The 40,968-nt window shown below is 39.0% G+C and carries 39 protein-coding genes (1 of these 39 only partly in view); 25 read left to right on the forward strand and 14 right to left on the reverse strand.

What is annotated here, in order from left to right:
* Nucleotides 1–1,506 carry the 3' portion of a replication restart helicase PriA gene (priA, locus tag QHT84_RS06130; protein ID WP_283238671.1) on the forward strand. 951 nt of this gene lie to the left of the window's left edge, so only the last 1,506 of its 2,457 coding nucleotides appear in the window; its start codon lies beyond the left edge, outside the window; the stop codon is at nucleotides 1,504–1,506.
* Nucleotides 1,507–1,512: 6 nt separating this feature from the next.
* Here priA and QHT84_RS06135 read toward each other — a convergent pair whose 3' ends face one another.
* Nucleotides 1,513–2,208, reverse strand: coding sequence for a LytR/AlgR family response regulator transcription factor (locus QHT84_RS06135; RefSeq protein WP_283238672.1), 696 nt, complete (start codon nucleotides 2,206–2,208; stop codon nucleotides 1,513–1,515).
* Nucleotides 2,209–2,396: 188 nt separating this feature from the next.
* Between QHT84_RS06135 and rpsF the strand changes: the two genes are divergently transcribed.
* From rpsF to QHT84_RS06165, 6 genes are all read left to right on the forward strand, one after another.
* Nucleotides 2,397–2,735 (forward strand): 30S ribosomal protein S6, encoded by a 339-nt coding sequence (gene rpsF / locus QHT84_RS06140; RefSeq protein WP_283238673.1) that lies wholly within the window; start codon nucleotides 2,397–2,399, stop codon nucleotides 2,733–2,735.
* A gap of 5 nt (nucleotides 2,736–2,740) precedes the next feature.
* The gene (rpsR, locus tag QHT84_RS06145; protein WP_020211613.1) at nucleotides 2,741–3,037 is read left to right on the forward strand and encodes a 30S ribosomal protein S18; all 297 of its coding nucleotides are present in this window, start codon (nucleotides 2,741–2,743) and stop codon (nucleotides 3,035–3,037) included.
* Between the two features lie 60 nt (nucleotides 3,038–3,097).
* Nucleotides 3,098–3,538, forward strand: a complete 441-nt coding sequence (gene rplI, locus QHT84_RS06150) for a 50S ribosomal protein L9 (protein ID WP_283238674.1) — start codon at nucleotides 3,098–3,100, stop codon at nucleotides 3,536–3,538.
* Between the two features lie 200 nt (nucleotides 3,539–3,738).
* A complete protein-coding gene (locus tag QHT84_RS06155) occupies nucleotides 3,739–4,212 on the forward strand; it encodes a DUF6495 family protein (RefSeq protein WP_283238675.1) in 474 nt (157 codons plus the stop codon).
* Between the two features lie 72 nt (nucleotides 4,213–4,284).
* Nucleotides 4,285–6,282, forward strand: coding sequence for an NAD-dependent DNA ligase LigA (ligA, locus tag QHT84_RS06160; protein WP_283238676.1), 1,998 nt, complete (start codon nucleotides 4,285–4,287; stop codon nucleotides 6,280–6,282).
* Between the two features lie 74 nt (nucleotides 6,283–6,356).
* Entirely contained in the window at nucleotides 6,357–7,040 is a 684-nt protein-coding gene (locus QHT84_RS06165) for a hypothetical protein (RefSeq protein ID WP_283238677.1), read from the forward strand.
* Here QHT84_RS06165 and QHT84_RS06170 read toward each other — a convergent pair.
* Nucleotides 7,026–7,937 carry a bifunctional metallophosphatase/5'-nucleotidase gene (locus tag QHT84_RS06170; RefSeq protein WP_283238678.1) on the reverse strand — a complete coding sequence of 304 codons (912 nt, stop codon included), beginning with the start codon at nucleotides 7,935–7,937 and terminating at the stop codon, nucleotides 7,026–7,028. The genes QHT84_RS06165 and QHT84_RS06170 overlap by 15 nt on opposite strands.
* Nucleotides 7,938–7,941: 4 nt before the next feature.
* Nucleotides 7,942–8,718, reverse strand: a complete 777-nt coding sequence (locus QHT84_RS06175) for a 5'-nucleotidase (RefSeq protein WP_283238679.1) — start codon at nucleotides 8,716–8,718, stop codon at nucleotides 7,942–7,944.
* Nucleotides 8,719–8,766: 48 nt separating this feature from the next.
* On the opposite strand from QHT84_RS06175, the gene QHT84_RS06180 reads away from it, so the two are divergent.
* From QHT84_RS06180 to QHT84_RS06240, 13 genes are all read left to right on the forward strand, one after another.
* Nucleotides 8,767–9,285: a DUF6913 domain-containing protein gene (locus tag QHT84_RS06180; protein ID WP_407649234.1), complete on the forward strand. Its 519-nt coding sequence runs from the start codon at nucleotides 8,767–8,769 to the stop codon at nucleotides 9,283–9,285.
* A gap of 1 nt (nucleotide 9,286) precedes the next feature.
* Nucleotides 9,287–10,171 carry a 4-hydroxy-tetrahydrodipicolinate synthase gene (gene dapA / locus QHT84_RS06185; RefSeq protein WP_283238681.1) on the forward strand — a complete coding sequence of 295 codons (885 nt, stop codon included), beginning with the start codon at nucleotides 9,287–9,289 and terminating at the stop codon, nucleotides 10,169–10,171.
* A gap of 120 nt (nucleotides 10,172–10,291) precedes the next feature.
* Complete coding sequence (locus tag QHT84_RS06190) at nucleotides 10,292–11,086, forward strand: outer membrane protein assembly factor BamD (protein ID WP_283238682.1); 795 nt, start codon at nucleotides 10,292–10,294, stop codon at nucleotides 11,084–11,086.
* 6 nt (nucleotides 11,087–11,092) lie between these two features.
* Complete coding sequence (locus tag QHT84_RS06195; protein ID WP_283238683.1) at nucleotides 11,093–11,413, forward strand: DNA-directed RNA polymerase subunit omega; 321 nt, start codon at nucleotides 11,093–11,095, stop codon at nucleotides 11,411–11,413.
* Between the two features lie 5 nt (nucleotides 11,414–11,418).
* Nucleotides 11,419–12,636, forward strand: coding sequence for a bifunctional phosphopantothenoylcysteine decarboxylase/phosphopantothenate--cysteine ligase CoaBC (gene coaBC / locus QHT84_RS06200; protein WP_283238684.1), 1,218 nt, complete (start codon nucleotides 11,419–11,421; stop codon nucleotides 12,634–12,636).
* Nucleotides 12,620–13,507, forward strand: coding sequence for a type IX secretion system protein PorD (gene porD, locus QHT84_RS06205; RefSeq protein ID WP_283238685.1), 888 nt, complete (start codon nucleotides 12,620–12,622; stop codon nucleotides 13,505–13,507). The genes coaBC and porD overlap by 17 nt, the downstream gene beginning before the upstream one ends.
* A 40-nt stretch (nucleotides 13,508–13,547) precedes the next feature.
* The gene (gene recN / locus QHT84_RS06210) at nucleotides 13,548–15,200 is read left to right on the forward strand and encodes a DNA repair protein RecN (RefSeq protein ID WP_283238686.1); all 1,653 of its coding nucleotides are present in this window, start codon (nucleotides 13,548–13,550) and stop codon (nucleotides 15,198–15,200) included.
* A 65-nt stretch (nucleotides 15,201–15,265) separates the two neighbouring features.
* Nucleotides 15,266–16,459: an enoyl-ACP reductase FabV gene (gene fabV, locus QHT84_RS06215; RefSeq protein WP_283238687.1), complete on the forward strand. Its 1,194-nt coding sequence runs from the start codon at nucleotides 15,266–15,268 to the stop codon at nucleotides 16,457–16,459.
* A 105-nt stretch (nucleotides 16,460–16,564) separates the two neighbouring features.
* The gene (locus tag QHT84_RS06220) at nucleotides 16,565–19,195 is read left to right on the forward strand and encodes a T9SS type A sorting domain-containing protein (RefSeq protein ID WP_283238688.1); all 2,631 of its coding nucleotides are present in this window, start codon (nucleotides 16,565–16,567) and stop codon (nucleotides 19,193–19,195) included.
* Between the two features lie 103 nt (nucleotides 19,196–19,298).
* On the forward strand, nucleotides 19,299–20,303 hold the full coding sequence (locus QHT84_RS06225) for a glycosyltransferase (RefSeq protein WP_283238689.1): 1,005 nt from the start codon (nucleotides 19,299–19,301) through the stop codon (nucleotides 20,301–20,303).
* Complete coding sequence (gene coaE / locus QHT84_RS06230; RefSeq protein ID WP_283238690.1) at nucleotides 20,300–20,890, forward strand: dephospho-CoA kinase; 591 nt, start codon at nucleotides 20,300–20,302, stop codon at nucleotides 20,888–20,890. The genes QHT84_RS06225 and coaE overlap by 4 nt, the downstream gene beginning before the upstream one ends.
* A gap of 64 nt (nucleotides 20,891–20,954) precedes the next feature.
* Nucleotides 20,955–22,538 carry a sensor histidine kinase gene (locus QHT84_RS06235; protein WP_283238691.1) on the forward strand — a complete coding sequence of 528 codons (1,584 nt, stop codon included), beginning with the start codon at nucleotides 20,955–20,957 and terminating at the stop codon, nucleotides 22,536–22,538.
* A 10-nt stretch (nucleotides 22,539–22,548) separates the two neighbouring features.
* Complete coding sequence (locus QHT84_RS06240; protein ID WP_283238692.1) at nucleotides 22,549–23,250, forward strand: response regulator transcription factor; 702 nt, start codon at nucleotides 22,549–22,551, stop codon at nucleotides 23,248–23,250.
* A 222-nt stretch (nucleotides 23,251–23,472) separates the two neighbouring features.
* On the opposite strand, the gene QHT84_RS06245 is transcribed toward QHT84_RS06240, so the two are convergent.
* The 7 genes from QHT84_RS06245 to QHT84_RS06275 all read right to left on the reverse strand — a co-directional run bounded on the left by QHT84_RS06245 (nucleotide 23,473) and on the right by QHT84_RS06275 (nucleotide 30,758).
* Complete coding sequence (locus QHT84_RS06245; RefSeq protein ID WP_283238693.1) at nucleotides 23,473–24,198, reverse strand: acyl-[acyl-carrier-protein] thioesterase; 726 nt, start codon at nucleotides 24,196–24,198, stop codon at nucleotides 23,473–23,475.
* A gap of 65 nt (nucleotides 24,199–24,263) precedes the next feature.
* Complete coding sequence (gene miaA / locus QHT84_RS06250) at nucleotides 24,264–25,181, reverse strand: tRNA (adenosine(37)-N6)-dimethylallyltransferase MiaA (protein WP_283238694.1); 918 nt, start codon at nucleotides 25,179–25,181, stop codon at nucleotides 24,264–24,266.
* Nucleotides 25,182–25,256: 75 nt separating this feature from the next.
* On the reverse strand, nucleotides 25,257–26,618 hold the full coding sequence (locus QHT84_RS06255) for an exonuclease domain-containing protein (protein WP_283238695.1): 1,362 nt from the start codon (nucleotides 26,616–26,618) through the stop codon (nucleotides 25,257–25,259).
* A 108-nt stretch (nucleotides 26,619–26,726) separates the two neighbouring features.
* The gene (locus QHT84_RS06260) at nucleotides 26,727–27,386 is read right to left on the reverse strand and encodes a YggS family pyridoxal phosphate-dependent enzyme (protein ID WP_283238696.1); all 660 of its coding nucleotides are present in this window, start codon (nucleotides 27,384–27,386) and stop codon (nucleotides 26,727–26,729) included.
* 90 nt (nucleotides 27,387–27,476) lie between these two features.
* Nucleotides 27,477–28,718, reverse strand: a complete 1,242-nt coding sequence (locus QHT84_RS06265) for a DUF1015 domain-containing protein (protein ID WP_283238697.1) — start codon at nucleotides 28,716–28,718, stop codon at nucleotides 27,477–27,479.
* A gap of 89 nt (nucleotides 28,719–28,807) precedes the next feature.
* Nucleotides 28,808–29,695 (reverse strand): 3-hydroxyacyl-CoA dehydrogenase family protein, encoded by an 888-nt coding sequence (locus QHT84_RS06270; RefSeq protein ID WP_283238698.1) that lies wholly within the window; start codon nucleotides 29,693–29,695, stop codon nucleotides 28,808–28,810.
* Between the two features lie 94 nt (nucleotides 29,696–29,789).
* Nucleotides 29,790–30,758: a Gfo/Idh/MocA family protein gene (locus QHT84_RS06275; RefSeq protein ID WP_283238699.1), complete on the reverse strand. Its 969-nt coding sequence runs from the start codon at nucleotides 30,756–30,758 to the stop codon at nucleotides 29,790–29,792.
* Nucleotides 30,759–30,915: 157 nt separating this feature from the next.
* Between QHT84_RS06275 and QHT84_RS06280 the strand changes: the two genes are divergently transcribed.
* Both QHT84_RS06280 and QHT84_RS06285 read left to right on the forward strand, forming a co-directional pair.
* Nucleotides 30,916–31,557 carry a protein-L-isoaspartate(D-aspartate) O-methyltransferase gene (locus QHT84_RS06280; protein WP_283238700.1) on the forward strand — a complete coding sequence of 214 codons (642 nt, stop codon included), beginning with the start codon at nucleotides 30,916–30,918 and terminating at the stop codon, nucleotides 31,555–31,557.
* Between the two features lie 23 nt (nucleotides 31,558–31,580).
* Nucleotides 31,581–35,327, forward strand: coding sequence for a transglutaminase domain-containing protein (locus QHT84_RS06285; protein WP_283238701.1), 3,747 nt, complete (start codon nucleotides 31,581–31,583; stop codon nucleotides 35,325–35,327).
* A gap of 34 nt (nucleotides 35,328–35,361) precedes the next feature.
* Here the strand turns inward: QHT84_RS06285 and smpB are convergent, their stop codons facing one another.
* Entirely contained in the window at nucleotides 35,362–35,817 is a 456-nt protein-coding gene (gene smpB / locus QHT84_RS06290; protein ID WP_283238702.1) for an SsrA-binding protein SmpB, read from the reverse strand.
* A gap of 150 nt (nucleotides 35,818–35,967) precedes the next feature.
* On the opposite strand from smpB, the gene QHT84_RS06295 reads away from it, so the two are divergent.
* Together QHT84_RS06295 and QHT84_RS06300 are read left to right on the forward strand one after the other, a co-directional pair.
* The gene (locus QHT84_RS06295; protein ID WP_283238703.1) at nucleotides 35,968–36,606 is read left to right on the forward strand and encodes an outer membrane beta-barrel protein; all 639 of its coding nucleotides are present in this window, start codon (nucleotides 35,968–35,970) and stop codon (nucleotides 36,604–36,606) included.
* An 87-nt stretch (nucleotides 36,607–36,693) separates the two neighbouring features.
* A complete protein-coding gene (locus tag QHT84_RS06300; RefSeq protein ID WP_283238704.1) occupies nucleotides 36,694–36,924 on the forward strand; it encodes a VF530 family protein in 231 nt (76 codons plus the stop codon).
* On the opposite strand, the gene QHT84_RS06305 is transcribed toward QHT84_RS06300, so the two are convergent.
* The 3 genes from QHT84_RS06305 to QHT84_RS06315 are packed head-to-tail and all read right to left on the reverse strand — an operon-like array spanning nucleotide 36,921 to nucleotide 40,218.
* Nucleotides 36,921–38,471, reverse strand: a complete 1,551-nt coding sequence (locus QHT84_RS06305; RefSeq protein WP_283238705.1) for a hypothetical protein — start codon at nucleotides 38,469–38,471, stop codon at nucleotides 36,921–36,923. The two genes, QHT84_RS06300 and QHT84_RS06305, sit on opposite strands and share 4 nt — an antisense overlap.
* Before the next feature lie 10 nt (nucleotides 38,472–38,481).
* Complete coding sequence (locus tag QHT84_RS06310) at nucleotides 38,482–39,648, reverse strand: ABC transporter ATP-binding protein (RefSeq protein ID WP_283238706.1); 1,167 nt, start codon at nucleotides 39,646–39,648, stop codon at nucleotides 38,482–38,484.
* Between the two features lie 9 nt (nucleotides 39,649–39,657).
* Entirely contained in the window at nucleotides 39,658–40,218 is a 561-nt protein-coding gene (locus QHT84_RS06315) for a GNAT family N-acetyltransferase (protein ID WP_283238707.1), read from the reverse strand.
* Between the two features lie 367 nt (nucleotides 40,219–40,585).
* Here QHT84_RS06315 and QHT84_RS06320 point away from each other — a divergent pair, with 367 nt between their 5' ends.
* Nucleotides 40,586–40,867, forward strand: coding sequence for a hypothetical protein (locus QHT84_RS06320; RefSeq protein ID WP_283238708.1), 282 nt, complete (start codon nucleotides 40,586–40,588; stop codon nucleotides 40,865–40,867).
* Nucleotides 40,868–40,968: the final 101 nt, after the last annotated feature.

Genomic DNA, 40,968 nt, shown 5'->3' on the forward strand with positions numbered 1-40,968 from the left:
AGGCTCATTGAAAAGTATATCGCTGATGGAAAGCAGGTTTTGTATTTACTACCCGAAATTGCCTTAACTACACAATTGGTTTCGCGATTAACGCAACATTTCGGGAACAAAGTCGCCGTTTTTCATTCCAAGTACAGCAACAACGAAAGGGTAGAAGTATGGCAAAACGTTTTGCAACAATCCGAAAAAGCCCAAATTGTCATTGGGGCACGTTCGGCTTTGTTTTTACCGTTTTCGAATTTGGGACTAATTATCATTGACGAAGAACACGAATCCACTTTCAAACAACAAGATCCGGCACCGCGTTACCACGCGCGCGATGCGGCTATCGTTTTGGCCCATGCGCATCAATCTAAAGTGTTGTTGGGTTCGGCCACGCCAAGCATTGAAACGTATTATAATGCAACTTCAGGAAAATTTGGCTTGGTCACTTTAAAAGAGCGCTTTGGCAACGTCCAACTTCCTGAAATTGAATTGGTGGATTTGAAAGACAGTTATTTCCGCAAGAAAATGAAAGGGCATTTCAGCCTGACTCTAATTGAACAAATCACCGAAGCCTTCGCCAATAAGGAGCAAGTAATACTATTTCAAAACCGACGCGGGTTTTCTCCGGTTTTGGAATGCTTAACCTGTGGTCATGTGCCGCAATGTCCGCAATGCGATGTGAGTTTGACGTATCACAAATACAAAAACCAATTGCGTTGTCATTACTGTGGTTACAGTATGGCAAAGCCTTCGAATTGTCATGTTTGCTCCAGTGTCGATTTGGAAACCAAAGGATTTGGTACCGAACAAATCGAGTTGGAATTAGCCGAGTTATTTCCGAATAAGAATATCAAGCGGATGGACCAAGACACCACGCGCGGCAAATACAGTTTTGAAAAAATCATCGATGGTTTTAAAAATCGTGAAATCGATGTTTTGGTCGGTACGCAAATGTTGGCCAAAGGTTTGGATTTTGACAATGTATCGCTAGTAGGCATCATGAATGCCGATAACATGTTATACCATCCCGATTTTAGAGCTTTTGAAAGAAGTTATCAGATGATGACGCAAGTGGCAGGACGCTCGGGGCGCAGTGAAAAACGCGGCAAAGTAGTGATTCAAACGTATAACCCACTTCATAATATTATACAACAAGTGACGCATAACGATTACGAAGGCATGTACAAAGAGCAATTGTACGAGCGTAAGATTTATTATTATCCGCCATTTTATCGTTTGATACGCTTAACGTTGAAACACCGCGATTTCGAAAAGCTCAAAGAAGGGTCGATGTGGTTGTATCAGGTATTGAAACAAAGTGTATCCATTCCGGTGTTGGGTCCCGAGGAACCGGCGGTGAGTCGCATTCGCAACGAATACATCCGCACCATTATGGTTAAAATACCGGCAGATACGTCACTGCAAGGCACAAAAAAAACTATTCAGAAAGTACTGAATAGTTTTGATTTGGTCGTACCCTACAGAACGATTAAAGTTACTGTAAATGTAGATTATTATTGAGTAATGTTACGCAATAGCTAAGGCTCTGATTAAATCTTCTTTCTTATTTCGACTCAACGGAATTTTAGTCATACCGATTTCGGCAAACTTGCTGTTAAAGCGCTCTACTTTATCGATATTAATAATGTAGGATTTGTGAACGCGAATGAATTTGTCTTTTGACAAATCTTGTTCGAAAGATTTCATCGTCGAAAGGACCAAGTTACTGTCGTCTTCGGTCACTACTTTTACATAGTCGCCGTAGGCTTCAATCCACTTAATTTTATTGGTATACACTTTAAGCTTTTTGAGATTACTCTTAATAAAGATGTGTTCTCCTTCTTCTTCCTGATTTTCTTTTTTAAGCATATGGAAATCCATCGCTCTTCGAACAGAAGCATTGAAACGATCTAGGGCTATCGGTTTTTGTAGGTAATCCGTAGCATCGTAGTCGAATGCTTTCATAGCATATTCGGCTTTAGACGTAATAAAAATAATTTGAGGTTTTACTTTTAAACCGTCCAGAAAATCAAATCCACTGATGACCGGCATCTCGATATCGAGGAAAATTAAGTCAACCGTGTGTACAGACATGCAATTTTTTGCTTCAATTGCATTTGAAAAATCTCCCACTAAATGTAAATTGGGATGATTATTTACTAACTTTGCAATGATCATCCTTTGGATGGAACTATCATCGACAACAACACAATTTAGTTTCATAATACTATTTATTATAGATTTGGTAAGTCAAAAATAGATAGTTTTTTTTTAACCACCAAGCATTTTATCGATTTTTTTTGCTTTTAAACGATATTTTTTACTTTTTGACGATTTATGCTTGTTTGTGATGGTTAATTGAAAAGTATTTTTTATCTTCGCGCCCAATTTAAAATTTAACAAAATTTATTATGAATCATTACGAAACTGTTTTCATCTTAAATCCCGTTTTATCTGAAGTTCAGGTAAAGGAAACAGTAAGCAAATTTGAAGATTTTCTTACGTCAAGAGGAGCCAAGATGGTATCAAAAGAGGATTGGGGCTTAAAAAAATTAGCCTACGAAATCCAAAACAAGAAAAGTGGTTTTTACCATTTGTTTGAATTCCAAGTAGCTCCGGAAGTCTTAATTGCTTTCGAAACTGAATTCAGACGCGACGAGCGAGTAATGCGTTTCTTAACGGTAAGTTTGGACAAACACGCAGTAGCTTGGGCTGAAAGAAGAAGAGAAAAATTAAAAATTAAAGCGTAAGTAGTATGTCAACAATCGAGCAATCTGCCAAAGGAAAAAAAGACGGAGATATCAGATATTTAACGCCTTTAAACATTGAAACCAACAAAACTAAAAAGTATTGTCGTTTCAAAAAATCAGGAATCAAATACGTAGACTATAAAGATCCTGACTTCTTATTGAAATTCGTTAACGAACAAGGTAAAATTTTACCACGTCGTTTAACCGGAACTTCATTAAAATACCAAAGAAAAGTGTCGGTAGCAGTTAAAAGAGCACGTCACTTAGCTTTAATGCCATACGTGGCCGACTTATTAAAATAATATAAACAATAGTTGTTGCCTCGCCACGGCGGGCTAACTTCTTTAATAAAGGACAACAACATGGAATTGATCTTAAAACAAGACGTTCAAAATTTAGGATTTAAAGACGATGTCGTAACGGTAAAACCGGGTTACGGTCGTAATTATTTAATCCCGCAAGGTTTTGCTACTTTAGCAACACCATCTGCCAAAAAAGTATTAGCGGAAAACTTAAAACAAAGAGCTTTCAAAGAAGCTAAATTAGTTGACGATGCTAAAAAACAAGCAGAAGCGTTAAAAGCATTAGAAATTAAAATCACGGCTAAAGCCGGTGGTGAAAAATTATTCGGTTCGATTACCAACATCGACTTAGCAGAAGCTTTAGAAGCTGCCGGTCAACCCATCGACAGAAAATTCATTACCAGCGGTGTGGTAAAACGTACCGGAAAATATTTCGCTACCGTTAGATTGCACAGAGAAGTGGTAATCGAATTGCCATACGAAATCGTAGCCGAGAAATAATATTTCAAGATACACCCAAAAAGTCCCGATTCGTCGGGATTTTTTTTTGGAAGCCCTGTCCCGCTGTTCGCTGTATCTTTTGACTTGTTTGTCAACAAGTTAAAAGGATGCCGCTGCCATCGGGGCTGGAACAATTGCTGTTCAATAGCGGTCATCCGGTAGCTCAGCACCTTAAAACCTCAGAACCTTAGCACTTTAAAATGAAGTACAAACGACTCACCAAAGAACAATTCGAAGCCTTACACCAAGAATTCAGCAACTTCCTGGCGACACAATCTATTGATAAAACCGAATGGGATTCGATTAAAACCCATAAGCCCGAAGTAGCCGAACAGGAATTAGACGTATTCTCCGATTTAATTTGGGAAGGCGTGCTCACCAATGCGCATTATTTAGAACATTTTTCTAAAAACCACATCTTTCTTTTTCATTGTCAGGAAAAGTTAATCCAATCGATAGTACTTAAATCGTTGGTATCGGAAATCGACTTCATGCAAAAAGAAGGATTGCAATGGTTAAGCGACAATATGTTTACCGATAATGTCGAAATTCACTTGGGCAAAAAAGAATACGAACAAGAACGCAACTCGGCTATTTTTGATTTAATCACACAAGGCGCTATTTTAAGTGACGGCCAATTGTACCTGCAAATCAACGGGATAATTCAGGCGTAAAGTTTATTCCTTTTTCCAAAAATATTGGCTATTTTAGTGCGCATTATTTGTAACTAGTTTAGCCAATTTTTTATGGATGTTCAGAAGATAATTCAGGATTTACGCGATGAACTCAACCAACACAACTACAACTATTATGTGTTGGATAAACCGGTCATTTCCGACTTTGAATTCGACCAAAAGCTCAAACAGCTTCAAGAATTAGAAAGCCGGCATCCCGAATTCTTTGATGATAATTCTCCGACGCAACGGGTAGGCGGTGCCATTACCAAACATTTTAAAACGGTTGCGCACGATTATCGTATGTATTCCCTGGATAATTCGTATTCCAAAGAAGACCTGATCGATTGGGAAACGCGAATCCAAAAAGTATTGGGCAATGTACCGTTGCAATATACCTGCGAGTTAAAATACGACGGCGCTTCGATTTCCATTACCTATGAAAAAGGAAAACTGTTAAAAGCTGTTACCCGCGGTGACGGTTTTCAAGGCGATGACGTTACCACCAATATCAAAACCATTAAATCGGTACCGTTACAACTCAAAGGCAACTATCCGGAACGCTTTGATATTCGCGGTGAAATTATTTTGCCTTTCGAAGGCTTCGAAAAAATGAACCAGGAACTCATCGAGATTGGCGAAACACCGTATTCCAATCCGAGAAATACCGCTTCGGGTAGTTTGAAATTGCAAGACAGCAGCGAGGTGGCCAAGCGTCCGTTAGAATGTTTACTCTACTTTATTGTGGGCCACAATCTCAACATCAAAACCCAATTTGAAGGCTTGGAAGCCGCCCGTAGCTGGGGTTTTAAAGTGCCCAAAGAAGCAAAATTGGCCAACTCATTACAAGACGTTTTCGAATACATCAGTTATTGGGATACGCATCGTCATCAATTGCCTTATGAAACGGATGGTGTTGTAATTAAAGTCAATAGTTTCCATCAGCAAGACGAATTAGGCTATACCGCCAAATCACCGCGTTGGGCAATCGCTTATAAATTCAAGGCCGAGCAGGTTTCTACCAAATTGAATTCGATTTCGTACCAAGTCGGGCGAACCGGTTCCATTACACCGGTAGCCAATTTAGAGCCCGTGCAGTTGGCCGGAACTATTGTAAAACGCGCTTCGCTGCACAATGCCGATCAAATTGAAAAGCTCGATATCAGAATCGGCGATACAGTCTTTGTGGAAAAAGGTGGTGAAATCATTCCGAAGATTATTGGCGTGGATTTTTCTAAAAGAAGTGCTGAAGCGATTCCGACACAATACATTTCCCATTGTCCCGAATGTCATTCGGAATTGATCAGAACCGAAGGCGAGGCCAATCATTACTGTCCCAACTATTACGGTTGTCCGCCGCAAATTATCGGTAGAATCCAACATTACATCACCCGAAAAGCCATGGATATAGAAGGCTTGGGCGGCGAAACGGTGGCATTGCTATACAGCAACGGTTTGGTTAAAGATTATTCCGACTTATACGAATTGACCATCGACCAAGTCATTCCTTTGGAACGCATGGCGCAAAAGTCGGCCGAAAATCTCATTAACGGCATTGCAAAATCCAAAGAAGTGCCTTTTGATCGCGTGCTATATGCCTTAGGCATTCGCTATGTCGGGGAAACGGTAGCCAAGAAATTAGCCAAACACTATAAAACCATCGATGCCTTACAAGAGGCTTCGTTAATGGACTTAATCTTGGTGGATGAAATAGGAGAGAAGATAGCGCAGAGCGTTATTGACTTTTTTGACAATCCGGAAAATGTAAGAATAGTAAACCGACTCAAAAATGTTGGCGTTCAAATGGAATTGGTGGAAGTATTCAATCCTGATGCCACCGACAAACTCATCGGTAAAACCTTTGTAGTTTCCGGTGTCTTTTCAAAATTTTCCCGTGACGAACTCAAAAAAGCCATTGAAGACAACGGCGGTAAGGTGGGAAGTTCTATTTCGGCTAAAACCGACTTTGTCGTGGCCGGAGAAAATATGGGCCCGGCCAAATTGGAAAAAGCCAATCAATTAAAAATTCCGATTATTTCAGAAGATGACTTTTTAGCCATGCTACAATAGGAAGGAATTAATTTTAAACCAATAGTCTTTGGTATTATTTTTTGTGTTAATTTTAATTCGTTAAAGTATAGGTTATGGTTAAAAAGGCTAACATATTACAGTCGTTGACCGTTTTGTTTTTTGTTATTGCTTTTTTTGAAATTGTTTCAGAATACTTAGCCAATACTCTCTTTATATGTACTTTAAAACCGCTGATTCCGCTTGTATTAGTAGTATTGTATTGGATAAGTTCTGAAAGAAAAAGTACGTTGGTGACCGCTATTTTTTTGTTGTCCATGATTACCAATATGCTTTTCATTCCCAACACAACCGAATGTTTGTATTATGCGCTGATTATATTTACGGTGCATCGTATTTTGGTTATTTATCTCATTTTTATATTGCAGAAAATAAAAGACATTGTGCCGGTTACCATTGCCACCATTCCTTTTCTGTTGATTTTCTTTTATATGTTTATGGAAACCAATGAAATACCCGAAAACAGTTTTTATCTTTTGATACTGCAAAACATATTGATTTCACTTTTTGCCGGTGTAGCGTTGGCCGGCTATGTGATGAATGATAACAAACAGAACTCGGTGCTTTTGATATCGGTATTGTTGTTTGTAATGCTGCAGTTCACCGTTTTTATTGAAAAGTATTTTTTGGTCAACGAATTGCAGCAGTTCTTCAGACCGTTGGCCATGACTTTCAACGTGTTGGCGTTTTTTACGTTTTATAAGTATGTACTCATCGCCGAAAAATCAAATCACAATTGAGGTACCTTGACTGCTTTTAGCATCATCGTCAAAGTAAAAATCAATTCGGCCTAAATTCAAACCATAACAACCTACTTGGTTTACTAAAACATCTTTACCTTCAATGTTCTTTAACAAAGTAGGTTTATCCAAAAAGGTATGTGTATGCCCGCCGATAATCAAATCAATATCTTTGGTTAAAGCAGCCAGTTTGGTATCGCAAATTTTTTCAGGGTCGTCTTTGTATTTATAACCCAAGTGTGAGAGACAAATAACCAAATCACATTTTTTGTCGTGTTTTAACACGCGAGCCATGTCTTGTGATACCGAAACCGGATCGTTGTACACCGTTTCTTTGGAATTCTTTTTATCAACCAATCCGTCAAGTCCGACGCCTAAGCCAAAAACCCCAACTTTAATCCCGTCTTTATTGAAAATTTTAAACGGTTTCACATGGCCGTTCATGATGGTATTGGTAAAATCATAATTGGCCGACACCAATTCAAAACCGGCGTTAGGTAACTGGGCATACAAACCGTCAATCCCGTTATCAAAATCGTGGTTACCGATGGTGGCCAAATCATAGCGCATCATCGTCATTAATTTAAATTCCAGTTCACCGCCATAATAATTAAAATAAGGCGTTCCCTGAAAAATATCACCGGCATCCAATAACAACACATTCGGGTTTTCCTGACGTATGCTTTCAATCAAGGCTGCACGTCGAGCCACGCCGCCCATATTAGGGTTTTTAGGATGATTGGCCGGAAACGGGTCAATATAACTATGTACATCGTTGGTGTGTAGTATGGTTAAATGTTTGGTATTTATCGTTTTAAAACTGCTTAGCGATAAACTGCCCAGACCTAAAAATGCCGTTCCTGCCGCTGTTTTTTGTATAAAATCTCTTCTCTTCATAATTTTATTCTTTTCGGATACGAGTATCGTTGCCGGCGGTTATCGTTTTGTTTTCTTTGAAGTAGTCAATGATGATGTTTCTGAGTTTATAATCTAAATCATATTTTTCCACGCCTTTTTTAAAAAACAGCATATTGTCGCCGCCGCCTACCAGATAGTCAGAAGTCACTACGTAATATACTTTCTCCATATCAAGCGGATTTCCTTGTATTTGAATCTCTTTAGGCTGATTGTCTTTTGTGATGGTAAAGGTTAGTCCGTGCAACGGATGCGGTTTCTTTTCTGCAATCAAATACACAATCATTTCTATAACTTGCTCTCCTTTTAAGCCTACTACTACAGCACTGTTTTCAAATGGCATGATTTCGTATGCATTTCGGGCGGTTACATTGCCTTTTGGGATAATAGTGCGGATACCGCCATGATTCAGCAAACAAATATCGAGCTTCTTTTGGGTACGGAGCTCAAAGATTTTGGCCGATTTTTCAAAAGTGATGTCGGATAGAAAATTTCCCATCGGGGTTTGCCATTCGCCCGATTTATCGATAGTCTCCGGCGCATTAGCTAAAACCATACTCAAATCTTTATCGATATTTTCACGGTACGGCTTGATAAAATTTTCAATATCAGCGCTTTCTGCATTTTTATCGGTTATCGGAATTTCTTTGCCTTCAATTTTGGTAACAGCAAACTTTTTCTCGGCACAGGATGCCAAAGCCGCAAATGTTAAGAATAAAACAAAATGTTTTAAAAAAAGGCTATTGTTTTTTAGTTTTACCATCGCTTTTGGTACTAATTTTAATAAATTTGTAATTCAAGTAAAAGTAGCATGTTTTTAAATTACCTAAAGGATTTTTCGACAAAAAAAATTGTTAAAAGCAGTTTGTCCAATGTAAAACATTCGCCATCTGATACTAAGATTACAACAGTCGGGATTATCTTTGATGAAAGTTATTTTTATGAGAGAGAAGCCTTAGTACAAGAATTGATTCAGAATGGCATCGACGAAGCACAAATTAAAATCCTTGTTTTCAAAGACAAGATTAAAAAAAACGAGGTTTTTGACTATCCGGTATTCAGTCATAAAGATTTAAGTTGGCGTGCTACCGTAGATAAAGCTGAAGTGAAGACTTTTGTAAACCAACCTTTTGATTTGCTGATTAATTATTACGATACCGAGAAAACAGCGTTACTGTTGGTTTCTCATCTGTCAAAAGCCACGTTCAAAGTTGGCTTTGCCACCATCGACAAGCGGCTCAATCATTTTATGATTAACACCAATGCGGAAAATTATAAAGTCTTTATGGACGAACTGTTCAAATATTTAAAAATTCTAAACAAAATATAAAATGCAATCATTATTCGGTACCGGAGTTGCGCTAGTTACACCATTCAAAAAAGATTTTTCAGTTGATGTGGAAGCGCTTAAAGCTATAGTGAACTTTCAAATTGATAACGGTATTGATTACCTAGTTGTTTTAGGTACTACTGCCGAAACGGCTACATTAACCAAGGAAGAAAAGGAATTGGTGATTAAAACGGTGGTCGAAACCAACCAAGGAAGGTTGCCTTTGGTTTTGGGTGTTGGCAGTAACAATACGCAGGAAGTGGTAGCGGAATTAAAAGCGAGAGATTTTTCAGATTTTACAGCCATACTGTCGGTATCGCCCTATTACAACAAACCAACGCAAGAAGGCATTTACCAACATTTCAAAGCCGTAGCGGAAGCTTCTCCGATTCCGGTTATTTTGTACAATGTGCCCGGAAGAACCGCCAGTAATGTATTGCCTTCCACTATCATCCGATTGGCCAATGATTTCAAAAACATTGTAGCGGTAAAAGAAGCCGCAGGCGATATCGTACAAGCGATGAAGTTAATTCAGCATGCGCCAAAAGACTTTTTAGTGATTTCGGGCGATGACATGATTACTTTGCCGATGGTCTTGGCCGGTGGCGCAGGAGTGATATCGGTGATTGCCGAAGGTTTTCCGAAACAATTCTCTGAGATGGTTCATTTGGGATTGAATAAAAAAGCAGATGAGGCGTATAAAATTCATTACTTATTAGCCGAGGCCATCGATATGATTTTTGAACAAGGAAACCCGGCGGGAATCAAAGAAGTGTTCAAAGCATTAGGATTGTCAGAAAATACCGTTCGATTGCCATTGGTAAACGTAGATGAAAACTTAGCCAAACGTTTGCATGATTTCACAAATAAAATAGCAATTATGTAGTTTTTTTTCATCCGAAAAAAATATTTTGAAGTAAACAATTAATAATTAACTTTGTCCCCTATTTTTGGGACTGAATTTTAACCGCGTAAGCGCCCAAAATTGGTACTATACAACAACAAAATGAAGAAATTTTTAGCCCTGCTTATTGTCATTATCACGTTTTCATCTTGCAGCGATTACCAAAAAGCATTGAAATCGGAAGATATAGCGGTAAAATTTGCGATGGCAACAAAAATGTACGAGGCCAAAAAGTACAACAAAGCGATTCGTCTTTTTGAGCAAATTGCCCCGGCCTACAAAGGGAAACCACAGGCAGAGCGTTTGTTTTATATGTATGCTCAATCGCTCTACAAAACGGAGCAATATTATTTAGCGGGATATCAATTTGAAAGTTTTGCATCAGGATACCCAAAGAGTGAGAAAATGGAAGAGGCCTCTTTTTTGGGTGCCAAATGTTTTACGCACTTATCGCCGGTGTACAGTTTAGATCAAACGGATACCTACAAAGCGATTGATAAGTTGCAATCTTTTATTGATATGTATCCCAATTCGGCAAGTTTACCCGAAGCGAATGTTTTGGTGAAAGGCTTAAGAGAAAAATTAGAGAAAAAGGCATTTGAGAATGCCAAAATTTACAATAACATTTCAGATTACAAGGCGGCCATGGTGGCTTTTGATAATTTTTTAGTTAATTATCCGGGTACACCTTATAAAGAAAAAGCTTTATTTTATAAATTTGATTCTGCTTATCAATTGGCCATCAATAGTGTGCCGGCAAAAATGGAAGAACGACTCAACAATGCCAAGTCGGCTTACAATAGCTTAATAAAGTTTAAAGCAGATACCGAATTTAAGGCAAAGGCCGATGAGATGTTGGCGCGTATCGAGAACGATTTAAAACAATTTACTAAATAAAAGAAGATGGACTTAAAAAAGACGAATGCACCGGTAAATACCGTTACTTACAACAAAACGCAAATTGAAGAGCGTACCGGTAATGTTTATGAAGCTATCACCATTATGGCTAAAAGAGCCAACCAAATCAATTCTGAAATCAAAAAAGAATTGACTGAGAAGTTAGAAGAATTTGCTACGTATAACGATAGTTTGGAAGAAATCTTTGAAAACAAAGAGCAAATCGAAGTTTCCAAATACTACGAAAAATTACCAAAACCACATGCATTGGCCGTTCAAGAATGGTTGGATGACAAAATTTACTACAGAGATACTACTAAAGACTAATTCTCATGTCTGTTTTAAGCGGTAAAAAAATTCTACTTGGCGTTTCCGGAGGAATTGCCGCTTACAAAACAGCATCATTAGTCAGATTGTTTATAAAAGCCGGTGCCGAGGTCCAAGTGATCATGACACCGGCTTCTAAGGATTTTGTAACGCCTTTAACATTATCCACACTTTCCAAAAATCCGGTTTATTCCACATTTTACAATGAAGAAGACCAAGATGCCGAATGGAATAATCATGTCGAATTAGGACTCTGGGCCGACTTCATGCTCATTGCACCGGCAACCGCCAATACCTTATCAAAAATGGTGAACGGCAATTGTGACAATCTTTTAATTGCAGCTTATTTATCCGCCAAATGTCCGGTGTATTTTGCTCCGGCGATGGATTTGGATATGTATAAACATCCGTCCACGATTTCAAGTTTTGCCACATTAAAAAAGTTTGGCAATATTATGATTCCGGCTGAAACCGGGGAATTAGCCAGCGGATTATCAGGTGAAGGCCGAATGGCAGAACCTGAAAACATTGTGGCTTTTATCGAAAATGATTTAGAAAGTCGCTTGCCGTTACGAGGCAAGAAAATATTGATTACTGCCGGACCTACTTACGAAGCCATTGATCCGGTACGATTCATAGGCAATCATTCTTCAGGAAAAATGGGCTTTGATATTGCGCAATGTGCAGCCAATCAAGGTGCTTCAGTAACCTTGATTTCAGGGCCGACCCATCTCAATACCTCGCATACAAATATTCATTTGATTCGAGTGACCTCGGCTGCCGAAATGTATGAGGCATGTCATGAGTATTATACAGATACCGATGTTGCCATTTGTGCTGCTGCTGTAGCCGATTACAAACCGAGACAAGTGGCCACACAAAAGATAAAAAAATCAGAACCGAATTTTTTAATTGAGTTGGAAAAGACCCAGGATATCTTAGCATCACTCGGGCAGTTGAAGCAAAACCAGTTTCTGATAGGTTTTGCTCTGGAGACTGAAAACGAAATTGAAAATGCAAAGTTGAAAATTCAGAAAAAAAACTTAGATTTGATAGTTCTTAATTCACTTCAGGATGAAGGCGCCGGTTTTGCTAAATCAACCAATAAAGTTACTTTTATTGATAACCATTTTACCATTGAACCTATGCCGCTCAAAACCAAAGAAGAAGTGGCTTTTGACATTATCAATAAAGTAATTAAACACTATGAAAAAAATAATTAGTTTTCTCTTTTTGCTTTGTATCGGATGGACTCAAGCGCAGCAACTGAATTGTACGGTTCAGGTCAATTCCGACAAGATTGCCAGTACCAACAATCAGATTTTTAAAAATTTGGAAAAATCCATCAGTGAGTTTGTCAACAAAACCGATTGGACCGGTGAAGAGTTCAAGCAAAATGAAAAAATCAACTGTTCGATGGTGATTATTCTCAACAGTTACGATTCCAATCAGTTTTCGGCTACCTTACAAGTAGAATCATCGCGACCCATTTTTGATTCGTCCTATTCATCGCCGGTTTTTAACTATAACGACAAGGATTTCAGTTTCCGATATGTAGAATTTGAAAATTTGATTTTCAATCCGGCTACTTTCGATTCTAATTTGGTTTCAGTCTTGGCGTTTTACAGCTACATGATTTTAGGCTTTGATGCCGATACGTATTCGCTTAACGGTGGCAAACAATGGTTTGATACCGCCCAACAAATTATGACGGTTGCCCAACAAGGCGGTTACAAAGGATGGAGTCAGGCCGATGGTAATCAAAACCGCTATTTCTTGATTAGCGATTTACTTTCGGGAACATTTGATGCCTACCGTGAAGCCATGTATCAATACCACAGAGAAGGATTAGACACCATGACTAAAGATGTAAAAACCGCTAAGGAGACCATTATGGCATCCATCGGAACACTGAGTGCTATTTACAAAGTACGCCCAAATGCGTTCTTGACTCGCGTATTTTTTGATGCTAAAGCCGATGAAATTGTTTCCATACTTTCCGGTGGTCCTAAAGTAACCATCGCACCTACCATTGAAACGCTGAACAGAATTTCTCCGCTCAATTCGAGCAAATGGGGTAGTATCAGATTATAATACGGCTGTATTTTAGATTTAATTCACTTTATTTTCGGGCATGATTACTTCGCTTTCCATTGAGAATTTTGCGTTAATTGAAAAATTAGAGATTAATTTTTCCAACGGATTTTCAATTATAACCGGTGAAACCGGAGCCGGAAAGTCTATTCTCCTAGGTGCGTTGGGTTTGGTGTTGGGTAAGAGAGCCGATTTGTCTTCTCTTAAAAATAAAGATGAAAAATGTATCGTTGAAGCCAATTTTGCCATAGCAAAGTATCAGTTACAGTCATTTTTTGAGGAGAATGATTTAGATTACGAGGAGGAAACCATCATTAGAAGAGAAATTCTGCCTTCGGGCAAATCAAGGGCTTTTGTCAATGATAGTCCGGTTACTTTGCAACAATTGCAAGATTTAAGCCTGTATCTGATCGATATTCATTCGCAACATCAAACCTTAGAATTGTCCGAAGAAAACTTTCAATTCACGATTATCGATGCCATTGCCAACAATGGTAAAATACTTCAGGAATACCAACAATTACTCAAACAATATCGCATTGCTAAAGCATCATTAGAAGTCCAAAAAAACAACTTGTCAACGGTCTTAAAAGAGAAAGACTACAATGAGTTTTTGTTCAACGAATTGGAATTGGCACAATTAAAAGAAGGCGAGCAGGAAGAATTGGAGCAAAGTTTCGAGGCGCTGAATAATGTAGAATTAATCAAAGAGAATTTAGACAAACTACTGGTACTGGCGCAAGAAGAATCGTTTGGATTGCTGAAAAATTTAAAAGAGTTTAAGTCCGTACTTCAAAAAAACACCCCTTTTTCGCCATCCTATGAAGCGCTTTTAGAGCGAACCAACTCGGTTTTAATTGAATTTGACGACATCGTCAAAGAATTAACCCGTGAATCGGACATGGTTTTTAATGATCCTGAAAAACTAACACGTGTTGATCAGAAACTGCAATTGATTTATTCCTTGCAAAAAAAGCATCAAGTGATAACGGTTGGAGAATTGATACGCATTAAAAACGAGTTAGAGTCCAAAGTGGTTTCCGTCTCTGCTTTAGAGGAAGACATTACTGCTATTGAAAATCAAATAGCAGCATTAGAGTCACAGCTGGATAGTTTAGCGGCTCACATTAACGCAGGAAGACAAAAAGCAATTCCAGAACTGACTTCGCAATTGATTACTGTTTTAGAGCAATTAGGAATGCCGAATGTGCGTTTCAAAATTGATCTTACCGTTGAAGAAGTATATTTCAATAATGGTAAAGACCGCTTACAGTTTTTATTTTCGGCTAATAAAGGAACCGATTTTGGAATCCTAAAGAAAGTGGCTTCGGGCGGAGAAATGTCTAGAATTATGTTGGCCGTAAAATCGGTTTTAGCGCAATATTCCAAACTTCCTACTATTATTTTTGATGAAATTGATACCGGTGTTTCGGGTGAAATTGCCAATAAAATGGGTGAAATTATGCGAGAGATGAGTAAAACCATGCAAGTATTTGCCATTACCCATTTGCCGCAAATTGCAGCCAAAGGAGCCGTACACTACAAAGTATTTAAAACCGTTACCGGCGACACTACAGTTTCGGAATTAAAATTGCTGACTAATGAGGAACGAATACAGGAAATTGCGGAGATGCTTTCGGGTAAAGAGATTTCCGATTCTGCGTTGAATCATGCCAAAGCATTACTAAACTAACCGTTTTAATTTACTATTTTTGTTCCGTTTTTAATCCAAAATATACATCACTAAATAACAAGCATATGATTATTGAACCAAGAATGCGAGGGTTTATTTGTTTGACAGCACATCCGGATGGTTGTGCTCAAAACGTGAAAAATCAAATTAATTATGTAAAATCTAAAGGAGCTATCCATGGTCCGAAAAAAGTTTTAGTTATTGGAGCTTCCACCGGTTTTGGTTTGGCCTCGAGAATTACGGCTGCTTTTGGTTCAAATGCGGCTACCCTTGGGGTTTTCTTTGAAAAAGAACCGGCTCCGGGTAAAACAGCCACACCGGGTTGGTATAATTCAGCGGCTTTTGAGCAAGAAGCCCACAAAGCGGGCTTGTATGCTAAAAGCATTAATGGAGATGCCTTTTCTAATGAAATAAAGCAACAAACCATTGATCTTATTAAAGCCGATTTGGGTCAGGTTGATTTAGTCATTTACAGCTTAGCTTCTCCGGTTCGTATGCATCCGGTAACCGGTGTTCTGCATCGTTCTGTGTTAAAACCTATCGGCAATACGTTTACCAACAAAACCGTTGATTTTCACACCGGCAATGTCACTCAAGTTTCTATAGAACCCGCCAATCAAGAAGATATCGACAACACTGTTGTAGTTATGGGCGGTGAAGATTGGGCGATGTGGACGGACGCCTTGAAATCAGCCGGCGTTTTAGCTGAAGGTGTAACCACGATTGCGTATTCCTATATTGGACCTGAAGTTACAGAAGCGGTGTATCGAAAAGGCACTATCGGAAGAGCAAAAGATCATTTGGAAGCGACTGCCTTTGAAATCACTGACAGTTTACAATCGATTAACGGAAAGGCATTTGTTTCGGTTAACAAAGCTTTGGTCACTCAAGCTAGTTCGGCTATTCCCGTTATTCCGCTTTACATATCTTTATTGTACAAAATTATGAAAGCTGAAGGAGTACATGAAGGCTGTATTGAGCAGATGCAACGTTTATTTGCTGAACGATTGTACATGAATGCTCCGATACCTACCGATGACAAAGGCAGAATCAGAATTGACGATTGGGAAATGCGTGATGATATTCAGGACAGAGTAAAAGCATTGTGGGCAACGGCAACGACGGAGAACTTATCTGAAATTGGAGATTTAGCAGGATACAAACAAGATTTCTTAAACCTTTTCGGTTTTGGTTTTGATGGTGTGGATTATAATGGAGAAGCTAATGAGATGCTCCAAATCCCTAGTATTTCAGAATAAAGTATTGTTAAATATTTCATTTTACGTCATAAAAACTCACAAAAATTTGTGAGTTTTTTTATTTTAACATATCTTTATGAAGAATTAACTTTTAATCTTTAACAAATGAAAAAAATCTACTTATTGTTGTTTGCCATTAGCTCGGTTTGGCAAATCAACGCACAAGTACTCAACCAAAATGCCGGCTGGCCCAATGCCGCATGGACGGTGACAGGAACGTACAACCCGGCAGCTACGGCATTCGAAGCGAATCCGACTACATCTGCAAGTTTTGCTTTTGATGACGATGATGCAGGTCAAACCAGTGTTGATGACATTGCTGCTGAATCACCCGTAATCGATTTGACAGCCGCTGTAAGTGGCGGTGAGTCAAAAGTCAGAGTAAGTGCTCAATACACTTACAGAGCTTTAGGGGGGTATCTTCGTTTAGAGTATTGGGATGCCGATGCAGCAACTTGGAACGCCTGGGGCGCTAACATCCCGGGCAACAATACAACGGTTACCGATAACTTTTGTACTCCTCCCAAAACGTTGTACACCAGCTCTGATTTAGACATTTCTACTTTCACGGCAACACAATTATCCGGATTTAAATACAGAATTGCCTTTAACGACTTGAATTGGGAATGGGGCTTCTGTTTTAATTCGCCAACCATTATTTCTGTTCCAACACCTTGTTTAACAGGTTTTAACTATCCTTTTGGGACTATAACTCCGGCTACATGTGATGGGTTTACACCGAATTTGATTGCCACCGACTCATGGGCGGGGGATTATTTTACTGTAAATGTTACCACCGGTCAGACCTATAAGTTTACCAGTTCGGTACCAACCGATTTCTTTACTATCAGTACTGATGGAGGTGCCACTGCTGCGGCTTCCGGAACTCAACCATTGACTTGGGTTTCAACTTTAACCGGAACAATCCGAGTACATATCAATACGAACATCACTTGTGGTACTGAAGATGCCGAAAGAGAAACTAACGTTATTTGTGGTGTTTTATGTTTAAATGGGTATCAGTATCCGGCTGATGTATTAACTGTAAGTACTTGTGACGGAACTACAGTAAATGCTATCACTACAGATTCATGGCCGGGAGAATATTCTTTGGTGCAAGTATTTGCGGCTAACACTTATACTTTCTCAAGTTCTGTCGCTACGGATTACATTACAATTACTACTGAGGATGGTGCAACCGCATTAGCTGTTGGAACCGGAACGGTTACCGGTTTTACACCTTCCGTTAACCAAAATATCCGTTTTTATTTCCACACCAATTCGGCTTGTGGAACGGCAACCGGAAACAGAGAAAGAAGAGTAGTTTGTACTACTGCAGCAGTTTTGCCGGGTTGTGTTTCCAATCCAACTCCTGCTGATGGCAGTACTACTGTACCTGCTTTTGGCGATGTAATCATCTCTTGGGATGCTCCAACTACCGGTGATCCGGCAACTTCGTATGATGTATATTTTGGTTTAACACCAACAACTTTAAATTATGCCGGTACGGTAACGTCTAATGACCCTATTAATGCCGGTCAAGTAGGGGCTTACAGTACAACTATTTATTGGCAAGTAATTGCAGTCAATGCAGCAGGTGAGGCGGTAGGTTGTGCGGTATGGAGTTTCACTACTGAACCGCAACCAACAGATACGCCGGATTACTATAATTTGCAATGGCCTCCGACAATTACAATTACACAAGGGGGTAGTGGTACTGTTTACGGTCAAGTATATGAAGCCGGTTTAACTGATGTAGCTCCGAATATTGATGGTCAAGCACCGGGCATCTTGGCATGGGTAGGAATTAGCCCTGTAGGGGATAACTCAAATCCTGATACTTGGACTAACTGGACTCCTGCTACATGGAATGCGGGACATGTTTCCAATAATGACGAATACGAAGCAACTATCGGAAACACCTTAGCTCCGGGAACGTATTACTATGCAACCCGATTTACACTTAATGGCGGACCTTATGTTTATGGTGGAATTAATGCTTCTAACGTAGGAGGAACTTGGGATGGAACAACTTATAACAGTGGTGTTTTAACCGTTAATCCTGCTCCGGCCCCTGCCAATGACGATTGTAACGGTGCCGTAGCATTAACTCCTGGTAATGTTTTCGGAGACAATGATATCGTAGGTTCTAATTTGGGTGCTACCGATTCTTCTGTGCCGGATCCTATTTGTTCTAGTTATTTAGGAAGTGATGTTTGGTTTAGTGTTGTGGTTCCTTCGGCTACTTTAACTATTGAAACACAATCAGATGATGATTCCATTACGGATACAGGAGTTGAAGTGTTTTCAGGCACTTGTCCGGGCGGATTAACTTCAATTGCTTGTAACGATGATGCCGGTATTGGTTTCTTCTCCTTGATTAATTTAACAGGATTGAACTTAGGCGATACGCTTTACATCAGAGTTTTCTCGTATGACAATGCTGAAACAGGTACTTTCAGAATATCGGCTTATGATGCATCATTAGCAACAGATACTTTTAATGATGCCAACTTTGCATATTATCCGAATCCGGTTAAAAATGTATTGAACTTGTCTTATAGTCAAGCTATTACTAATGTTGAAGTATTTAACTTATTAGGCCAAAAAATGAGTGCCAATGCTATCGGTGCCAATCAAGGTCAAGTAGATATGTCTGCTTTAGCAAGCGGTACCTATTTAGTAAAAGTTACGGCTGATAATCAAGTAAAAACCATCAAAGTGGTTAAAGAATAAATATCACCAGTTTTTTAAAAGTGAAACCACCTAAAAATTTAGGTGGTTTTTCTTTTTTATAAAGTCTATCTTTGTTATGCTGTTTCATGTATAAAAATAAAACATGTATTTTTCAATTATTATTCCTGTTTACAATCGACCTGAAGAGATCAGAGAGCTCTTGGAAAGTCTTCAATGCGCGGACTATGCTAAAGACTACGAAATAGTGGTGGTAGAGGACGGCTCCACCATAACTTGTAAAGAGGAAGTTCAAAAGTTTAAAAATGCTCTCAATATCTCATATTATTTTAAAGAAAACAGCGGTCCGGGAGATTCTAGAAATTTCGGAATGCGGGTGGCTAAAGGAGATTATTTTATCATTTTTGATTCCGATTGTATTATTCCGAAAAATTATCTGAATGAAGTGGAAAGTGAGCTTCTGCGTGACTATGTAGATTGTTTTGGAGGCTCTGATGCTGCTTTAGATTCTTTTTCGGATATTCAAAAAGCCATTAATTTTGCCATGACTTCCTTTCTGACTACCGGTGGTATCCGTGGCGGATCGGAAAAGATAGGAAAGTTTCAACCCCGAAGCTTTAATATGGGAATTTCTAAAAAAGCCTTTTTGGCGTCAAACGGATTTGGTAATATCCATCCGGGTGAAGATCCTGATTTATCGATTCGATTATGGAAGTTAGGCTTTCAAACCCGATTATTCCCCAAAGCATTTGTGTATCACAAACGAAGAATCGATTGGCCTAAGTTTTCGGTTCAAGTCAACAAATTCGGAAAAGCCCGACCTATACTCGACAGCTGGTATCCGGAATACCGCAAGCTGACTTTTTTCTTCCCAACTGTATTTTGCATTGGGTTGATTATAGCTATTGTATTATTGACCGTGGGAAGATTTGAGTTATTGCTTTGTTATCTCTTTTACTATGTACTGTTGTTTGTTTTTGCCACGATAGATAATAAGAGTTTTAAAATTGGATTCCTGGCTCTCATAGCTGTCAGCAAACAGTTTTTCGGTTACGGCAGCGGATTCTTATCCTCATTTATAAAAATCCACATCCAAAAGCAACAACCGGAACAAGCATTTCCGGAACTCTTTTTTTCGATAAAATCATGAGTAGAATAATCGGCTTAACCGGTGGAATAGGCAGTGGAAAGACCACTGTGGCTAACTATTTAAAATCGCATGGTGTGCCGGTGTATATCGCCGATGAGGAAGCCAAAATGATTATGAATACTCCCGTTGTGGTTTCCAAGGTTAAAGAGGCTTTTGGAGAAGAGATGATTGATGATGATAAGGTCGACCGTCAAAAATTGGCACAATTGGTTTTTGCCGACGCCCACCAACTTCAAAAGCTCAATACCATCATACACCCGTTAGTTAAAGAGCATTTCGAACAATGGCTGCGAGAACATCAACAGTATCCGTTTGTGGTCAAAGAAGCGGCTATTTTGTTCGAAAGCGGCAGTTACAAAGATTGTGATCAAATCATCTTGGTTACAGCACCCGAAGCCGATAGAATTCAAAGGGTTGTGAAAAGAGATGCTGTGACCGAAGATCTGGTTTTAGCGCGTATGAATAACCAATGGTCTGAGGAACAAAAAATGGCCTTAAGTGATTATATCATTCACAATATCAGCCTGGAAAATACCCGTGAACAAGTAGATGTTATACTTGATTTATTAAAAAAACAGCAAGATTAACTCCAGATGTTAATGTTTGGTTAATGTATTTATTGTCTAAATGTTAAAATGTTAAATTTGTTCAATGAATAAATTGTTTTTCCGAATACTTGTAGTGTTAATGAGCCTTTCCTTAATCGGCATCATTTTAGTACAAGTCTATTGGTTTGATAAATCGTTTGAAAACAACGAAGAGCAGTTTAAATTTCATGTAAAACAAGTTCTGGGAAATGTTGCCGATAAGCTTCAAAAGTATGAACAATACACCTTTTACGAAAAGTACAATCATCTGAAAGACAGTATCGGTAAAGCTCCTGAAAAGAGTGATTTTCTGGAATTTGGTTATTTCCAAAGAGATTCGAGAACTAATGAAACGATTGTTTATTCCAACAGTATCAATTCAGAAGATTACCGAATCAACTCTTCGTTCTTTGATAAAAAATTAGACAGCATTCGAGAATTCAAAAACTTTACCGCCAAACGTAAAACAGAAATTTACAACAGCGGTATCGATAATACCTCGCCCAAGCAAACGGTAACTCCCGATATTAAGATTGAGAAATCGGGTAGTGGCGATTTACTGAACAATGCTCAATTTGAAATGTTCTACAAAGACATTGCCGCCATGCGCCCTATACAAGAAAGGGTTTCCAACGAATTGATGCAGAAAATGCTGGCAGACGAACTCAAGGAATACGGTGTTAAAACACCTTTTGAGTACAATGTATACAGCAATGGTTTGGCCACCAAAGTAAAATCCGAAAATTTCAGGTACGATAAAGCGGCTACTTATTCTATCCCAATTTTTATCGACTATGACGGGAATAATAAGTACCAACTCTTAGTCACTTTTCCCCAAAAGAAAAAGTTTCTGTTTTCTGAATTGATTGGCATTTGTGTGCTATCCATTATTTTCACACTTATTATCATTATCGCTTATTCCAGTGCGTTAAACCAATTAATCAAGCAACGTCAGATTTCTGAAATCAAAACCGATTTCATTAATAATATGACGCATGAGTTTAAAACGCCTATTGCTACTATTAATCTGGCTTTAGATGCTATCAAAAATCCCAAAGTTATCGAGGATAAAGAAAAAATTCACCGGTATCTTCAAATGATTCGTGACGAGAACAAGCGAATGCACGCCCAAGTGGAAAACGTATTGCGGATTTCGAAATTGGAGAAGAAAGAATTGGAAATCAATAAGGAATCTAACGATATTCACCAAGTTATCGAGGATGCCATCGATCACGTAAGTCTTATCATTGACGATCGGAACGGAACCATTACCAAACATTTTGACGCCACACGAACTACTGTGCTGCTGAATGATGTTCATTTTACCAATGTTTTCGTGAATATTTTAGACAATGCCATAAAATATTCACCTGAAAATCCCGTTATAGACATTTACACGGAAAATGTAAAAGAATTTGTTATCGTAAAAATAAAAGATCAAGGTGCGGGTATGACCAAAGCGGCTCAAAAAAGAATATTTGAAAAATTCTACCGCGAACATACCGGCGATTTACACAACGTAAAAGGCCACGGTTTAGGCCTGGCATACGTTAAACGAATAGTTGACGACCACAATTGTCAAATTTTCGTAGAAAGCGAAAAAGGAAAAGGAAGTACGTTTATCATTAAAGTCCCACTCATAAATTAAAAAAACAACTATGGAAGCTAACAAAAAAATACTTTTAGTCGAGGATGACCAAAACTTCGGTATAGTGTTACGAGAATACCTCACACTAAACGATTTTGAAGTAACCTTAGCCAAAAACGGTATGGAAGGTTTCGAAAAATTCAAAAAAGACAATTTCGATTTGTGCATTTTGGATGTCATGATGCCATACAAAGACGGCTATACGCTGGCTAAAGAAATCCGCGAAAAAAACAAAGATGTCCCATTGATTTTCCTAACGGCCAAATCAATGAAAGAAGACGTCATGAAAGGCTATAAAGTTGGGGCCGATGATTACCTGAACAAACCCTTTGATTCCGATGTGTTATTAATGAAAATTAAAGCCATCATCCAACGCAAATCGGCAGAAGCGAAAAACGAACCGGCCAAATTTGAATTCCAAATCGGCAAGTTTTTACTCAACTCCAAATTACGTTTCTTAAAATTCGAAGACCAAGAGCCTATCAAATTGTCACCTAAAGAATCTGATTTGCTCAAAATGATGGCGATGTATGAAAATGATTTGATGCCGCGCGAACTGGCACTCACCAAAATCTGGAGAGAAGACAACTACTTCACGTCTCGTAGTATGGACGTGTATATTGCCAAATTACGCAAGTACCTCAAAGACGACCCTAATGTCGAAATCCTCAACATCCACGGCGAAGGTTTCCGCTTGGTGGTTAAAAAATAAGGCAAATCCCGTCACTTGGCGGGATTTTTTTTTGAAGCCATTCCGGCTGTACGCTATATCTTTTTCCCGGTTCTCGATACTTTTTGTTTCCTTCGGCTGTCTCTTAGGCTCAAGTCGTCACTTCGAGTGGCCGCCTTGGCGGACGTATCGAGAAGCGAAACAAAAAAAACTCGAACTGACGGGAAAAAGGATGCCGCTTCCATCCGGGCTAGGACTATGGTTTTAGTGCCACTCCAATTGCAAGGCAAAACATGCTTTATCTTTATGAGTAATTACAAAAGTGTCATCATGTTTCCCAATGACAGCGGTATCGCCCAACGATAATTCGCGCATGAAATTCATTTCAAAAGCCTTGAGTTTTTGTTGCAGTAAGGCCTCAGTATCACAGTGGTCCAAACACCATTCCAGGTATTTCACGTTATTGGCATGATTCACCACATCCAAATCGGACAGTTTTACAGTATACGTTTCCAATACGTCGGGCAATTCCGGCAGCTGAATTCGGGAAAACGATTGCTCCGTAGCGCGTTCGGGATACTTTTCAAAATGCGCATGCGGTAACGCCAAGGCTTCGGGTTTGCGGAGTTTTGTGTTGATTACGGCCCAAAACGTCTCACATCCTACGATTTTGGTTTCGCCGAGGTACATTTCCAAACAACGCACGGAACGCGAATTCTCGAGCGAATTAATCCAGGTTTTTACCGTAATTACATCGCGCCATTGGGGCAGTTGGTGAATCTCAACACGCATTTTGCTCAACACCCAGGCCTGATGATACTGTTGCATATCGGTAAAACTGATTCCGCCCAATTCGGCGTGATGTCCGGCAGTAAGCTGTAATAGGTTGCACAAATCGGTATATTTCAAATAGCCGTTAGGATAGCACTGCAGAAAATTAATCTCGCAATCATTGGATAGGATAGAAGTGAAGTTTTTGGAAATCGGCATTTTATAAATTTGAAAATTTGATGATTTGTGAATTTAAAGATGGAGACTTATCTCGATGCGGTTCTTTAAAACTTAGAATTTATCCATTCAATAATATTCCTTTTGTCTGTTTGGTAATCAAACCATGTTGCGTTCTCCGTTCGTTTGAACCAAGTGAGTTGACGTTTGGCAAATCGCCTTGTGTTTTTCTTAATTTCTTCGATAGCGAAATCCAAAGTAGTTTTGCCGTCAAAATAATCAAAAAGTTCGCGGTAACCAACCGTTTGTAAAGCATTCAACTGCTTGTTCGGGTATAAGGCCTCGGCTTCTGCCAACAAACCTTCCTGCATCATCAAATCGACACGGTGGTTGATTCGGTCGTACATGATTTCTCTTTCGGCTTCCAAACCTATTATAATAGGGGTAAAGTTTCGCTCGTTTTTCTTTTGTCCAATAAAAGAAGAATACGGTTTTCCGGTGCCGAGACACACTTCTACAAAGCGCTTCATGCGCTGCGGATTTTGTAAGGTTTGCGGATTTTCGGAGAGCAGTTTTTGGTAATATTCAGGATCTAAAGTTTGTAACTGTTGTTGTAAGTAATCTAGTCCAAGTATTTGAAAATCAGCATTAATTTTAGTTCGGATACTTTCGTCAATATCGGGAAAATCGTCAAACCCTTTCAGTACGGCATCGACATACAAGCCGGAACCGCCTACCAGAATTTGGATGTTATTTTTTTGAAACAACTCATCCAATTTGGTTAGGGCTTCTTGTTCAAAATCGCCAACCGAATACGCTTCAAAAATTGATTTGTTTTGGATAAAATGATGCGGCGCGGCTTGTAGTTCTGCTGCTGAAGGTACAGCGGTACCGATGCGCATTTCTTTAAAAAACTGCCGGCTGTCGCACGACACGATATCGCAACCGAAGCGTTGCGCCAAAGCGATGCTCAGGGCGGTTTTCCCAATGGCGGTAGGTCCGATGATGGTGATTACGTAATTCATTTTTCTTAGCCCGGATGGCAGCGGCATCCTCACGAAGTGAGATAGAGCGGACAGCCGGAAATAGCTCCTGACAATTTAAAACTTTACAATGCGTATGACTTTATGACGGCGTAAATACCCTTGAATGATGGTACGGGTGTCGCGGTTGTTTTGCATGGGAATGATTAGGTTTTTTAGGACTTCGATGTTGTTGACCTGGTAATTCAAATCGAAAAAACAGTAGCCTTTGTAAATCCCGTTTTCGATGAGCACTGCGCTGCGTTCGTTAACGTTGCGACCGCGATCGATAATCACCATGTTGTTGTTGTCAAACTTCATTTCGTTGATAAACTCTTCCACGCGTTCGTTATAGGTTTCGGGTAATTCTTTGCCCAAACACGCTCCGTTACACTCGTTGATTTTGTATTGAAAACAGCCGTTCTTGGTTTCGTACAAGCCGTTGATTTTTTGACACAATTGGTGTTCGGCCGTAATTTTAAACAGCATGTTTTTGCCTTCCTGAATGGAAGTAAAGGCGGTGATTTCTTTTTTACGTCCGTCGGCTTTTTGGATTTTCAGCGCCAAATAGCCGTTTGCATCTTTTTCGGCATACAACGCGTATTGAAAAATGGTTTTGCGCTGCGCCCGATTGTAAATGGGTTTGTTGATTTTGATTTCTTCGCTTTCTTTTAAGAGCGCAATGAGTTCGCTGCCGGTTTCCTCGTAGGTTACGGCAAAGACTTCGCGTTGTATTTTTTTACTTTTTCCGGTGGTTCCGGTGAAGTGTTGGTTGATGCGTTTTTTGATGTTTTTGCTTTTCCCGATGTAAATCAAATCGCCTTTTTCGTTGTGGATGTAGTAAATTCCGGTTCGCGTAGGCATACTCTCGACGATATCGAGTAGTTTGGGCGAGAGTCCTTTTTTGATTTCGGCTTTAATGAGACTGATCAGAATTTCTTTTTCGACGTCTTTGGCCAACAACATTTTAAATAATTTTACCGTGGCCATGGCGTCGCCGCTGGCTCGGTGTCGGTCAGCTACAGGGATGCCGAGTGAACGCACTAATTTTCCTAAACTGTACGACGGTTGACCGGGAATAAGTTTTTGAGAAAGCTCTACGGTACAGAGCGTGGGTTTGATGTAATCATAACCCAAACGTCCGAATTCGGTACGCAGTATGCGGTAGTCAAACGAAGCGTTGTGAGCGACTACGATACAGTTTTCCGTGATTTCGATGATGCGTTTGGCCACTTCATAAAACTTGGGCGCCGAGCGTAACATGGCGTTGTTGATTCCGGTAAGTTTTACCACAAAGGGTTGTATGGGTTTTTCGGGATTCACCAAACTGATGAACTGATCCACCACTTCGTGACCATCAAATTTGTAAATGGCGATTTCGGTAATGCCTTCTTCGTTAAATTGGCCTCCGGTGGTTTCTATGTCGAGTATGGCGTACAAGGGTTACTGTTGTATGTTGAATGTTGTATGTTGTTGGTTATCTGTGGTATGTTGTAAAACAGTTTCTCTATATCCCAATTTTCAAATCCTCAAATCTTCAAATCAAAATTATCGGCTGCCAAAGATACTACTTCCGATGCGAACCATGGTACTGCCGCAGGCGATGGCCAATTGGTAATCGCCACTCATGCCCATCGAAAGGGTTTCCAGTTTCAGGTTTGGCGTATCAAGTTGCTTGTATGTATCAAAAATAGCTTTTAAATGGTCGAATTCGCGTTTGATTTGGGTTTGGTTATCCGTAAAGGTGGCCATTCCCATTAAACCGACGACTTTAATATTGGTAAAACTTTTGAATTCTTCTGAATTTAGTAATTCATCCAGTTCTTTTTCGTTTAAACCGAATTTAGTTTCTTCTTCGGCAATGTGGATTTGCAACAAACAATTAATGGTTTTGCGCCAACGAACGGCCTGACGGTTGATTTCTTTGAGGAGTTTCAAACTGTCCACGCCGTGAATCAATTTCACATACGGCACCATGTATTTTACCTTGTTCGATTGCACGTGACCAATCATATGCCATTCGATGTCCTTGGGCATTTGCTGCCATTTTTCGGTCATTTCCTGGATTTTATTTTCGCCAAAAACGCGTTGCCCGGCGTTATACGCTTCCATCAAATCAGCTACCGGTTTGGTCTTGGATACGGCAACCAGCGTGACATTGTCCGGAAGATTTTGTTTTATTAGGTTTAAATTCTCTGCTATTGTCATATTGTGTTCTGTCATTTCGACGAAGGAGAAATCTCATGATGTGATTCCTCGGCTGCGCTCGGAATGACAATAGGCTTAGTTCATTATTTTTTACAACTCATACACCATCAATCCGCTGCGGAATTTAGGCTCTATGTACGTGCTTTTTGGCGGCATAATCAAATGATTATCGGCCAAGGCTTTGATTTCCGAGATATCGGAAGGATAGAGCATAAAGCCCACTTCAAACTCGCCTTCATCGACTAATTCTTTAATCGTGGCTACCGATTGTTTGCCCGGAATGTATTCGATTCGCTCATCGTTGCGCAAATCTTCGATACCCAACAAAGGTTGCAAGACTTTGTCGTATAAAATTTGGGCGTCTAAATTCTCTAAAATGTCCCTCGACTGCGCTCGGGATGACACTTCGCTACTGTTGGTTTGCTTGTAAAACAACGCATAAAAACGACCGTCGAGATACATGCCGAATTCGAACTTGCTCTGCGGCTTCCACAATTCTTGTTCTTTATCTTTAATGATGAAATGCTCAGCCAGTTTTTCCAGAAAATCTTCTTTGGAATACCCATTCAAATCCCTGATGATACGGTTGTATTCATAGATTTTGACATTGCTCTCGGCAATGAGAAAACTCATAAAATAATTCAGATTCGGGTTCCCCAAATGGTGGTCCTCATCGTACAACAATTCAGCCGAAGCCGAACGGTGGTGGCCGTCGGCGATATACAATTCGGGAATATTTTCAAACTGCTGTGTCAGCCAACCGATTTCCGCTTCCGAATCAATTTTCCAAAGCTGGTGTTTTTCTTTATTCGTTGTCGAATAGTTGTAAATCGGAGTACTTTTTTTCTTTTCGGTTATCCAAGCATTCAGTACTTCATTGTCGGGATAGGTAATCAAAACCGGTTCGGTATTAAATCCGGTTTGATGCAAATAATCTTTAAAATATTCTACACGGTATTGCAAGGTATCCTCGTGCTTTTTGATGACATTATTCTTGTAATCATCGATTGAGGTGCCGGCTACTATACCGGTGAAGGACTGTGTCTTGCTCTGAATTTCATACAAAAAGAAAACCGGTTGATCTTCGGTCAAAAACACGCCTTCTTCTTTAAAATCCTGATACTTGTGCGCCACACCCTTAAAGCGCTTGTCTAAGGTGATTTTTTGCGAGTGCATGTAGGCAGGATGAATCACATGCAAAAACGAATAGGGATTAAAACTCAACCAAGCGGCTAGTTCGGCCGAACTGTAATCGTCGTAGTTCCGACAAGTAACCAAGGCGACTTTGTCGGGTGTGGGGCGAACCGCTTTGAATGGAATTATTTTGCTCATGATTTGGTTGTAAGTTGTAGGTTCTGAGTTGTAAGTTTTAGGTTTGTTTAGTTTTGACCCATAACTCACAACTCAGGACCTACAATACTTTATATAAACTGTTTCGAAACTTTTTCGGCTTTCTTAGATTCTGAATAGTCATAAAACCCTTCTCCTGATTTTACGCCGAGTTTACCGGCCATTACCATATTCACCAACAATGGGCAAGGCGCATATTTTGGGTTTTTAAAACCGTCGTACATTACGTTTAAGATGGAAAGACAAACATCTAACCCAATAAAATCGGCCAATTGCAGCGGTCCCATCGGGTGTGCCATACCGAGTTTCATCACGGTGTCAATTTCAGTGACACCGGCTACGCCGTTATATAAGGTTTCGATACTTTCGTTAATCATCGGCATCAAAATTCGGTTCGCTACAAAGCCCGGATAATCGTTGACTTCGGTAGGGGTTTTGCCTAATTTCACCGATAAATCCATGATAATTTTGGTCACTTCATCCGACGTATTGTAACCGCGGATGATTTCTACCAATTTCATAATCGGCACCGGGTTCATAAAATGCATTCCGATAACGCGTTCCGGATGTACGACTTGCGCGGCAATTTGGGTAATGGAAATCGAAGAGGTATTGGTAGCCAAAATGACATTGTGGTCGCAAACATCGCTCAATTGTTTGAAGATATTCAACTTCAAACTTACATTTTCGGTAGCGGCCTCTACCACTAAATCACAACCTACCACGCCGTCTTTGATGTCGGTGTACGTGATAATATTGCCTATGGTTTGGTGTTTATCGGCTTCCGTTATGGTACCTTTGGCCACCATTCGATCTAAATTGGCGGCTATAGTAGCCATTCCTTTCTCCAACGATTTTTCGGAGATGTCTATTAATTTTACGGTAAATCCGCTTTGTGCAAACGTGTGGGCAATTCCGTTACCCATGGTTCCTGCACCAATTACAGCTATTGTATTCATTATTTTTTAGTTTGTTTGAAGTTTCAGTTTTTATTCCGCTGCGCCTCGGGTCAAGTTTCAGGTTTCAAATTGGCATACGATAACCTGAAACAAATTATTTTTTATTCATTGAATCGATAATCATGTAGGCCACGCGTAAGGCTTCGGTACCGTCTTCCAAAGTTACCACCGGTGTGGTGTTATTATTGATGGCATCGGCAAAGGTTTCCAACTCATCCAAAATAGCATTGTTAGGCGCTACTTCGGGATTGGCAAAATAAATTTGCTTGCGTTCGCCTTCGGCATTTTGCAGTATCATATCAAAATCACCGGGAACTTCCGGAGCATCTTTCATTTTCACCACTTCACAGGTTTTGTCTAAATAATCGACAGAGATGTAAGCGTCCTTTTGAAAGAAGCGCGACTTGCGCATATTTTTCATGGAAATTCTACTGGATGTAATGTTCGCCACACAACCGTTTTCAAATTCGATTCGGGCATTGGAAATATCAGGAGATTGACTCAACACCGCTACGCCGCTGGCGTGAACCGACTTGACTTTCGATTTCACCACGCTTAAAATGGCATCGATATCGTGTATCATTAAGTCTAATACCACGGGAACATCCGTGCCGCGCGGATTGAATTCGGCCAAGCGGTGCGTTTCAATAAACATAGGGTTGTCTATCATATTTTTGACAGCGGTAAAGGCCGGATTGAAGCGTTCTACATGGCCTACTTGTCCTTTTACGTTGTATGCTGCGGCTAAAGCAATGATTTCTTCGGCTTCTTCAACCGTCGTGGAAATGGGTTTTTCAATAAAAACGTGTTTCCCGGATTTAATCGAAACTTTGGCGCATTTGTAATGGGAAAGGGTAGGAGTCACGATATCAATGACATCAACAGCATGGATTAATTTGGCAATGGTGTCAAAACGTTTGTAACCAAACTCGGCCGCAATTTTTTCGGCATATTCGGGGTTTTCATCATAAAAACCCACTAATTCATATTTTTCAGATTGTTGTAGTAATCGCAAGTGTATTTTTCCGAGGTGACCGGCACCTAAAACGCCAACTTTGAGCATAAAAAAGTATTTTAAACAAAAATAAATGTTTTCATTTGAAATTTGATAGAAGAAGTTAAAAATTAAAGCAAATTATTGAAAAATCAGGAAACTCAATTTTCAAATTTTTAATTGCCGATTTCTTTACTATTTTTACCGAAATTAATGCGAATTTAAATTGAAAGATACCGCCAAACATTTGGGCCTTCGAAATCAATTGGCCAACCAGTTGCAAGAAAAAGGAATTACCGATACCAACGTTTTAGATGCCATTCGAAAAATTCCGAGACACCTATTTTTGAATTCCGGTTTTGAAGATTTTGCGTATCAGGATAAAGCTTTCCCGATAGCCGCCGGCCAAACGATTTCGCAACCGTACACGGTTGCTTTTCAGACTCAATTATTACAGGTCAAAAAAGATCATAAAATTCTTGAAATCGGTACCGGCTCCGGGTATCAAACGGCAGTGTTAGTGGCCATGGGCGCCAAAGTGTATTCGGTTGAAAGACAAAATGAATTGTTCAAAATTACTTCCGCATTGTTACCCAAATTAGGCATTCGTCCAAAGCATTTGGCTTTTGGGGATGGCTACAAAGGGTTACCCAATTATGCTCCGTTTGACAGTATTATCGTAACTGCCGGTGCGCCTATCATTCCGAAAGCTTTAATGGCTCAACTTAAAATTGGCGGCAGACTGGTTATTCCGTTGGGCAAAGAAGAGCAAGTGATGACCCTATTAATTCGCAAAAATGAAACGCAGTTCGAAAAGCACGAATTTGGTGATTTTCGCTTTGTGCCTCTTTTGGAAAATAAAAATTAAACCAACCCTCAACCCTTTATATAATGAAGAAAAATCTGTTTCTCTTATTACTATTTCCTGCTTTATTACTGGCACAAACCTCAGAAAAGAAAGTTTGGGATTTATTGTTAGCCAATAAAAGAGCTGACGCTAAAAAATTGTACGATAAAGAATTTAAAACGACTTCTGAAAGTAAATTGGAATATTTTTTATTGGGCAAAATTATCGAGCTAGAAAACGGTAGGATGGACTTTGATGAAACTTTTGTCACTACCATGGCCAAGTTTCCTGAGAGTAAATACTACTTGACTTCGTTGATGAAGCAACAATTTATTTTAGACGATATTCAAAGCGTTGGTTTCAACGATTATACCTACCAAAAGATAGATAATATGGCCGCTTCCGAGGTGTTCAAGAACGATCCGATGGTGATTTACTACAAAGCGATAGCCGACAGAAATCGTAAAAACATGAAAGGCTACAACGAGTATATTGCCAAGTTAAATTCGATTATGAATTGGCAGTTGTGTGGTGCTTTTGAAAACTTAAACGATAGCGGAATCGATATCGAATACGAACCGGAAGTATACCCTAAAAACGATCGATTGTTTGATGCCAACAGTAACGGAAAAATAGGATGGTACAATCCGAGTATCACACAAAACGAAGGCTATCATACTTTTTCCAACGAAGACGAGTACGGCAACGGAATCATGTACTCTCAGATTTTTGTGGAAAATCCGACCGAGCAAGAAGTACTCCTAAACTTCGGGATGAGCGCTTCGCTTAAAATTTTTGTCAACGATGTGGAAGTGTATGTGAATACACTCAACAAAATGTCGGATTTGAATGCCTTCAAACTCAAATTGAAATTGCCTAAAGGCCTCAACAGAATCTTGGTGAAATCATCCATCTCCAGAGGAAATAACTATTTCTTTTTATCGGTTACCGATACCCAAAACCAAAAAATAAACGGCTTGGTGTATCACAATACCTATAAAGAATATGTGAAGTCTACCTTACAATCGCTGCAAGTAGAAGAGTTAAATCCGGATTATGAAAATTACTTGGTTCAAAAAGTAAAAGAAAATCCAACGAATGTGTTGTACAAATTTATGTTGTATGATGCTTACATGCACAACAAAAAACTGGAGTTGGCCCACGATGTTATTGAAGAATTAGACAATGCGTATCCGAACAGTTCCATTGTGAAAACCAGGTTAGCCTCGTACTATTCGTATAAAGACGACGATGCCAAAGTAAACGAGATTGTGAAAAACTTAGAGCAACAAGATCCCGATTATTATTACACGATAGCCACCAAAGCGCAGGATCGCGATTGGATGAAAACGGTAAATATTGCCGAATTGGAAAAAATGCGTGAGAAAGCCAAAAAGCTGACTTCCCCCTTATACGGTTTGTTGTATGATTTCTTGATTAATGCCCGAAATTCCAATATCGAAAGTATGATGAAAAGTGCCGAGTCTATTTTGGCGCTATCGCACAACAGCGAATTTTACACAACGACATTTGCGCCTTTGTACGATTCGTTAGAGAAAGACAAAGATAAGGCCATTAAAATGTTAGAAGATTTGGTGAGCAAAAAAGACAACTTCACGGCCATGGCACAATTGGTTCGCTATTATGAAGATGCCAACCGCAAGGATGATGTAAAGCGCTTGTTTTTGGAACGAAAAAAGAACTATCCGTACTTCACCGGCGTGGCTTCTGATTACATGAATATGTTGATTGAAGAGAAAAAATACACCGAAGCTTTGGCTGAAATCGATCAGTTGTTGACGCTTTTCCCGTATTCTTTCTACTTAATGGAGCGCAAAGGAATGGTATACAATTATATGGGGAATGTAAAAGAAGCAGAAAAATACATTCGTCAATCGTTAGAACACAATTCTGAAAACAGCAAACTCAGAAAGCAGTTGTACGATATTACCAAAACGCCCGATGAAATTGAAGAAATTGATGTAAAAGACAAGTACAAACTGATTAAAGAGCGCAGAAACTCGAAGCTGAAAAGTGATTACGGTGTCGTGACTTTATTAGATGAATATATTGTAAATATCTTACCGGAAGGAGGACGCAAATCAAAAGTAGTGTTGATTTATGAAATCACGGCGGAGAACGGTATCGAAGAAATGAAAGAATACAATTTGAATACTTATTCGAATACCTTGCAAAAATCGGAAGTGGTGAAAACCGACGGCACGTTGGTTCCGGCCGAAGAAGGCGGTGGTACTTTGGTATTCTCTGATCTTAAAGTGGGCGATGTTATTTATATTGAATACGAATCCTATAGCAATTCGACCGGTCGATTTTACAGAGATTTTAATTTAGATTGTTATTTCAATAGTACCTATCCTTCGGTAGAATCAATTTTTGCGATTATCAATCCGGAAACCATTAAATACACCACTAAACTCAATAATGGGAACATTACACCGATTGTAAAAAAGATTAACGGAAAAGTGTGTACTATCTGGAAGCGCAATAATGTTCCTGCGATGCCATTGTTAGAACCGTATTCGTTTAATTTTACCGACTTGACCAATACCATCAATGTAAGTTCCATTAAATCATGGAAAGATATTTCGAACTGGTATGCCGATTTGGTGAAAAAAACACTCATTTTAGATAAAATCACTAAAAGTACTTTTGATCAAATCTTCCCGAAAGGGGTAACCGGCATGACGCAAGAAGCCATAGCTAAAAAGATTTACGCCTATATCGAAGAAAACATCAAGTACAGTTCACAAGATTTCAGACAAAGCGGTTATGTACCGCAAAAACCTTCTAAAACCATTACCACGAAGTTAGGGGATTGTAAAGATGTATCGGCTTTGTTTGTGGCGTTATCCCAATTGGCCGGATTGAAATCGAATTTGGTGTTGGTTTCTACCAACGATAACAGCGCCCATTTGATGTCGTTGCCGTCTAAAGATTTTAACCATTGTATTGTAAAAACTACAATTGACGGTAAAGAAACGTTCTTAGAGCTGACCGATAAGTTTTTACCGTTTAAAGCCTTGCCGATGTCCTTATACAAAGCCAAAGCTTTGGTGATTTCGTTTGATAAAGCCGAAAACGAAAAAGCTGAAATTATTGATATTCCTTTTGATAATGCGGTATCCAACAGTTTAACTTCGAGCAGCGTTGTAAATTTGACCGATAATGAAGTGTACTATGTCAATACCCATATTGTAAAAGGCGCCAACAAATCGTATTATAATGAACTGTTTTCGAATTCCACCACTGAAGATGTTCGTAAAAAAGATTTGGAAGAGCAATTCAGTTCTAAAATCAGAAAGGGCATTAAGTTGCAATCGGTTAAAGTAATTAAGAATGAGTTTTTTGATGAGGCTATCGAATTTGAAACCCAACTCAAAGTCAGTGAAAAAGCAAAGAGCGTAGGAAACTTAAAAATTGCGGAAATTCCTTTTGTGGAACGCGTTTATACCCGTGATATTGTAGCCCCGGAAACCCGAAACTACGATATCAATTACATTGCTTACGAAAACAATTTAGATTACAATTCGACCATTTATTTAAATGTGCCGGAAGGAAAAAAATTCACCGAAGTACCCGAAAGTAAAACGTTTGCCTACAAAAACCACAAGTATTCCATCAGTTTCGAATTGGTAAAACCCAATTCGTTAAAGATTGTACGCGTGGTTAAAACACCTTGGGATACGGTTACTACGGCCGACTACCCGGAGTATAAAAAATACCTCGAAGAAGTGTTAACCACCGAAGAGCAGGTAGTAGGCTTCAAATAATAACCCATAAAAAATCCACCGCTTGGTGGATTTTTTATTTATAGGCTTTTTTGATGCGGTCTAAATCGCGTTTTACATCTTGCTCTTTCAGACTTTCGCGTTTGTCGTACGTTTTCTTTCCGCGGCACAAACCAATATCCAATTTGGCTATTCCTTTTTCGTTGGTAAATAATTTCAGCGGAATAATAGTTAATCCTTTGGTATCGATGCTGCGTTCTAACTTTCGAAGTTCTCTTTTATTGAGCAACAGTTTGCGCTCGCTTTTGGCTTTGTGATTAAACTGATTGCCGTATAAATATTCGTCTATTTGGGTGTTGATGGCAAATAATTCGCCGTTGTGAAATTCACAAAACCCTTCGGTAATATTGGCTTTTCCTAACCGAATCGATTTAATCTCGGTTCCGGTTAAGACAATGCCTGCCGTATAGGTTTCGATTATTTCATAATCAAACTTGGCGCGCTTATTTACTATGGAAATGGTTTTTAACATCGGATGGCAAATGTATAAACAAAAGTGCAATTTTTGGTAGCGAGAAAGGTGAAATTATCAATAAAAAAAATGTTTAAACAATGATTTATATCAGTTTTTTGACTAATTCTTCAGTCTAATTTTGGACTATAATTTTAAACTAACAATCAAATGAAAAAATTATTATTAGTAGCAGGATTATCCTTTTTCGGATTAACGGCTCAAGCACAAGAAAAAAATCAAGGATTACAAGGCGCATGGTTCGCCACCTCTCAATTTGGATACCAACAAACTAAAACAGGCGAAGATAAAGCGACCAACTTATCGGTTATTCCTATCGTGGGAACGTTTGTAACGCCATCTGTGGCTGTTGGAGCCGGAGTAGGGATTATGAATATCAAATCAGAATCGGGTTCAGTAACCAACGCTAATACTAATTTGGTAGTGGTGGAGCCGTTAGTGAGAAAATATTGGAATATAGCCGGTAATTTCTACTTCTTCGGTCAAATAGCAACTCCGATTATCACCGGTAAAGAAAAAGAAGCCGACACTAAAGTGACGCAATTTGGTGTAGCAATGTCGGGTGGTATCGACTTTTTTGTAACCAAAAATTTCTCTGTAGAATTCTCGTATGATTTGGCTAATTTCACTTCAACCACTATCAAACCCGACGGTGGCGATAAAACCACTATCAATAACTTCTCTTTAGCGCATGTAGCCACTGCCGATCCGATTTATGTGAACGCATTAGGCGGAAGTATGCCGAATTTGACTACACCACTTTCTTTCGGATTTAAGTTTATATTTTAATAAAGATCATAGTTAATGGTTGTCCAATGTATTGGATGTTTAAACCGCTACTCATTCCGAGTGGCGGTTTTTTCTTATTTTTGCTTCATGCAACAGTCAACACACAAAGACCCCTTACACGGAGTTACACTTCAAAAAATACTGGAACAATTAGTCGCCTATTACGGATTTGACACTTTGGGAGAATTGATTCAGATTAAATGCTTTAACGATAACCCAAGTATCAAATCGAGCTTGACTTTTTTACGCAAAACCGACTGGGCCCGAAAAAAAGTCGAAGACCTGTACCTCAGAACTTTACCCAAACTAAATGGCTAACCTTCTGCCAGCGCTTTCCATTTTTTGATTTGTATGCTGTAAAAGCACAATAAGGCAACGATAAACAGCAAGTTAAACCAAAGCATGTTTTCGCCATTGTCTTTTAAAAATTTGAGCAACGGGTAGTTATCATAATCAAAACCCATGTTGTAATCGTAGGAGTTATAATCATAATACCCGTAAACATGTCGCAAAAATTCCAGTAGTAATTGGTACATTACAGGAAGCCATGCCGGTAATAACCATAGGCTTGCATTGAGTGTGATACCCGAGATGCCTTTTGCTTTTTGGCGTTTTATCACTACCATAAAATAGGTAAATAAGATTATAATAGTGGCTAAAAGTGCGATAAGATAGAAGCTCTCAAATCGGAAAACCACGCTTAAAATACCAAAAATAATATTCAAAACGCCCATACTGATTAAGGCTATCAGCCAACTTCGTCCCGAGGTAACGCGGAAGGAAAAAATTAGAATGGATAATCCTATAGCCAAGTACAAAAAGGCCAGCAGCATTTGCGAAGATACTGTAGGGTTGGTATAGGTATTGGCGATTTTTTCGTAATTGTATTCGAGTTCGTCCGCCGGAACATAGGTTTTGTAAAATACAAACTCGTCTTTCCCGATGTATTTTAAATACTCATTCAAAGAATCTATTTTTCCATCTTTCGCTACTTCGACAGCAACGGCTTCATTGTATTCATTTTCGTAGTCGTAGTTGTAATTGCCACCGTTGTAATAATCTTTCTCACGCTTCGCTATCACGTGAGTTTGAATAAAATCGGGTGCTGTAGGGATAAGTTCAAACCATTGTTGGGCATTGATATTCGAGGTCAAACGGTGTTCATTAACCAAAGCAAAATACTCCTTAAGTACAGTTTTGACCGAATCTTGTTGGTTGTCAATTAACCAACTTTTGACTTTTACTTTAGTGACTGAATCCCATTTCGAATCGTAAAAGGAATAGTTGTGAATGTCTTTATTGAGTAATGAATTCAAACTGTACTTTTTACCCTTGAAGCGAACATAATCCAAGCGGAATGGGCGAGTGGTATCGTTTATAGTGGTATCAATCTCTTCGGGAGCATCAAAATTTTCACCATAAAAAATACTCGCTTTACTCAACGTTTCGCATCTTTTTTTGGCTTCGGTCTCCGTATAATAGCTTCTGATTTTGGTATCTATACCCAAAAAATAGCTCATGGAAAAACTACCCGCCGTAAAACAGATTACAAAAAGCAAACTCCATTCTTGCAACAAGGCCCAATTACTTTTGGGATACAACGCTTTGAATGCATTATTTTTAAAATAAAACACCAGCCAAATGATAACGGATAGTATGGAAATTAAGACACTAAAGAAAACAACAGTTTCTTCGTTGGAGTTGTAGTTTCTGCTGGTTTGATTAAAATCGAGTGCTCCGCTGAGATAACCGATACCGAAAAAGAGGATATGGAAAACGGCTAATATCGTGAGTGTCGGAATGGCTTTAGTATTCCAAAGGAGTGGCTGTTTGAGTAATAAATAGTGTTGGATTTTACGAAACATAAGAAAGGGTTTAGGACACAAAGAATCTTCGGGTAGAGTTAGAAATATCTCTGAAATACAGCAAAGGAATACTGTTTTGAATTGCGATTTTTAAAAAATCATGAATAATCATATCTCCTGAAAATGTAGCAATATAAGTACCGCCATTAAACTGTATGGCCGTTAAGTTATGTTTGGAGAGTACTTCGGCTAATTCGCTTTGGGACCATGAACTTTCAAACTCAATAACCAAACAATTTTCAGCAACAACAGGTTCGCGGTGACTGTCTTGGTTTTGATGCAGATTTTTTGGTACACCGTTTTTCAAAAAGATGACTTGGTCTGATGTTTTTTCTACTTCGTACAATTGTTGTGAACTCAGCACGATGCCCAATGGTCTGAACGGGGATTTGGCAATGGCCCTGAAATCTTCCAAAATAGTTTGCTGCGCAATGATGTCTAAGTTGGCTAAGGGTTCATCAATGAGTAATATTTGGGGTTTGCGAAGCAACATTCGGGCCAGTTCAAAACGCATTTTATAGCCCGAGGATAAACTTTTCCAACTGTGTTTTCGGAACTTTCTCAAACCCAATCGGGCAATGACTAAATTTACAATAAGCTCATTTTCCTCAGGTTTATAGCCGTAGCTGGCGCCAGCAAAGAGCAGATTTTCAAACATGGAACCATACCAAGTATCGGTGCGTTGCGGAATATAAACTAACTTGGTGCGAAGGTCATAGCTGTCGGTATAATCAAAGTGATAGTGTAAGCCGCCTGAAACCGTATGCAATTCACCACAAAGCAAACGCAGTAGCGTAGTCTTTCCGTTTCCGTTCTCTCCGACTAATCCCAAAATGTCCCCTTGTTTGAGTTGCAAATTAATCGGACCTAAAGCAAAACCGGATGGACCATAAGTTTTAGTCAAGTCGGTTGCACTCACTAAAATTGATTTTTCAATGGGTTTCTTAACCGATAAGGCGGCGTACAGTTCGCTCAAAATTTCGTGATATTTTTCTTTTTTTACAGAGAGCTTATGTTTGTTTTCATCAAGCCAATCTAAGAAAGTCAGTGTTTTTTGATAATGATTTTTATCTTCGGTATCGAGTGTTAAATCGATGATTCTTTTGGTCAGGACTTCAAAGTCTTCAAACTTTAAAAAGTTGAGGAGCTCAGCGTATTGTCTTTCAAATTCGTTCATGAAATGTGATTATTTTTTAAAGTTTTTTTTGAGGAGAGAGTAGATTACGGTATCCCAAAATTTTCCGTCCCACAATTCGTTCTCCAAAATGTGTGCCTCTTTTACAAAACCGTTTTTTTGCAACACCCGCTCCGAGGCGATGTTACCTGGATCAATGACGGCTTCAATCGAATGAAGTTTCATGTGTTCGAAACCGTATTCCACTACGACTTTAATAGCTTCGGAAATATAACCTTTACCGTTGTATTCAGGCAACGACATATAACCAATCTCTGCCCTGTGATTTTCGGGTTGAATGCGGTAATGCCCTATAATTCCAATAATATTGTTATGCCCTTTAATAGTGATTCCCCAATTAATACCGGTATTAGTTTCAATTTTTTCCTCAATCATTCTCAAATGTTCCAAAGCATCTTCTTTGGTTTTAGCTAAAGGACGCGGAATGTATTTCATGATTTCCGGATTGCTTCTCAAGGCAAAAATTTCATTGACATCGTTCTCATTTAACCGTCGTAACAGTAATCGTTCTGTCTCCAGATTTTGAAACGGATGAAAATTGATTTCGAGCATTTGGATTGTTTTTGAATTGGCTTTTTCCAAATATAACCAAATTGTTTTTGTAAATAATGCGCTACTTTGCAAATTTATTTTGTAAAATAAAAATAGGAGGATTGGTGCGCTTTTTTGCGGCTCCTAATAATTGTTTTTAAAGAAGAACAGCAGTTACTTTTTTTAACTGCAATACCAATAAAATCAATAGTTATAGATATTTCAAATTTCTCCGGACGGATTAATTTTGAGGTTCATGGAGAGTACGTTGTTATGCAGTTGATTATTAAGATATTGTAACTAAATTTTGATTAAAAAATTTGGCTCTAAAAAATATTTTTCTAATTTTAGTCAACCCAATATCTATGTTTAACCTAAATCTATTACTATGAAACCCAACTTTGAAACTATTGAGAAAGAGGCCATTCGGTTACTTTCCTTCCCAAAAAACGATGTATTAGCCACCAATGAAGAAATCCGTCAACGTCAATTGGATTTAGATCGTGCTTTGGCTCTGGGAAACTTAGAACATTCTAAAATCAGAATTTATTTTGAGGACAATCAATCCAAGAAGGTGGTGGAGACTACCGTTTGGGCCGTTACCGATCAACGTGTGATTCTCAAACAAGGGCATTCGATACCGATTAATCGTATTTATAAGTCAGCTTAAAACAGTATTAACATTATAATGATATAAACCACTCTTCGGAGTGGTTTTTTAGTTTTGTAAAGCAATAAAAAAGGATTGACAATACGCGTATAAGTAAGAAA

The organism is Flavobacterium sedimenticola (assembly GCF_030053345.1).
GTDB classification, from domain to species: domain Bacteria; phylum Bacteroidota; class Bacteroidia; order Flavobacteriales; family Flavobacteriaceae; genus Flavobacterium; species Flavobacterium sedimenticola.

Bases quoted from the DNA above. Each gene is read 5' to 3' on its own strand.
- QHT84_RS06135 (WP_283238672.1), bottom strand. From the start codon at position 2,208: ATGAAACTAAATTGTGTTGTTGTCGATGATAGTTCCATCCAAAGGATG.
- rpsF (WP_283238673.1), top strand. From the start codon at position 2,397: ATGAATCATTACGAAACTGTTTTCATCTTAAATCCCGTTTTATCTGAA.
- rpsR (WP_020211613.1), top strand. From the start codon at position 2,741: ATGTCAACAATCGAGCAATCTGCCAAAGGAAAAAAAGACGGAGATATC.
- rplI (WP_283238674.1), top strand. From the start codon at position 3,098: ATGGAATTGATCTTAAAACAAGACGTTCAAAATTTAGGATTTAAAGAC.
- QHT84_RS06155 (WP_283238675.1), top strand. From the start codon at position 3,739: ATGAAGTACAAACGACTCACCAAAGAACAATTCGAAGCCTTACACCAA.
- ligA (WP_283238676.1), top strand. From the start codon at position 4,285: ATGGATGTTCAGAAGATAATTCAGGATTTACGCGATGAACTCAACCAA.
- QHT84_RS06165 (WP_283238677.1), top strand. From the start codon at position 6,357: ATGGTTAAAAAGGCTAACATATTACAGTCGTTGACCGTTTTGTTTTTT.
- QHT84_RS06170 (WP_283238678.1), bottom strand. From the start codon at position 7,937: ATGAAGAGAAGAGATTTTATACAAAAAACAGCGGCAGGAACGGCATTT.
- QHT84_RS06175 (WP_283238679.1), bottom strand. From the start codon at position 8,718: ATGGTAAAACTAAAAAACAATAGCCTTTTTTTAAAACATTTTGTTTTA.
- QHT84_RS06180 (WP_407649234.1), top strand. From the start codon at position 8,767: ATGTTTTTAAATTACCTAAAGGATTTTTCGACAAAAAAAATTGTTAAA.
- dapA (WP_283238681.1), top strand. From the start codon at position 9,287: ATGCAATCATTATTCGGTACCGGAGTTGCGCTAGTTACACCATTCAAA.
- QHT84_RS06190 (WP_283238682.1), top strand. From the start codon at position 10,292: ATGAAGAAATTTTTAGCCCTGCTTATTGTCATTATCACGTTTTCATCT.
- QHT84_RS06195 (WP_283238683.1), top strand. From the start codon at position 11,093: ATGGACTTAAAAAAGACGAATGCACCGGTAAATACCGTTACTTACAAC.
- coaBC (WP_283238684.1), top strand. From the start codon at position 11,419: ATGTCTGTTTTAAGCGGTAAAAAAATTCTACTTGGCGTTTCCGGAGGA.
- porD (WP_283238685.1), top strand. From the start codon at position 12,620: ATGAAAAAAATAATTAGTTTTCTCTTTTTGCTTTGTATCGGATGGACT.
- recN (WP_283238686.1), top strand. From the start codon at position 13,548: ATGATTACTTCGCTTTCCATTGAGAATTTTGCGTTAATTGAAAAATTA.
- fabV (WP_283238687.1), top strand. From the start codon at position 15,266: ATGATTATTGAACCAAGAATGCGAGGGTTTATTTGTTTGACAGCACAT.
- QHT84_RS06220 (WP_283238688.1), top strand. From the start codon at position 16,565: ATGAAAAAAATCTACTTATTGTTGTTTGCCATTAGCTCGGTTTGGCAA.
- QHT84_RS06225 (WP_283238689.1), top strand. From the start codon at position 19,299: ATGTATTTTTCAATTATTATTCCTGTTTACAATCGACCTGAAGAGATC.
- coaE (WP_283238690.1), top strand. From the start codon at position 20,300: ATGAGTAGAATAATCGGCTTAACCGGTGGAATAGGCAGTGGAAAGACC.
- QHT84_RS06235 (WP_283238691.1), top strand. From the start codon at position 20,955: ATGAATAAATTGTTTTTCCGAATACTTGTAGTGTTAATGAGCCTTTCC.
- QHT84_RS06240 (WP_283238692.1), top strand. From the start codon at position 22,549: ATGGAAGCTAACAAAAAAATACTTTTAGTCGAGGATGACCAAAACTTC.
- QHT84_RS06245 (WP_283238693.1), bottom strand. From the start codon at position 24,198: ATGCCGATTTCCAAAAACTTCACTTCTATCCTATCCAATGATTGCGAG.
- miaA (WP_283238694.1), bottom strand. From the start codon at position 25,181: ATGAATTACGTAATCACCATCATCGGACCTACCGCCATTGGGAAAACC.
- QHT84_RS06260 (WP_283238696.1), bottom strand. From the start codon at position 27,386: ATGACAATAGCAGAGAATTTAAACCTAATAAAACAAAATCTTCCGGAC.
- QHT84_RS06265 (WP_283238697.1), bottom strand. From the start codon at position 28,718: ATGAGCAAAATAATTCCATTCAAAGCGGTTCGCCCCACACCCGACAAA.
- QHT84_RS06270 (WP_283238698.1), bottom strand. From the start codon at position 29,695: ATGAATACAATAGCTGTAATTGGTGCAGGAACCATGGGTAACGGAATT.
- QHT84_RS06275 (WP_283238699.1), bottom strand. From the start codon at position 30,758: ATGCTCAAAGTTGGCGTTTTAGGTGCCGGTCACCTCGGAAAAATACAC.
- QHT84_RS06285 (WP_283238701.1), top strand. From the start codon at position 31,581: ATGAAGAAAAATCTGTTTCTCTTATTACTATTTCCTGCTTTATTACTG.
- smpB (WP_283238702.1), bottom strand. From the start codon at position 35,817: ATGTTAAAAACCATTTCCATAGTAAATAAGCGCGCCAAGTTTGATTAT.
- QHT84_RS06295 (WP_283238703.1), top strand. From the start codon at position 35,968: ATGAAAAAATTATTATTAGTAGCAGGATTATCCTTTTTCGGATTAACG.
- QHT84_RS06300 (WP_283238704.1), top strand. From the start codon at position 36,694: ATGCAACAGTCAACACACAAAGACCCCTTACACGGAGTTACACTTCAA.
- QHT84_RS06305 (WP_283238705.1), bottom strand. From the start codon at position 38,471: ATGTTTCGTAAAATCCAACACTATTTATTACTCAAACAGCCACTCCTT.
- QHT84_RS06310 (WP_283238706.1), bottom strand. From the start codon at position 39,648: ATGAACGAATTTGAAAGACAATACGCTGAGCTCCTCAACTTTTTAAAG.
- QHT84_RS06315 (WP_283238707.1), bottom strand. From the start codon at position 40,218: ATGCTCGAAATCAATTTTCATCCGTTTCAAAATCTGGAGACAGAACGA.
- QHT84_RS06320 (WP_283238708.1), top strand. From the start codon at position 40,586: ATGAAACCCAACTTTGAAACTATTGAGAAAGAGGCCATTCGGTTACTT.